Source organism: Actinoplanes sp. GCM10030250 (assembly GCF_042666575.1).
In the GTDB taxonomy this organism is placed as follows: Bacteria; Actinomycetota; Actinomycetes; order Mycobacteriales; family Micromonosporaceae; genus Actinoplanes.
The window spans coordinates 114316-170170 of record NZ_JBHTDO010000001.1 but is presented as its reverse complement, the minus strand read 5'-3'; the positions used below and the strand labels follow the sequence as shown (position 1 = coordinate 170170).

The window sequence follows — 55855 nt, the reverse complement described above, 5'->3', positions numbered from 1 at the left end:
TTCCGCGAGGCTGGCGGACAGACGCTAACCTCTCGACAAGCCCGGCGACCGCACCCGGGTCCGCCGCCGGAAACCTGGAGCCAGCCCCATGAGCTTTGCGCGCGTCCGAGCACTCGTCGTCGTCGGCGTGCTCGCCGTCGCCGCGGTGGTCTTCGTCGTCGTCGCTCTGGTCCGCGACACGCAGCGGGATCTGGTGAACGGCAGCGACTGCCCGGCCGGCGCCCCGCTGGCCGACGTCCTGCTGCCGGACGACCCCGCCGAGGTGACCGTCAAGGTGCTCAACGGCACCAGCAAGGCCGGTGTCGCCGAGAACGTGACGAACGAGTTCCGCAACCGCCGGTTCACCGTCCAGGACCCGGGCAAGAGCAAGACCAAGTTCAAGGGCGTCGCGGAGATCCGGTTCGGCCCCGAGGCGGTCGGCAAGGCTCAGCTGCTCCGGGCGTACTTCCTGGCCCAGTCCGAGATGGTCTACAACCCGAAGCGCAAGGGTGCGGCCGTCGAGATCGTGATCGGCAACCAGTTCCAGCAGCTCGCCACGACCACCGAGGTCAACCAGTCGCTGGTCGAGATCGGCACGCCGACACTCCCGCCCGGTGCCTGCCTCAAGCCGGTCGTGGCCAAGGACGACAAGGCCGGCTGACCCTAGGGGCCGCCCGCCGCGTCCAGCTCCACGAGGGCGTCGTGAAGCGGCTCGAACAGCGCCGGGGGCGCCGCCACGAGCATCTGCTTGCCGGCCGGTGCCCCGGAGAGGCCGCCGACGATCAGGCCCGCCTCCGACGCGATCAGCCCTCCGGCCGCGTGGTCCCACAGATTCAGGCCCTTCTCGAAGTAGGCGTCCAGAGTGCCCTCTGCGACCAGGCAGAGGTCGAGGGCTGCCGCACCCAGCCTCCGAATGTCACGCACACGGGTGATCAGCCGGGCCAATACGGCACCCTGATGGGCCCGTCGGCGGGCGTCGTAGCCGAACCCGGTACCGACCAGTGCCTGATCCAGCGTGGTCCGTACGGAGCCGCTCAGGCGGCGGCCGGCGCGCCAGGCACCGCCGCCCAGGGTGGCGGTCCACTCGTCGCCGGTGGCCGCGTTGCAGACCACACCAGCCACCACCACGCCGTCGCGCTCGGCGGCCAGGGAGACCGCGTACTGGGGGAGGCCGTAGAGGTAGTTGACGGTGCCGTCGATCGGGTCCAGGATCCATCGCACGGCGCCCGGCGCGACCGCCACCGAGTCGCCGTACTCCTCACCCAGCACTCCGTCGCCGGGACGCTCGGCCAGCAGCGCGTCCACCACCTGCCGCTCGACCGCCTTGTCGGCCGCTGTCACCACGTCCGTGTCGGTGCTCTTGGTCTGTACGTCACCGATCGCCTCGTCGCGCATCCGCCGGGCGGTCACCGCCGCCTCCCGCGCCACACGAACCGCGATCGCCAGCAACTCGCCGGGCGTCGATACCGCCGAAATCTCGCTCACGTTTGGGTCCTTTCCACCGATACCATTCTTGCGCCGAGCATCTCTGACGAGGTCGTCGGGCCCTGGCGGCGTGCTGGAGGCGGAGGATCTCGGTCGGCGGCGCTACAATTCACCTCTGCCCACGCTTCACGGACAAACACCTGCCGGGACGGTCCGTGTCCCGAGGGCTCCCAAACGACTCCAGTCAAAGCTTCGCCCCCGCGTGCTGCGCTGGATCTTGGCCGTGCCCAACCTCATCGCCTCCGGAAGGTCATTCGTGACAGAAGCCCACCAGAACGGTGCCGACGTTCGCTCTCTCACCGAGGCCTTGATCACCCATGCTCAGGGTGCGGGCGGGCAACTCACTTCGGCTCAGGTCGCGCACACGCTCGAGTCCGCCGCGGTCAATCCGGCGCAGGCCAAGAAGATCCTGCGAGGGCTGGTGGACGCCGGCGTCACCGTCGTCGTGGACGGCTCCGCCAGCACCCGCCGCAAGGTCTCGGCCGCCCGTGCGACCACGCCCGCCTCCAAGGCGACCACCGCCAAGGCCGCACCGGTCAAGAAGACAGCTCCCGCTCCGAAGCAGGCAGCGCCCACAGCCGAGGGCGACGCCGCCTCTCCGGCGAAGCGGGCTGCCAAGACCGCCGCGGCCGCCAAGGCCACGCCGGCCCGCAAGGCGACGACCGCGGCGGCCAAGGCCGTCCCGGGCAAGCCCGGCGAGCCCGGCGAGGAGATCGACCCCGAGGAGCTCGCTGCCGCGATCGAGGACGTGGTGGTCGAGGAACCGCCCGCCCTGGTCGCCGCCGCTGCCACCGACGCCGCCAGCTCGGCGACCGACGGTGACTTCGAGTGGGACGACGAGGAGTCCGAGGCACTCAAGCAGGCCCGCCGCGACGCGGAGCTGACCGCTTCCGCCGACTCGGTCCGCGCCTACCTCAAGCAGATCGGCAAGGTTCCGCTGCTCAACGCGGAGCAGGAGGTCGAGCTCGCCAAGCGGATCGAGGCCGGCCTCTACGCCGCCGAGCGCCTGCGCGCGGCGGACGAGGGCGAGGAGGCACTCGAGCGCAACTTCGAGCGCGACCTCAAGTGGATCAACCGGGACGGCGAGCGGGCCAAGAATCACCTGCTCGAGGCCAACCTGCGGCTCGTGGTGTCGCTGGCCAAGCGCTACACCGGTCGTGGCATGGCGTTCCTGGACCTGATCCAGGAGGGCAACCTCGGCCTGATCCGCGCGGTCGAGAAGTTCGACTACACCAAGGGCTACAAGTTCTCGACGTACGCCACCTGGTGGATCCGGCAGGCCATCACCCGCGCCATGGCCGACCAGGCCCGCACCATCCGCATCCCGGTGCACATGGTCGAAGTGATCAACAAGCTCGGCCGCATCCAGCGTGAGCTGCTCCAGGACCTGGGCCGCGAGCCCACCCCGGAGGAGCTCGCCAAGGAGATGGACATCACGCCGGAAAAGGTGCTGGAAATCCAGCAGTACGCGCGTGAGCCCATCTCGCTGGACCAGACGATCGGCGACGAGGGCGACAGCCAGCTCGGTGACTTCATCGAGGACTCCGAAGCGGTCGTCGCTGTCGACGCGGTCTCCTTCTCGCTGCTGCAGGATCAGCTCCAGCAGGTGCTGCAGACGCTCTCCGAGCGGGAGGCGGGCGTGGTCCGGCTGCGTTTCGGCCTGACCGACGGCCAGCCGCGCACGCTGGACGAGATCGGCCAGGTCTACGGGGTGACCCGGGAACGGATCCGGCAGATCGAGTCCAAGACGATGTCGAAGTTGCGGCACCCGTCCCGGTCGCAGGTCCTCCGCGACTATCTCGACTAGGGCGAACAGTCAACTTTACGTGTCCATTTGGTCACCACCCGTACATCAACGGGTGGTGATCAGACCGTTGTGCAGAAGTGATCGTTGACGTGGCACCCTTGGATCACGGCACACTAGCCAGAACCACTGTGTGACCTCGGTCCCCCCGGGGCACTCTGGGAAGGCTGCAACGGTGCAGGGTGTTGCACGATGTGTGAGCAGTAGCCGAGGAACATGTTCATCGGTGACGAACAGAGGAGGAAGGCGATGACCCCGACCCTCACGCCGCCGGCGGGAAGCCTGGCCGGCCTAGCAGCCGATGAACGGTGCGACCGCTGCAATGCAGCCGGGAAGCTCCGTTTGACCCTGGCAGGCGGTGGCGAGCTGGTCTTCTGTGGCCACCACGCCAACCGGTATGCCGAGGACCTGGTGAAGATCGCGGTTCAGTATTCCGCTGACCCGGACTTCACTTGGCGCGGTGCGGTCAAGATGTCGAATTCCACCAATTAACAGCGGTCCCCCGACTGACGTGTGAGCAAGGGGCGTTTCCCAGCGGAACGCCCCTTCTGCGTACCCTCAGATCGCCAGAGCGGCCTGGGGTGAGCAGACCCGGATGCCGTCGCCGCCGCCGCGCTTGACGTGGTACATGGCCTCGTCGGCACGGTCGACGGCCGCCGCCAGCTCGTGGGCGGGCGTGACGACGACGCCGATGCTCACCGTGGCGGGGCAGTCCGGGATCTCGCGTACCGCCTGGACCATCCGGGTGGCCACGGCGGCAGCGGCGGCCTCGTCGAAGCCGTCGAGCAGCGCCGCGAACTCGTCGCCGCCGAGCCGGGCGATCAGGCCGTGGGTGCCGACCTCTGCCGCCAGCGCGTCCGCGATGGCCCGCAGCGCCGCGTCACCCGCCGCGTGACCGCGGGTGTCGTTGATCTGTTTGAACTTGTCGGTGTCCACGAGCAGCACGGCGACGCGGCGCCCCGGGGCGTCCGGATCGCTGCGAACCCGTTCCACGGCGCTGTCGAAGGCCCGCCGGTTCCCGATACCGGTCAGCGGGTCCAGCTCCGCGTCCCTGGCGACCTGCTCGTGCTGCAGGCGCAGCGTATCCAGGTCGTGCATGCTGCGGGCGGCGTGCAGCGTGTTGAGCCGCTGGCGCCACAGCGCGGCGGCCAGCGAGTCGCCGTACGCCAGGGTCGACTCGGCGTCCCGCGAACCCAGATTGGCCATCAGCACCGCCCGGGTCCGGTGGGTGCTCGCGACGACGAGCCAGTCAGCATCCGGCGGCAGGTTGCGCACCGCGTCCGCCATCACGTCCACGGCCGCCTGGGCGTGCCCGGAGCGGCTCAGCGCGACGGCGTAGAAGGGCCGGCTGGTGGCCAGCGCGGCGGGCGTGAAGCCGCGTTCCTCGAGCCGCTGGGTGTGCAACTCGATGTCGGCCGCGGCACCTGCCGGATCCTGCCGGTCCGCCCGGGAGCAGGCGGCGTAGAGCAGCGCGTTGTCCCGCCAGGTCTCCGCGTCGTCACCGGAGACCTCCTCGGCGGCCTGACTGGCGTACCGCTCGGCGGCGGCGGTGTGCTGCTCGGCGTCGGCGACGCGGTGGATCTGATAGAGCTCGAGGGCCCAGCGCATGTGCAGTTCGGCGAGGTTGATGAGCCACATGGCCCGGTTGCCGTTCTGCTCGTCGTCGGCGAGGCTCATCTCGTACGCGGTGCGGAACTGGGGCTCGACCAGCTCGTAAAGGCGCAGTTCGTAGTAACCGATGGCGACGGCGACGCGGGAGTTGACGGCGGCGACCGGCTCGGTCTCACCGGCGGCGAGCGACTCGGCGGTCACCAGGTCCCGCAGGACGCTGCCGACGTCGTACTGGGCGGGGTCGACCTCGCCGAGACGCAGGCGCTGCCAGGCCCGGCTGGCCAGGGCACAGGCCTGCCAGCCGGTGCTGCCCTCCCGCTCGGCCGCGATCAGCATCGGCTCGACCGCCTCGACGGCGCCGACCGGGTCCGCCTGCGCGATGAACGCGACCACCCGGACGAAGTGCATGCAGGCCGGGCCGTCGGCGAGGTCGCCGGTGGCGGCGCGGAGAACCTCCTCGGCGCGCGCCATCGCGGCGGCGGCCTCGCCGGTCTGCGCGCGCTCCAGCAGACGCGCCGCCTCTCGCGTGATCTCCCGCATCGGTCCCTCCCGTGGCCTTATCGGCGCCGAAGCGAACCATCCGAGAGAACCAGCGCCTGTTTCGGAGGTCAACCGGAGCGGTACCGGGCGCTCCCGCCGGTGGCGGGGTTCAGAAGGTCTGGATCGTGGCGATCCGCTCCTCCAGCTGCTCAATCGTGGCCTGGGCGCTCGGCGGCCCGCCGCAGATCCGCCGCAACTCGGCGTGAATCTTGCCGTGCGGGAGGTTGGTCCGGTGGTGGTGCGCGGCCACCAGCGTGTTGAGCTGGCGCCGGAGACTGTTGCGGCGCTCGCCGGCGCTGAGCACCACGACCGGCTCCCGCTGCTCGGGCACGTCGTTCTTCGACTGCTCCAGCAGCTGGCGCTTCTGCGCGGCCATCTGCTCGGTCTGCCGCTTGTTGAGCAGGGTGGTCACCTGGTCCGGGGTGAGCAGACCGGGAAGGCCGAGGTAGTCCGCCTCCTCGGGGGTCCCGCTCCGCGCCGCCATGCCGAACGAGGTGCCGTCGTAGATGACCTGGTCCAGCTCCGCGGTGGCGGAGAGCGCCTCGAACATCTTGTCCAGGTCGCCGAGCGCGTCCTCGGACTTCTGAGCCCGCTCGAGCAGCTCGTCGTCGAGCCCGTCCTTCTCCTTGGGCGCGCCGAGCACGTGGTTGCGCTGGAGCTCCATCTCGCTGGCCAGCCCCAGCAGATGCGGGACGCTGGGCAGGAAGACCGTGGCCGTCTCGCCCTCGCGGCGGGCCCGGACGAACCGGCCGATCGCCTGGGCGAAGTAGAGCGGGGTGGAGGCGCTCGTCGCGTACACCCCGACGGCCAGGCGGGGGATGTCGACACCCTCGGACACCATCCGGACGGCGACCATCCAGCGCTTCTCCGAGTTGGCGAACTCGGCGATCCGGCCGGAGGCGCCCTCGTCGTCGGAGAGGACGACAGTGGCCGGCTCCCCGGTGAGGTCGTGCAGCAGCTTCGCGTACGCCCGGGCGGCCGTCTGGTCGCTCGCGATGACCAGACCGCCGGCGTCCGGCATGCCGTGCTCGCGGATCTTCGTGAGCCGGGCGTCGGCGGCGCGCATGACCTGCGGCATCCACTCGCCCCGGTGGTCCAGGGCGGTCCGCCAGGCCTGGGCGATCAGGTCCTTGGTCATCGGCTCGCCCAGCCGGGCCGCCAGCTCGTCACCGGCGTTGGTCCGCCAGCGGGTCTCCCCCGAGTAGGCCATGAAGAGCACCGGCCGCACGACCCGGTCGCGGAGCGCGTCCGCGTAGCCGTAGACCGAGTCGGCCTTCGAACGCTGGACGCCGTCCTGGCCGCGCTCGTAGGTCACGAACGGGATCGGGTTCTCGTCCGACCGGAACGGCGTACCGGTCAGGAGCAGGCGGCGCACGGCGGGCTGGAAGGCGTCCTTGACCCCGTCACCCCAGGTGCGCGCGTCACCGGCGTGATGGATCTCGTCGAGGATGACGAAGGTCCGGCGGGTGAGGGTGCGCCGCTTGTGCACCGCGGGCGCCATGCCGACCTGCGCGTAGGTCAGGACGGCACCGTGGAAGTCGCGGGACGAGTGCACGTCGGAGTTACGGAATTTCGGGTCGAGCTGGATGCCGACCTGGGCCGCCGCCAGCGACCACTGGGTCTTCAGGTGCTCCGTGGGGCAGACCACAGTGACCGCGTCACAGGTGCCGTCGGCGAGCATCTCCGCGGCGATCCGCAGCGCGAACGTGGTCTTGCCGGCACCGGGCGTCGCCACGGCCATGAAGTCCTCGGAACGGCGGCGCAGGTACGTCACCATCGCCTTGCGCTGCCAGTCCCGCAGCGGCGGGAAGATCTCCAGGTTCGGCACGGGCGGGCTCAAGCTGCGAGGGTCCCTTCTTCATGGAAAAACCTCCGCGGTCTGGGGCGCGGAGGCGGGTTCCAGCATAGCCACCAACGATGGCTCCGGCGGGCTACGGCGCCGCGACGGGAGCCGACCAGCGGCGGTAGAGCGCGAGAAGTCGTACCCCCGTCATCAGGGCCGCGGCACCCACCAGCGGAAGCGGGCCGGCGAAGCCCAGCGTGTGCAGCACGGTGATCAGGATCGCGCCGCCCAGCGCGACCACGGCGTAGATCTCGCTGCGCAGAACCACCGGGATCTGCCCGGTGAGCAGGTCGCGGGCCAGGCCGCCGCCGATCGCGGTGAGCATGCCGAGTAAGCACGCGCCGACCGGCGGTACGCCGGCGGCGAGCGCCTTCAGCGTGCCGGTCGCGGTGAACAGGCCGAGCCCGGCGGCGTCGAGGAGCAGCACTGTACGGCGGACCCGGTTCAGTGTCGGATGCAGCCAGAACACCGCCATCGAGGCGAGCACGGCAGTCACCGGGTACCGCCAGTCGGCGAACGCCAGCGGCGGCACCGCTCCGATGGCCAGGTCACGCAGAATGCCGCCACCGAGCGCGGCAGCGAAGCCGACGAAGGCCACCCCGAACAGGTCGAGGCGCTTCACGACGCCGGCCGAGGCACCCGAGGCGGCGAACACCGCCACACCGACCAGATCCGCGACGAGCAGGCCAGATCCGCTCGTCACGCCCTGATCAGGCCTTCATGGATTCGTAGATCTCCTTGCACTGCGGGCAGACCGGCGAGCCCGGCTTGGGCGTCTTCGTCACCGGAAAGGTCTCACCGCAGAGGGCCACCACGTGGGTGCCCATGACCGCGCTCTCAGCGATCTTCTCCTTGCGCACGTAATGGAACATCTCCGGACCGGTGTCGGCGTCCTTGGTTTCCGGACGCTCCAGGATCTGGGTGCTCACGATTATCTGCCCTTCACAATTAAGCGATTGAAGCACTGCTCCAGCCGCCAAGTCTGACACCTCACGCCTGGTCGGTCCAACGACAACGCAGCACCCGGGGGCCGTACGGTAGTGCGGTCGGGACCGCCTGCACCGAGCGGCACCCCCGCCGCAGCGGGCCAACAGCCTCGCCGGCGGGGTCAGAGGGGCCCGACGGGGAGACACTGTGACTGACTTCGCAATTCGATACGGCGAGCACGTGACCCGTGCCCGGCGGGACGGCCGTCCGGTGGTGGCCCTGGAGAGCACGATCATCTCGCACGGGCTGCCGCACCCGGACAACCTGCGGGTCGCCCGGGAGATCGAACAGACCGTCCGGGAGAACGGGGCCGTCCCGGCGACGATCGGCATGATCGGCGGCGAGATCGTCGTCGGCCTGGACGACTCTCAGGTGGAGCACCTGGCGCTGGCGCGGGACGTGGCGAAGCTCTCGATCCGGGATCTGGCGATCGCCGCCGCCCGCCGGGCCGACGGAGCCACCACTGTCGCCGCCACCAGCGCGATCGCCGCGGCCGCGGGCATCGGTGTGTTCGCCACCGGCGGGCTCGGCGGGGTGCACCGGGAGGCGAACGTCACCTATGACGAGTCGGCCGACCTGACCGCCCTGGCCCGGACGCCGATCGTGGTCGTCTGCGCCGGCGTGAAGTCGATCCTCGACGTGGGCGCCACCCTGGAGCGGCTGGAGACCCTCGGCGTCTCGGTGGCCGGGTACCGGACCCGGCGCTTCCCCGGCTTCTTCATCACCGACGGCGGCTTCGACGTCGACTGGGAGCTGGACTCGCCGGAGCAGGTGGCGGACTTCATCCGGGCCCGCACCGAGCAGGACGTCAGCGAGGGTGCGCTGGTCCTGGCGAACCCGCTGCCCGCCGACGAGCAGCTCGACCCGGCACTGCACGACCGGACCCTGGCGAGCGGGCTGAGCCTGCTGGCCGAGCAGAACGTCACCGGCAAGGCGGTCACGCCGTTCCTGCTGAGCCACTTCCACTCCAGCACCGAGGGGAAGAGCCTCGAGGTCAACGTCCGGATCATCCTGCGCAACGCGGCGCTCGCGGCCCGGATCGCGGCGGCGGCGACGACCGGCTCGGCGGCCCCGGTTGGCTTCGCGGTCCCGGCGTGAGCCCGCGATGATCGTCGTCGGGGATCTGGTCACCGACGTGCTGGTCGAGCAGAGCGGCCCGCTGCGGCCCGGATCGGACACGGACGCGGCGATCCGGGTCGGCGGCGGCGGTCAGGCCGCGAACACCGCGGCCTGGCTGGCGCACACCGGGCGGACGGTCACGCTGATCGCCGCGGTCGGCGACGACGTGGCCGGGCGGGAGCGGGTGGCGGAGCTGGAGTGGGCGGGCGTGCACTGCGCGGTGCGCGTCCACCCGGGCGTGGTCACCGGCAGCGTGGTGGTCCTGACCGGCTCCTCCGAGCGGACCATGATCACGGATCGGGGTGCCGCGCTGCTGCTCGATCCGGACCACGTCCACTCGGTGATCTCCGCCGCACCGGCCGGCACCCACCTGCACCTCTCCGGCTATCCGCTGCTGCATGCCGGGTCGCGGCCGGCGGGCCTCGCGGCCCTCTCCGCCGCGACCGGGCGGGGAATTCCGGTGAGCGTCGACGCGGCCTCGGCGGGACCCTTGCGCGACGTCGGTGCGCGGGCTTTCCTGACCTGGGTACGCGACGCCGACCTGCTCCTGTGCAACGCGGACGAGGCGGACGTGCTCGCCGGTCCGGGACCCGCCGCGGAGCAGGCGGTGCGGTTGACGGCGCACGTGCGTAACGCGGTCGTGAAGCAGGGGCCCGGCGGGGCCGTCTGGGCGAACCGGGACGCTGAGGTGTGGACCGGGAGCGCGTTACGCGTACCGGTGAAGGATCCGACCGGGGCGGGTGACGCCTTCGCCGCCGGCCTGCTCGCGGCCTGGTGCTCGGGTGCCGGGCCGGACGAAGCCCTGGCCGCCGGCACCGCCCTGGGTGCGGCGGCGGTCGGCCGGATCGGCGCCCGGCCGGAACCGGGCCGGAAGAAGCCCTGATCCGGGCCGGACGAAGCCCTGGAGGGCTCAGATCCCGCGGCGGCGGGCCTCGTCGATCACCTCGGAGTCGATGGTGATGTGGTCGGGCTCAGTGCTGTCGTGTTCTTCCAGCGCGAGCCGCACGTCCTCGCGCGCCGCCCGGTCGGCCGCGCGCTCCTCCTTCGACTTGGGCGGGCGGTCGTTGGCGATCAGCACGGCGGCCCAGGGCAGGAAGACCATCCCCGCGGCGCACAGGCTCAGCCACAGCGGCAGCAACGGCACCTTGGCGCTGATCAGGACACCGCCCAGGACGAGACAAACCGCCCGGACGCTCATCATCGTGACGTAGCGGATCTGCCGGCTGCGGAGCTGATCGTCCTGGCTGCGAGCGGCATTGGTGATCAACACCGGACGCTCCGGCTGCTTCTTCACGCGGGATCTCCGATCGACCCCGCAATACTCCCACCGTCCGGGCCATCATGCCCACCGAGCCCGGCACCCTGATCTCAGCCGGCGGCCGCCTTCGCGGCTGCCTTCTTCTGCTGCTTGAACTCGCGCACCTTGACGAGCGAGGCGGCGTCCACGACGTCGGCCACGGACCGGTAGCCGTCCAGCGCGTAGTCACCGGCGGCCACCTCCCAGCCCTCCGGCCGGACACCGAGCTGCTTGGCGAGCAGGGCGACGAAGATCTGCGCCTTCTGCTTGCCGAAACCGGGCAGCTCCTGGACCCGCTTGAGCAGGTCCTTGCCGCTGGTGGCCTCGGTCCAGAGCCGGGTGACGTCGCCGTCGTAGCGGGACTCGACGAGGGTGGCCAGCTCCTGGAGGCGGGTGGCCATGGAACCGGGGAAACGGTGGATCGCGGGAGGCTGACTGCACAGCTCCTTGAAGGAGTCGGCGTCAGCGCCCGCGATCGCGGCCGGCTCCAGCGTGCCGAAGCGGCTGAGCACCTTCCAGCCGCCGCGGAAGGCGTGCTCCATCCCGTACTGCTGGTCGAGCATCATGCCGATGACGACGGCGAACGGGTACCGGTCGAGCACCTCGTCAGCGGCCGGCTCGTTGGCGATCTGGAAGCCCATGAGTGCATGCTCCCACGGGTTCACACCTGGACGGCGCGAGCCAGTGCCTCGTACGTGATGATCCTGACCTTGAGAGAGCGACCGGCCACCCGGCTCAGCTCGCCGACCTCCATCACGTGCTCGGCCACCCGGCGCAGTTCCGACGGCGTGTCCACCGGCCGGTGCAGGCCGAGTGCCTGCACCGACAACGTCCACAGCCCCTCGGCCATCTTCGGGCCGATCAGGTCAGCCAGGGCCTTCACGGCGTCCTGCTCGGTCGGCACATCGTGGCCGTGGTCCTCGAGCCGAGCCATCGCGTGCCCCTTTTCCTCCGGTGCCGTCAGAACAGTGTGCCGTCAGAACAGTTCGATGAGCGGTTCGATGTCGGCCTGGACCGCCTCACCTGTCTGGTTGGCGTGCGTGGCCCGCTGGCGGGACATCACGTGCTTGGAGCGCAGATCCTCCACGTTGATGGAGGACGCCACGAGCTCCTCCGCACCGAGCTCACCGCGGGCGTACGCCGCGACCTGCTCGGACTGCCGGCGAACGTCGGCGACCGCCTCGGTCACGTGCTCGAGCATCTGCCGGCTGATGTCCTGGAACTGCACATGGCCGACGGCACCGGTGGTCTCCTGGACAAGTGCGGCAGAGCTGCGCTCCACCTGTTCGGCAGCGCTGACGGTGTCCTTGAGGATGCCGGTGACCATCGCCGACATCTCCCGCTGGGCGTTGGCGATGCCGCCCAGCCGGCGGGTCATCGCCGTTTCCTCGGTGCTCTCCGGAATCGTCCCGCCGCTGTCGAACTGGCTGTCGTCGGAGAGCACGGAGTCGAGCTTGGCGGTCAGGTCGGCGATGTTGCTGCCGATACCGTGTGCCGCCTCCGACGAGCGGTGCGCGAGCTTGCGTACCTCATCGGCGACCACCGAGAAGCCCTCGCCCGCGTCGCCCGCCCGAACCGCCTCGATCATGGCGTTCAGCGCGAGGATGTTCGTCGCCCGGCTGACCTCCTCGATCTGCTTGACGTGCTGGTCGAGCTCGCGCATCTGGTCCACCAGAGCCCGGATCTGCTGGTCCCGGTAGAGGAAGTACGCGATCAGGCGGCCGACGAGCTGGTCGTTGGAGCTGCTGACCTGGCTCAACTCGGATTCGGTACGGCTGAGGGTGCCGGCGAGCTGCGAGACGTCGCCGGACATCACCTCCGCCAGTGAGTCGACCTTGATGAGCTGCTGCACGATCGCCTGCGCGGCCTCGCCGGTCTGCTCGATGACGTCGTTCACGTGAGCGTCGACCACCTCGCAGAACGGCGCGATCGGCTCCAGCGCCTCGGCCACGACGTCCCCGCTCGGCCGCTTCTCCTCGATCTCAGCCGGGGCGAACGACAGCTTGCGGAGAAGGCTGGGCATGCGATACCTCCGATTCGAGCGAGCTGGCCGGTCAGGCGCCGGGCAGAACCTGCTTGATGACGCCGAGCAGCTGGTCGGGTCCGACCGGCTTGACGAGCCAGCCGGTGGCACCCGCGTTCTTGGCCTCGGTGCGCTTGGTCTGCTCCGACTCGGTGGTCAGCATCAGGATCGGGGTGAACCGCATGCCGGGGGCCTTGCGGGCCTCGCGGGCGAAGGTGATCCCGTCCATCTGCGGCATGTTCACGTCGCTGATGATCAGGTTCGGCTTGACGCCCTTGCCGAGCTTGTCGAGCGCCTCCTTGCCGTGGCCGGCGGTCTCCACCGCGTAACCGGCCTTGGTGAGGATCGACTTCAGGCTCATCAGCATGGTGGCGGAGTCGTCAACGAGCATCACAGTGGTCATGGAGGTTCGCTTCCTTGTCGGCTGGCAAGGCCGCTGCTTCCGTTTAGCAGCGGCAGCACCTGAGCCGCCAGGAAGGCGTCATTCGGTGCTGAAGATATCTTCGGGCGGAAAAGAAGCAGGGCCTGGAGCGCGCCGGTGTGCAGATGGTTGCATCGCCGCAGGCTCACCTTCGGCTTGCGCGCGGCCCGCAACCAGCCCACCAGCTGCTCGACCTCGTCCACCGTCACCACGCCCACGAGCGTGGCGCTGTCGTCATGCAACTCGAGCGGCAAGACCGAGCACCTCCTTCATGTTGAGCACCAGCAGGACCAGGCCGTCACCGAGCAGGGCGGTACCGGAGAACTCGTCCGCGTAGGCGAGCAGGCCCTCCATCGGCTTCAGGATCACGTCGACCTCACGGTGGAACTGCGAGACCAGCAGGCCGACCCGCTGGCCGTTCACGTTGACGACCAGGATCGCCCGGTCGGCGGCCGGCTCGGGGTCCCACGGCATGTCCAGGGCCCGGGCCAGGTCGATGACCGGCACCACTTCGCCGCGCATCACCACCACCTCCTGGTGGAGCACGTGGCCCATCTCGGCGGCGGGTACGCGTACCGTCTCCACGACCAGGTCGACCGGGATGCCGAAGCGCTGCCCGGCGACGCTGACGACCATCACCTGCGTAACGGCCATCGACAGCGGCAGCCGCAACCGTGTCGTGGTGCCCTGGCCGAACTTCGAGCGCATCGTCACCGAGCCACCGAGCTTCTCCACGCTGGCCCGGACCGCGTCCATCCCGACTCCCCGGCCGGAGAGATCCGAAACCTGGTCGGCGGTGGAGAAACCGGCACGGAACACCAGGTCGACGGCCTCGGTGTCGGAAAGCGTCTCCAGCTCCTCCTCGGAGATCAAGCCCTTCTCGTACGCCTTGCGCTTCACCCGGTCCGGGTCGACGCCGCGCCCGTCGTCAGAGACCTCGACGATGACCGCGTCACCGTCCGCCACGGCCGCCAGGGTCAGCCGCGCCGCGGCGGGCTTGCCGGCCGCCAGCCGCTCCGCGGGTGGTTCGATGCCGTGGTCCAGGCTGTTGCGTACCAGGTGGACCAGCGGGTCGCCGAGTGCCTCGATGACGTCCTTGTCGGCCATCGTGTCCTCGCCCTCGGTGACCAGCTCGATGGTCTTCTCGAGCCGCCGGCTGAGGTCGCGGACCAGCCTGGGGAAACGACCGAACGCCACCGAGAGCGGGAGCATCCGTACGTCCATCACCGCGGCCTGGAGCTCCTCGGCGATCCGGTGCATGCCGGCGTACTGATCCTTGATCCGCCGGCTGAAGACCCGGCTGCCGAACTCTTCCTCGGCCTCGTCGGCCAGGAAGGTCAGCCCGTTCTTCGCCACGTTCAGCTCGCCGACCAGCTCCATCAGCCGGTCCACCTTCTCCTGGTCGACCTTGAGCACCCGGGTGCCGACCTGGCCGCCCGGGTCGTCGGCCCGGCCGCTCATCTCGGCCGGTGCCGCAGCGGGAGGCGCGGTGGCCGCTGCGGGGATCGCTGTCGCGGCCGGGGTGAGAGGACCCACCGCCTCCGGCGCCGCCTGGGCGAGGAGACGTTCCACAGCCGCCTGCACCGCCGGGCGGTCCGCGTCGGCAAGATCGATGGGTACGCCCAGTGCCTGCGCCGCCATGACCACGGTGTTCGCCACCGAGCGCAACGGGGTGCCCTCGCCCTCGGTGATGTCCAGAGTGCGGCGTGCCGCGCTGAGAACCGCCCGGGCGTCGGCCGCGACGGCGGAGTCGAGCACCTCAGTCACGGCGACGGTGATCTGCTCCTCGATCCGCAGCGGGGGTTCGCCGCTGAGGTGCCGGGTGATCGCGTCGGAGTCCAGCTCCACGATCTGGATCTGGTCCGGGACGTACCGGAAGAGGAATTCCAGCTCACCGACCGCGGCGCGGGTGGCCAGCACGAAGGAGAGCAGGCACACGTATTCGTCGTACTCGTCCGGTGCCGGCCACTGCTCGGGCTGCACCACGCCGAGTCGGTCCAGGCCGGGCACCTGACGGATCAGGTGCACCGGGTCCTCGGCCCGGAAGAAACAGTCCGAGTCGGGGGTGTACCGGACGAAGCGCAGCGTCGACGAGGTGGTGCAGAGCCAGGTCGCGGTCTCGGTCAGCCATTCGGCGTCGAACCAGGCGAGCCACTCGGGTGCGACGTCGATCGTCTGCACCGGGCCGGCGGCGGTCTGGGTGACACTCACCGCCTCACCGCCGAGCGGTCCGCGCAGCTTGGTGATCAGGCCGGCCGCGTCGTTGCCGGCGCTCGCGGGGAGCCGCTCGTGCGAGGTGACGTGGGCGAGCCAGCCGCGGATCAGGTCGAACGAGGCGAGCAAATCGTCGGCCATCGTCGAGTCGAGTGCGAGCCGCCCGCCGCGTACGGCGTCCAGCAGGTCCTCGGCCGCGTGGGTGAGCCGGGTCAGCTCGGGGAAGTCGAAGAGGCCGGACGAGCCCTTGAAGGTGTGCGCCGCGCGGAACACCTCGTTGACGAGCTCCGGGTCGCCGGGTTCGCGTTCCAGTTGGAGCAGCCCCTCGTCGACCTGGGCGAGCAGGTCGTTGGCCTCCGCGAGGAACTGAGCGAGCAGTGGATTCATGCCTGCTCGTCCTTACCTGTCGTCAACATCGTGGCGATCCGGACCAGCCGGTCTCCCGCCACCGGTTTGACGAGGTAGAGGTTGGCCCCCGCCTCGTAGGCCCGGTCGGCGTCGCCGGGCCGGTCCTCGGTACTGATCATCAGCACCGGCGCGGCGGTGCCGACCGTCTCCGACCGCAGCGTCTCCACGCAGGTGTAGCCGTTCATCTTCGGCATGTTGACGTCCACCACGAACAGGTCGAAGGCGGTGATAAGGGCGGCTTCCACGGCTTCCAGGCCGTTCGCCGCCTCGGCCACCTCGAAGCCCGCCTCGGAGAGCAGGCTCGTGTGGTAGAGCCGCACGGTGGCGGCGTCGTCGACGACGAGCACCCGTGGTTTGGTCGCACTGTCCGAGGTCATCACTTGGCTCCGGTCGGTCGCTGGTAGACGAGGCCCTCCGGCAGGCGGGTCGGCGTGAAGATCGGCGAGATCCGGCTCATCGACTCGGAGTGGCCGAGGAAGAGGTAGCCGCCGGGGCGCATCGCGCCGTACAGGTTCTCGGCGGCCCGGCGGCTGGACAGCTCGTCGAAGTAGATCAGCACGTTGCGGCAGAAGACGACGTCGAAGTCGCGGAACGCCCGCATGGCGGCCGTGTCGCAGACGTTCATCTTGTGCAGGGTGACGGCGCTGCGGATGCCGTCGTCGACCTGGTAACGCCCGCCACCGACCGAGGTGAAGTACTTGTTCATCCACGCCTTCGGCACCCGCTGCACGGACCGCTCGCCGTAACTGGCGTGCGAGGCCTTGTCGAGCACGTCGCTGTCGATGTCGGCGCCGTGGATCTCCACATCGACGTGGTCGATCTGGTCCCACTCCTCCAGCAGGCGCAGCGCGATCGAGTACGGCTCCTCACCGGTCGAGCACGGCAGCGAGAGGATCTTCACCGGGCCGACGATCCGGCTCACCCCGCCGCGGGCCTTCAGCACGTTCGGGAGCACCGTGCTGAGCATGGCGTCGAACTGGTAGTCCTCGCGCAGGAAGTAAGTCTCGTTGACGGTGAGCTGGTTGATCAGGTCCTGAAGCATGGCCTGCTTGTCGCTCATCCGCAGCGCCGCGAACCAGCTCGCGAAGGTGTCGAACTCGGAGTTGCGGATGCAGGTCTCGATCCGCTTGTCCACGAAGTACCGCTTGGACGTCGCGAAGTGGATGCCCGTGCGCTTGTAGAAGTACTCGGTGAACCGGGCGAAGTCCGCGTCGGTCAGGCCGGCGCCGGTGGCGGTCGCCATTACGCCATCCCGGCCAGACGGGGCAGTGCCGCCTGCACGGTGAAACGGAGGAACGGGTCGTCCGGAAACCGTTGCACGGCAGCCTCCAGTACCGGGATGTGTTCGGCGGTAGCGGCCGGGAGCAGTGCGTCGATCGCGGCGGTCACCACGTTCGGATGCGGGTCCTCGGCGATCATCCGGGTGACCCAGACCTGCGCCTCCGGGTGCGCCAGGTCGGCGAGGACCATCGCGGTCATCACCCGCACGTCGTGGTCGGGGGCGGCCAGCAGGCTGGGGATCAGGGCCGGGACAGACTTGGGCATGGTGGCCAGCGCCTCGGCAACGGCCGTCCGCAGCGCCGCGTCGTCACTGGCCAGATGCACGGCGAGAGCGCCCGCCACCTGTTCGGTGTCGTGCGCCGAGAGTGTGGTGAGCACGGCGTCGCGTACGTTCGTCTCGGTCTCGGCCGCGACGCGCGCCAGCAGGCCGGGTACCGCCTCGGCGACACCGTCCAGACCCAGCGCCGCCTCCCGGCGGCAGTCCGGCTCCGGGTCGTCGAGTTGCCCCAGCATCGTCTCGGCCGACGGCTTCTCCGGCAGCACCTCCTCGGGCTGCTGCGATGCCTGCTTGCGGACGAGTCCCATGATGATCACCCTTCTTGGACGTCAGCGAACCCAGTCGGTAAGCCGTTCGGCGATCTCGTACGAGGGCAGCACCGCCGTGGCCCCGCCGCGCCGGGCCAACTCGCCGGGCATGCCCCAGACCACCGCCGTGTCCTCGGACTCGGCGATGGTGCGGCCACCGCCCTCCTTGATCGCGGCCATCTCGGTTGCGCCGTCGTCACCCATTCCGGTCAGCAGGGCGCACACCATCCGCTGGGCGTCGACGTAGCGGCGGGCCGAGCCGGCGAGCCGGTCCACGCTCGGGTGCCAGCGGTACTCGGCGGCGGACGGCACACTCTTGACGATCAGGTTGTCGGTGCGCCGGGCCACCACCACGTCGGCGTTGCCCCGGCCGATGTAGATGTGGCCGCGCTGCAGGGTCATGATCCGGTCGACCTCGTGGACCCGCAGCTGACACAGCTCGTCGAGCCGGCGGGCCAGGGCGGCGGTGAACGAGGCCGGGATGTGCTGCGCCACCACGACCGGCGCGCCGAAGCTCGCCGGCAGTTGCGGGAGCAGGTCGGACAGCAGCGCCGGCCCGCCGGTCGAAGATCCGATCAGGACCAGGTCGACGGCGCCGACCTGGCCGATCTCCCGTCGTGGCGGGGCCGTCTCGACCGCCTTCCGGGTCTGCGCCCGCAGCCGGGCGGTCAGCCCGCCGGCCCGCTTGAGCCGTGCCGCCGCGGCCGCCCGCACCTTGCTCACCAAGTCGGCGGAGACCTCGTCGATGTTCAGCGAGACGGTGCCGCCCGGTTTGGGCACGTAGTCCACCGCACCCAACTCCAGGGCCTCCAGCGTGACCAGGGCGTTGTGCTCGGTCAGCGAGGAGACCATGACCACCGGAGTCGGGTGCTCCTCCATGATCCGGGTGAGGCAGGTGAGCCCGTCCATCTCCGGCATGTTGATGTCGAGCGTCACCACGTCGGGCTTGACCCGGCCCAGTTGTTCCAGCGCGTCCACCCCGTTGCGGGCGGTGTGCACGTCGAAATCGCCGGCTTCGGCGAGGATGCTCTTCAGCGCACGGCGCATCAGCGCCGAGTCGTCGACCACCAACACTGATGTGGGGGGCACGGGCAGCTCCGATCAGACGGCGACGAGGGTCTCGTCGACGAGGGCCTCGCACAGCTCGACCGCCTGATCGACCTGGCCGGCCGCCAGCAGTTGATCAACCTGCACGAGCAGGAGCATCCGCTGCTGGTCGGGCAGGTTCGCCACCCGCGACACCACGCGGGCCTGCTCCGCGGAGAGCTCCGGTGCGGGCTCCAGCACGTTGCGGCCTACTCGGGCCACCTCGGCGACCGAGTCCACGATGAAGCCGGTGCGCACGCCGCCGATGATCAGCACGACGATGCGCTGCCGCTCGTCCCGCTCGGTGCGCCCCAGACCCAGCCGGGTCCGCAGGTCCACCACCGGCAGTACCGTGCCGCGCAGGTTGACCAGGCCCTCGACGAAATCGAAGGACTTGGGCACCCGGATCAGCGCCTCCGGCACCCGGATGATCTCCTGCACCGCGTCGACGTCGACGGCGTACTCCTCGTCGTCGAGGCGGAAGACCACAAACAGCTCCTCGTCGCCGCGCCCGTCGTCGTCCGTCGCGGTCCGGTCTCCGGTCATCTCCCGCTGGTCCCCCTGGTAGTCGGCGATCTCGTCGCGCACCTCCGGCGAGTCGAACATCCGGCTGACGCTGAGCACGGACACCAGCCGTTTACCGTCCTCCAGACGGCAGACCGACTCGACCTCGCTCTTGCGCCCGTCGCCCGCGACGACGCTCGGCAGGGGCGCCACCAGCTGGTGCGGCACCCGGAGCACCTCGCGCACCGTGTCCATCACCACGCCCACCACGCCACCGTCGATCGAGACGACGACGATCCGGTTCTGCGGCTCGAGCGGCGTGACCGGCAGGCCGAAGACCCGCCGCATGCTCACCACGGGCAACAGCCGGCCGCGCAGGTCGATCACGCCGAGGACCCGGCTGCCGGCGTTCGGCACGTGGCTGACCGACTCGGGTGCCTGCACGATCTCCTGCACCTGGTCGATGGGTAGCGCGTACTCCTGCCCCTCGACCGCGAAGCTGACCAGTTCGAGCGTGTCGTCGGACTCGCCGTCCACGTCGGCCTCGCCCGAGACCCGGGCCACCGCCGAGTTGTCCCGGCCGGTCCGCCCGTCGGAGAGGCGGGCGAACTGGCTCCCGATCAGCCGGTCCACGTCCAGCACGGTGGTCATCTCGCCCTCACCGGACTTGATCACCCCGACCAGGACGTCGGAGCGGACCGTGGCCTGCACCGAGTCGGCCGACTCCAGCGCCGCCGGGTCGATGCTGATCACACTCGACACCCGGTCCACCACGAAACCGAGCGGCACTCCGCCGTCGACCACGATCACCCGGGTGGTCTCGTCGTGCCCGGTCTGATCCATGGCGCAGCAGCGGCGCAGGCTCACCACGGGCAATACCCGGCCGCGCAGGTTGGCCAGGCCCTCCATCGACGAGGGCCCCAACGGGACCTTCACCACCGTGGGCATCCGGATGATCTCCTGGACCCGGCGCATCGGGAACGCGTACCGCTCCCCCGCCATGTCGAAGGTGACGTAATCGGTGTTGTCCTCTTTCGGCTCGTCCGCGGCCGAATTCTCGTCGACGTCCATGGGTGTCCTCCCCTTCCCGCCGGTCAGGCGGCGTTCTGGAGTTCGTCGGCGAGCGCGGCGATCTCCTCCACCGCGGCGGCGAGCTCCTCGGCGCCCTGCGCCTGCTCCCGGGCCGCGGTCGAGGCCTGCCCGGCGAGTTGCTCGGCCTGGTTGGCGGACGACGCGATCTGTTCCAGCCCGATCTTGACCTCGGCGAGCACGCTCACGATCTGCTGCGCCGAATCCCGGACCTCCTCGTTGCCGCCGCGGACCTGCTGCATGTCGCGCTCGATCTCCTCGAGCCGGGCGGTGGTGGCCTTCGCCGCCTCCACCTCGGCGAGCGACATCCGGCTGGTCTCCTCCAGATCGGCGCGTACCTGGATGATCCGGTCCTGCACCGACTTGACCAGGTCCTTGATCCGGTCGGCGTTGTCGGCGGAGTCGCGGGCCAGGTTGCGGATGTCGGTGGAGACCACGGCGAAGCCCTTGCCGAACTCGCCGGCCCGGGCCGACTCGACCGAGCCGTTGACCGCGAGCATGTTGGTCTGGATCGAGACGTTCGCGATGGCGTCCACGATCTTGTCGATCCGCCGGGAGATCTGCTCCAGCTCGGTCACCTTGCGGACGTTCTCGATACCGTCCCGCGCGGCCGTGCCGATTGCGTTGATCATCGAGTCGACCGCCTGCTTGTTGGTGGCGAGCAGCTCCAGGATCACGTCGGCCCGCTCCACCGCCGCTCCGCCCCGGTTGGACGACATCTGAGCGCCCTGCTCGATCTGGCTGACCGCCTCCGAGGTCTGCTGACCCTTCTCGGCCGCCGTCCGCGCCCCGCTGTTGATCTCGGTGATGGCGACGTTGATCTGGGTCGCCGCCCGGTTGATCTCCTCCACCGCGGCGGAGAGCTCCTCCGCGGCGGAGGCGACCTCCTCGGCGCTCTTGGCGATGTCGGTGCTGCTCCGCAGCGTCTCGGAGACCTCGGCCAGCGCCTCGGCGGCCTGATCGCTCTGCCGCAGCGCCTGGGTCTGCTGCGCGACCGTCTGCAACGACTGCTCGCACGCGGCGGACTGCTGCTCGGCAGCCGCCGAGATCTCCTCGGACCTCAGCTTGGCGTTGGCCGCGGCGCCCTTGCTCTGCTCCGCCGAGGCTGCCATCTCCACCGCGCCCGCCATGATGGTGCCCATGTCGGCGCGGATGGTCTCCAGCTGCGAGGTGATGATATTGCCCTTCTCCACCTCGCCCCTGGCCATCTCCGCGGACGTCTGCACCGCCCCGGCGATCTCGGTGACGCTGCTGCGCACCTCGTCGATCAGGTCCCGGATCTGCCGGGCACTGCGCTCGCTGGTCTCGGCGAGCGTGCGCACCTCGTCGGCGACCACGGCGAAGCCCTTGCCGTGCTGGCGCGCCCGGGCCGCCTCGATCGCGGCGTTCAGCGCCAGCAGGTTGGTCTGGTCGGCGATGTGCGCGACCGTCTTGACGATCTCGCCGATCTCGTCGGCCTGCTTCTCCAGCTCGATGATGGTGACCACCGAGCCGGTCTGCCGGGCCGACGCGCTGTCGACGTTGGCGAGCAGCGTGCTGATGCCGTTGCGGGTCTCGTTCAGCAGGCCCTGCAGCGTCTGACTCAGATCCGCCACCTGCCGGGTGGTCTGTCCCTGACGGCCGACCCGCTCCTCGACCTGATTCATCGCGGCGAGGCTCTGCTGGGTGGCGCCGGAGGCTTCCTCCGCGCCTGCCGAGATCTGCTGCATCGACTCCGAGAGCTGCCGGGACGCCTCGGCGGCCTCGGCGTTCTGCGCGGAGATCTCCGTGGTGGCGGTGGCGATGCGCTCAGCCGCCTGCTGCTGCTTGGCCACGGATCGCGCCTGGCGCCGGGTGGCGTCGGAGTCGCCGCCCTTGGCCGGGCGAGCCGCCGCGGCCGGAGCGGCCGGGCGGGCCGCTCGGGGACTGTCGGTGGCACGCCCGTTGGTAGTGCTGGTGAGGGGCATGGGTGGTCTCCCATCTGAGTCCGGTCGATCCGGCGCACGCGGGTGCGGAACAGGTCACCGCGATCGGGAGCACGTCCTCGGCTTCAGTGCCGGAGTTCAGTGGTCGGCGGCCCCCTTCGACCAGGCAAATCCTGGCATCGGCCCGAGCGGCGACGAGGAGATATTCAGCGATACCAATGGGCGGCAAAAGGGCGGCCATTCCCACCGTGAACACCGCTCCCGGCAGCACCGCGCGGGTCGGCTAACGTCCGGGGCGGAGCAACCGAGGGAGCCTGATGCGCGCACTGGTACAGACGGTCAGCCGGGCGAACGTGACCGTCGGCGGGGAGACCGTCGGGGAGATCAGGGACGGCCTGCTGGTCCTGGTCGGCGTGACCCACGACGACACCCCGGCGAAAGCGGCTGAACTCGCCCGCAAGACGTGGGAGTTGCGCATTCTGGACGGAGACCGGTCGGCCTCGGACGAGGCCGCGCCGGTGCTTGTCGTCAGCCAGTTCACTCTCTACGGCGACGCGCGCAAGGGGCGCCGGCCCACCTGGAACGCGGCGGCGCCCGCCGAGGTCGCGGAACCGCTCGTCACCGAACTCGTGAACGCACTGCGGGCCCGGGGAGCGACCGTGTCAACCGGCCGCTTCCGGGCCCACATGCTCGTCGAAAGCGTCAATGTCGGACCGCGCACGGTCCTGCTGGAAATCTAGGAACGCCTAGAACAGACCGCGCCGCTGGGCGGACTGCCGCAGCCACTGGTCCAGCCGGCCGGCCCAGTCGACCTGGTCCACGGTGGCGTAGTCGACGTCGAAGCTGCCGAACGCGTCACGGCCCTCGGTGAACACGCCACCCCGCTTGTCCAGCTCCAGGATCACCTGGAGCTTCTGCGGTGTCGGCAGGAAGGTCAGTTCGAGCTGGTTGATGCCGCGCGCGAAAGCCGGCGGCGGGTAGAACTCGATCTCCTGGTAGAACGGGAGGTGCTGCTCGACCCCGTACACCCGGCCCTTCTCGACGTCCGCCTTGCTGAACCGGAAACCGAGGCGCAGCAGAGCCTCCAGGATCCGCTCCTGAGCCGGTAGCGGGTGCACCGCGACCGCGTCCAGGTCGGACTTGTCGACAGCGCGGGCCACCTCGAGCTCGGTGGTCAGGCCCATCGTCATGCCGTGAAGCCGCTGCCCGTACAGCTCGGTGATGGGCGTCTGCCAGGGCACCTCGAACCGGAACGGCACGTCGTGGCGGACGCCCGGCTCCAGCCGGAAGGAACCGGTGAGCCGCTGCCGGTGGAACTCCTGGTTCGTCTGGTACTCGCTGTCGCCGCTCTCCACCTCGACCCGGGTGATCAGGCCGATCGCCAGGTATTCGACGTCGACGGCATGGTCACCGCCGACCACGTGGACCTGACCCTCCAGGACCCCACCAGGGTACGTGTTGGGGTTGGCCAGCACCGTGTCGACCGAAGGACCACCAACACCGAACGCCTGCATCATGCGTTTGAAGACCACGACCATCCCTTTCCTCGGGGCATGCACATTATCGGGGCGTGACAACCGGGTGCGAAGGGTGAACGCCCGGGTTGTCGGTTTGACGACGTCAGGGTTCTCCCCGATTCATGCCACCTGGACGCTGGCCTCACCTCCGCTTAACGCGCCGCAGACCAAGCTAGCCCTCACCGGCACGGATGCGGCTGGTACGCACGAGACGTTATCGCGGGGAGGGGACTCAAAGTGGTCCTGGAGATGAAGGCGTCGGAGTCCAAGGTCGTCGAGACCATCATGACCGACGAAGTCGAGGCACTTGCCGACCTGGACGCGACCGACGAGCGCGGCGTATCCGCCGATCTGGTCCGCGCCTACCTCAACGGCATCGGCCGCACCCGGCTGCTCACCGCCGTGGAGGAGGTGACGCTGTCCAAGCGCATCGAGGCCGGGCTTTACGCGGACGAGAAGCTTCCCACCGCACCCGCCGACCTGGCGCCTCTGCTCCACATCATCGTCGCCGAAGGTAGGGCCGCGAAGAATCACCTGCTCGAGGCGAACCTGCGCCTCGTGGTGAGCATCGCCAAGCGCTACACCGGACGCGGCATGGCGTTCCTGGACCTGATCCAGGAGGGCAACCTCGGCCTGATCCGCGCCGTCGAGAAGTTCGACTACACCAAGGGCTACAAGTTCTCGACGTACGCCACCTGGTGGATCCGGCAGGCCATCACCCGCGCCATGGCCGACCAGGCCCGCACCATCCGCATCCCGGTGCACATGGTCGAGCAGGTCAACCGCATGGTGCGCAGCCGGCGCGACCTGGCCGCGTCGCTCGGCCGGGAGCCCAGCATCGCCGAGATCGCCAAGGCGATGGACGTTCCGGAGTTCCAGGTCATCGAGCTGATCTCGTACGACCGGGAGCCCGTCAGCCTGGACCAGGCGGTCGGCGAGGACGGTGAGAGCGCCCTCGGTGACTTCGTCGCGGCGGCCGGGCCGAACCAGCCCGGTGAGACCGTCGGCCAGGGCGAGCTCCGCAGCGAGGTCGAGATCGTCCTGTCCACGCTCTCCGAGCGGGAGTCGGCGGTGATCCGGCTGCGCTTCGGCCTGGACGACGGCCGGCAGCGCACGCTCGACGAGGTGGGCCGCGAGTTCGGCCTGAGCCGCGAGCGCATCCGCCAGATCGAGAAGGTCACCATGCTGAAGCTGCGCGACCCGGAGCGGGCCTCCCGCCTCGAGGCGTACGCCGTCTGACGCGGCCGGCAGCGCTCAGGCGCTGCGTAGCCTTCGCGGGCCGGTGTCCGGGCGGACACCGGCATCGCCGAACTCGACGACCGCGTGCAGGACGGAGATGCCGCCGGGGCGGGCCAGGACCGGGTTGAGGGTCAGCGACCGGACCCGGGGGTGCTCGTCCGCCAGCCGGCCCACCCGCAGCAGCAGGTCGGTCAGCGCGGCTCGGTCAACGGGGGTCGAGCCGCGGTAACCGTGCAGGAGCGGAGCCGCCCGCGGCTCGTCGACGAGGGCGTCAGCAGCCCGATCGGTCAACGGCGCGGCACGCCAGCCCAGGTCGCCGAGAAGCTCGCTGGCCACGCCGCCCAGCCCGAACCCGACAACCGGGCCGAAAGCCGGATCCTCCACGAGCTCGACGACACAGGCCACACCGGGCGCGACCATCGTCTGCACGAGGACGTCCGGGCCGAAGGCGGAGGACAATTCACGGTACGCGTCGCGTACCCCCTGCTTGTCGGAAAGCGCGAGGCGCACGGCGCCGAGGTCGATCCGATGGCGCAACCCACCGCCCGCCGCCTTGAGCGCGACCGGATAGCCCAGCTCAGCCGCCGCAGCGACCGCGCCGTCCTCGGTGATCGCGAGGGTCGACGGCACCACCGAGATGCCGTAGGCGGTCAGCAGCCCCTCGGCGTCCTCCGCCGCGACCGCTGCCTCCGCCGCCGGCACGTCCACCCCCGGCAACTCGGGCAGAACACCCGGCGGGCGGCGCAGCCACTCGGCGTAGGTGATCACGCGGGCCAGGGCCCGCACCGACTCCTCGACCGACGGATAGACCGGAACCCGCTGCGGAACCGTCCCGAACACGAGCGTGGCCACTGTCGGCTTCTCCCCCGCCAGGGCCACGCTGGCCAGGGCCGCGGCGAAGTCGGCATCCTCGTCGGAGAGCTGGCCCGGCACCGGCGGCGCGCAGACCGCGACCAGCGCGTCCACCCGCTCGTCGACAGCGGCGTCAGCCAGCGCGTCGGCGAGGTCGTGCGCTGTCGCACCGGGACCGGCGTCGTGCGGATAACCCTCGGCCACGATCAGCCCGGCGGCGTGGCAGGCGACGACGGCCAGCTCGGCCAGGGCCGACGAGTTGCCCACGACGGCCACCCGGCGCCCGGCCGGCAGCGGCTGGTGTGCGAGCAGCATGCCCACGTCGAAGAGTTCTTGAACGGTGTCCACGCGGATGACGCCGGAACGGGCGAACAGGGCGGTCACCGCGTTGGCGTCCGGACCGGGCAGGTTCCCGGCCAGGCCCGGCGGCCGGGTGGCCGACGCGACCGCCGCCACCGGCTTGATCCGGCTCATCCGGCGGGCCAGCCGGGCGAACTTGCGCGGGTTGCCGAACGTCTCCAGATAGAGCAGCACGACGTCGGTGCCGGGGTCGTCCTGCCAGTACTGCAGCAGGTCGTTGCCGGAGACGTCGGCCCGGTTGCCGGCCGAGACGAAACTGGACAGGCCCAGGCCACGGCGGTCGGCCTCGGCCAGCAACGCCACACCGAGTGCCCCACTCTGACTGAAAAAGCCCACCCGGCCCGCTGTCGGCAGGCGGGGCGACATGGTGGCGTTCAGGCGGACCGCGGGGTCGGTGTTGGCGAGACCGAAGCTGCTCGGCCCGACCACCCGCAAGCCCGCCGCACGCGCGCGCTCGATCAGGCCGCGCTGTTCGGAGGCGCCCTCCACGCCGGTCTCGGCGAAGCCCGCCGAGACCACCACCACACCACCAGCACCGGCCCGGGCCGCGTCCGCGCCGGCCTCCGAGACAGCCTCCGCGGGCACGGCGATCAGGGCCAGGTCGATCGGGACACCGGCTTGCGAGGCACTCCGGTACGCGGGAAGCCCGGCCACCTTCTCCGCAGTCGGATGCACCGGCACCACCGCACCCGTGAAACCGCCGTCGCGCAGGTTGCCGAGCATTGCCGCACCGATGCCGTGGCCGGTCGCGCTCGCACCGTAGATGGCGATGCCGCGCGGTGCCAGCAGACGGGCGATCGACCGGGCCTCGGTCAGGTGCTCGCGGGACTCCTGCACCTCACGGGACTTCTCCGTCGGCGCGATCGGGAAGCTCAGGTGGACGACGCCGTCCGCGTACCGCCGCTGGACCTGATAGCCGGAGTCGCCGAAGACACGCAGCATGCCGCCGTTCTCCGGCAGCACCTCGGCGACGAACCGGGTGATGCCGTGCTCGCGGGCGGCCTCGGCCAGATGCTCCAGCAGCACCGAGCCGATGCCCCGGCCCTGGAGCGCGTCCTCCACCACGAAGGCGACCTCGGCCTCCGCGGACCCCGGGCCGAGCCGCTCGTACCGGCCGACCGAGGTGATCCGGCCGTCGGCGACGGTGACGAACGCCTCCCGGTCACTGTGGTCGACGTTGACGAAACGCCGCAGGTCCCGCTCCGGGATCCGCGGGTACGGCGAGAAGTACCGCAGGTAGCGGGTCCGGTCGCTCATCCGCGAGTGGAAGTCCACGATGGCCGGCGCGTCCTCGGGACGGATCTGCCGCAGGTGCGCGGCGGACCCGTCGGCGAGCAGGACGTCTGCGCTGCGTTCCACCGGTGGCCCCTAGTCCCGCGGGTCGTGCGGATCGAGGCCGATCAACGGGAACACCGCCGTGCGGGTGGCGAGGATCGCGCGGTCGACGGCGTCGGTGTTGCCGGGTGCCCACTGCTGGACCTCGGGTGGAGTGCCATCGGTCATCGTCTCCGGGATCTCGGTGCCGGGGCGGCGCTCAGCGGCCAGGGCGCGCCAGGCTGGAGGCGTACGGGTCTCCGGGGCCAGCGGCTCGCCGGTGGCCACGGCGAGCAGGTGCGTCCACGCCCGTGGCACGACTTCGACGAGCGCGTACCCCCCGCCGCCGGTCGCCACCCACCGGCCGTCGCAGACCTCGTCGGCGAGCGCACGGATCGCGATGTAGGCGGCCCGCTGCCCGTCCACCGACAACTGCATGTCGGCGAGCGGATCGAGCCGGTGACCGTCAGCCCCGCACTGGCTGAAAATGATCTCCGGGGCGAAGCTGCGGACCACCGACGGCACCACCGCGTGGAAAGCCCGCAGCCAGCCGGCGTCGCCGGTGCTCGGCGGCAGCGGCACGTTGACCGCCGTGCCCTCGGCATCCGGCCCGCCCACCTCGTCGGCGAACCCGGTGCCCGGGAAGAGCGCCAGAGGCGTCTCGTGCAGGCTCACGGTGAGCACCCGCGGATCGTTGTAGAAGGCGGCCTGCACACCGTCACCGTGGTGCACGTCGATGTCGATGTAGGCCACCCGCTGCGCGCCCTGCTCCAGCATCCAGGCGATCGCCACGGCCGGATCGTTGTAGACACAGAAGCCGGAGGCCCGCGCCGGCATCGCGTGATGCAGCCCGCCCGCGATGTTCACCGCCCGCCGCGCCGAGCCGTGCCAGACCGCCCGCGTGGCCGCCAGAGTCGCACCGCAGATCCGCGCCGAGGAGTCGTGCATGCCCTCGAAGACGGGATTGTCAGCGGTGTTCAGACCCCAGCCGGTGAAGAACGGATCGATCGGCGCGAGCCGCACGGCGTCCAGATAGTCGGGACGATGCACCCTGGTGAGATCGATGTCACTCGCGGGCCGCGGGGTGATCATCTGGACGTGCGGACGGTCCAGAACGCCGAGTTCGCGGGCCAGCGCCATGGTGAGCTCCACCCGAACTGGGTTCAGCGGATGGTCCCCCATGTCATAGTCGAGCAGCGCGCTGTCCCACACGACCGCCGTCGTTTCGTCCGCCATGCCGACATGCTGCCACGCACATCCTTCGGCAGGGTGAGGCCACCGTGTCGTTAGCACATGCGTTTCGGCTTCGGGTAGGGTCTCTTGGCACTTGCTCGGGGCGGATGTCAACCCCCCGCCACGCGGTATTATCGCTGCTGGGAGGACCGCATCGTGAACGATCTCGTCGATACCACCGAGATGTATCTGAAGACCATCCTCGAGTTGGAAGAAGAGGGCATTCCAGCCCTCCGCGCCCGGATCGCCGAGCGCCTGCACCAGAGCGGTCCCACGGTCAGCCAGACCGTCGCGCGGATGGAGCGCGACGGGCTCCTCACCGTCGAGGGCGACCGCCACCTGGTCCTCACCGACCAGGGCCGCCACGCCGCGGTCGGTGTCATGCGCAAGCACCGTCTCGCCGAGCTGCTGCTCGTCAACGTCATCGGGATGCCCTACGAGGAGGCCCACGAAGAGGCCTGCCGGTGGGAGCACGTGATGAGCGACGCGGTGGAGAAGCGGGTGTACGAGCTGCTGAACAAGCCGACCCGCTCGCCGTACGGGAACCCGATCCCCGGTTTGGAACAGCTGGGTGCGCCGGACGAGACCGCGGAGGCCCTCAGCCAGGGCGAGCGGAACCTCGCGTTTCCCGGGTTGTCGGGGGACGTCGTGGTTCGGCGGATCTGTGAGAGCGTTCAGACCAATGCGGATGTTCTGCGGCAGTTGCACGCGGCGGGGATCGACCCGGGGACCACGGTTACGGTGGCTCAGGAGCGGGATGGTGTGACCATAGACCGGTCCGGGGACAAGATTCGGCTGCCGCGTGAGGTGGCGTCGCGGGTGTTCGTGGCGGCGCGCTAGCGGGGTTCGGCTTCGGTTTGCTTCGGCCGTCCCCGGACGACAGCCGGCTCGCACACAACTGGTCCGGCTGGGCGTGAGTGCTGATCGGGAGCCGTGAGGCAGCGCTGGGAGCCAGCTGGTTGCCGAGCGGGGCGACGTTGAGGGGACGCCGCCGCGGGAAGTGTCTAGCTGGTGGTGTCCATGGCTTTGGCGAGGTTGAGGAGTTTGGTGTTCATCTCCTTGACCTCGTCCGCCTTGGCGCCCTGAGCGAAACGGAACCGAAGCGTCTGCAGCTGTTTCGCCCCGCTGAGCCAGCCGATCTCCACGGTCGGGCCGTGACCGCTCGCGGCCTTGCTGTTCAACCGGTAGGCGGCCTTGCCGAGACCCTTGAGCTTGGTCGCCTTCGCCGGCATCCGCGCGTCGAGGAACAGGGCCGGGTCGGCCTTTGTCGTCTCCACCACGGAGAGTGACAAGTCGGGCCACGGTTGGTCCACGTCCTGCACGACACAGGTGGACGTTTCATCGACCTGATCGGAAGCGGCCACCGAGAACCTGTGGCCGATCTTCTCCTCGATGAAACCCCAGTCCCACAGGATGCAGGCGCCGCCCGCCGACGCGGCCGGTGGCTCCACAACCTTGACCGGAGGCGGGGTTGTGGCACTGGATTCGGCGGGCTTGCTGCAGCCGGACAGAGCCGGCGACAGAGCCAGCAACGCGGCGGCGCTCAGCACGGCGAAACGCTTACGCACTCGTGATCCTCCCCGGGTACCGGGCACACCGTACTGTCCCCAGCCGCCCAGCGGAAGAGGGCGTTTTCGCCACCTTTGATGCACGGAGCGTGACTACGGTGGTTCGCTTGACGGGGCGTGTCAAGTAGCGGAAGGATGAGGTGATGGGCGGTGACTTGGCGCAGCAGCTGCTCCGGCTGATCGACGTGCGCCTTCTCGATCCGCTGGAGATCCTTCTCGAGGACGACGGGGAGGTCGCTGTGCTGCGCGATCAGTTCCGCGTGCGGGCGGCCGAATGGGCCGACACCATCGCGAACGGGAGCAACTCGGCCGCCATCCACACGATCGGCCGGCTCATGGCGACCCTCTATCCCGAGGACCACACGTTCGCGCCGCCGGTGGACTGGTGGCGGGCTCCGCTCGGTCAGGCCGTGATCCGCCTGGTCGGTCATCCGTTCGCCCACTCGGTGTCCTACGCGGCGGCGGGCGCCATGCTGGGTATCAGCCGCCAGGGTGTGCACGACCTCGTGCGGCGTGGGCGCCTGCCCCGCCACGAGGATGGCGGGGTTCCGGTGGCCGCTGTGCGGGAGCGGCTTCTGCGCGCGCCTGCGTCGGTTGCACGTGCGGCAGATGCGCCCGTGTCCGGATCGCTTCCGACAGGTCCGCCTTCAGCAGGTCCGCCTTCAGCAGGTTCGCCTTCAGCAGGTTCGCCTTCAGCAGGTTCGCCTTCAGCAGGTTCGCCTTCGACAGAGGAGCCACAATGATCAACGACCGCCTCATCGACGCCGGCGACCTGCCCCTCGCCGTGCGCGACTTCGGCGGCGACGAGCCGCCACTGTTACTGCTGCACGGGGCAGGCGGCAACCTCGCCCACATGACCACGCTGGCCCGCGCCCTGCGCCCCCGGCACCGCGTCGTCACCGTCGACCTCCGTGGGCACGGTCGTTCCGGCGACGGCACCTGGACCTGGGACGCCGCCCTCGGTGACCTGGCCGCCGTCTGCGTTCAGCTCGAGCTGAACCGGCCGGCCGTCGTCGGCCACTCCCTCGGCGGCATGCTGGCCGCCCTCTGGGGTCAGCGCCACCCCGAGTCCCCCGGCGTGATCAGCCTGGACGGCAATCCCCCGCCCACCCGCGCCGAACACCTGCCCGGCCTCGACCCGGAGAAAGCCGAGGCCGAACTCACTCGCCTGCACGCCGTCTTCGACACCATGGAGGCCGCCGCCGGCGGGGTGATCCCCGCTGAACAGTTGCCCGACCTGGTCGAGGGGCAGCAGATGGCAGCCCGCGACATGGGCGCCAACGAGAAGGTGTGGATCGAGGGCTTCCGCCGCAACCTCGTCCACGAGAACGGCGAAACGTCGATCCGCCCGTCCGCTGCGGTCACCAGCCAGCTCCGCGCCTTGATGAACAGCCTTGACCTGACGCCGGTCTATGCCGCCACCACCTGCCCTGAACTGGTGGTCCTGCCCACTCGGAGCCTGCCGGCGCAGGAGCCGTTCGCGGAGTTGTATTCGGCTCACCGGCGCTTCCTGGTCGACCAGGCGAAGGGGGTGCCGCATCTGCGTTATCTGTCGCTGGCGGACGCGTCCCACGCCATGGTGATCGAACAGCCTGCCCTTCTCGCCTCTCTCATCGGCGACTTCCTGGCCGAGCATCGGTAGGTGTGAGCGGCGGGCGGCGGGATGTGCGGGGTCTGCGTACGTCTCAAGGGGTTTTTGAAGGTTTAGCCGCATGCGAAGCTGCCAGGCCGATGGCGAGGGCGCCCAGGACGCAGAGGATGGAGCGCAGGATGCCGAAGTGTTCGGCGGCGAAGCCGATGAGGGGTGGGCCGGCCAGGAAGGCGCCGTAGCCCACTGAGCCGGCCACCGAGACGCGGATGGCGGCGCGGGCCGGGTCGTCGGCGGCGGCGCTCATGCCGATGGGGAAGCCCAGGGAGGCGCCTACGCCCCAGAGAAGGGCGCCCAGCAGGGCGACCGGGACGGCGTCGCCGGTCACCACCAGGAGGAGGCCGGCGGCGGCGGCGAGGGCGGTCAGGCGGAGTACGGGGACGCGGCCCCAGCGTTCGATGGCGTGGCCGCCGAAGAGGCGGGCGAGGGTCATGGCGGTGACGAAGACGCCGAAGCCGATGGCGCCGACGGTTTCGCTGGTGCCGTAGCCGTCGACCAGGCTGATGGCGAGCCAGTCGTTCGCGGTGCCCTCGGTGAAGCCGAAGCCGAGCATGACCAGGCCGATGAGGAGGGTGCGAGGTTCGCGCCAGGCCTGGCCGACGCTCATCGCGGGGCGCTCGCCCGGTTCCCGTGGGGTGTGCGGGAGGAAGCGGCTGACGGCGAAGGCCATCACCGTGGCGGTGAGGGCGGCGGAGATGTAGATCTGCGCCCAGAGGGGCAGGCCGGTGGCTGCGGCGGCGGCGCCCGTGGCGGCACCGGTGACCGTGCCCAGGCTGAAGCCGGCGTGGAAGCGGGGCATCAGCGTGCGGCCCAGGCGGCGTTCGACGTCGGCGCCCTCGACGTTCATGGCGACGTCCCAGGTGCTGGTGGCCACCCCGGCGAAGAGGAGGCCGGCGCCGGCCACCACGGGTGAGCCGAGCAGGACGCCGGTGGCGAGCGCGGCGAGGCCGGCGACCAGGGACATGCAGCTGTACAGCACGGCGCGGGACGGGCCGAAACGCTGGACGATCGGGCCGGCCAGCGGGATGGCGGCGACCGCGGACGCGGACATGCAGAGCAGCAGAAGGCCGAACCCGGCAGCGGAGACGTCGAGGGCCTCGCGGGCGGCGGGGGCCCGGGAGAGCCAGCCCGCGTACGCGAAACCGTTCATCGCGAAGGAGACGCCGACGGCGGCCTTGGCGGAGTTCAGGCGCGGGGAATCGACCTCGAGGCTGGCCACCACCTCAACTTACACGTTAAAGCGCGGGGCCCGTGGAACAGTACCGCCGGGCACGTCCCACAATTCATCGAGTTTTCGCGATGGGCGTGTTCGCGATGAGAGTGCCCGCGATGAGGTTGTTCGCGATGAGGTTGTTCGCGATGAGGTTGTTCGCGATGAGGTTGTTCGCGATGGGGAGGAGAGCAGGATGGGCCGGCCCGAGGATCTGCAGTCCGAGGCGCGTTCGGTGCTTGCCTTGCTGGAGCCCCTGGGTCCGTTGCTGCCCACCGGCAGCTTCGTATCCGGGCTGATGGTCTGGCGCGACCTGGACGTGATGCTCCTGGGCGGGCCGGACTACGCGCCCGCCGATGTCGTGGCACTACTCGGGCGCGCGGTCGACATCCCCGGTGTGACCGGGTTCTCCTACAACGACGAGCGCGAGGGGCCGGAGCGGGACCAGCGCTACCACGTGACGCTGACGCTCGGCGAATGGCGCGTCGACCTGTCGATCTGGCTGAACCACGACCACGCGGACGGCGCGGAGTGGCATCGGGAGCTCGCTGAGCGGATCACCGACGAGGAGCGCGAGGCGGTTCTCGCCATCAAGAGCGTGTGGCATCAACGGGCGGAGTACCCGGACGAGGTGAGCGGGTTCGAGATCTACACGGCGGTGCTGGAGCACGGGGTGCGCACCGCTGTGGAGTTCGGTGTCTGGCTGCGCGAGGCGCAGAAGAAGGCGTGACGAACGGCGGCCGCCCGGTTCCTTTCGGGAACCGGGCGGCCGCTTCGTCCAGGCAGCGTCAGCTGCAGCCGGAGGTGGAGCCGCAGCCCTCGCAGACGTAGCAGCTGCCGGCGCGGCGCATCTTCGTGCCGCAGGTGAAGCAGAGCGGTGCGTCGGCGGAGTGGCCCGTGACGATCTCGAGCAGCTCGGTCGAGGAGCCGGCGGTCACCGGGGCCTCCTTTTCCGGGGTGGTCGACGCCTTGGCCTCGGCCACCGTGACGGCGGACGAGCCGGCCGGGGTGGCGACCGGTGCGGACGCGGCCATGCCGGCCAGGTCCACGGTGGCGGCGGCCTCGGCGGCGGCTTCGGCCTGTGCCTGGGCGGTGCGCTCCTTGGCGGTGAAGATGCCGAGTTCGGCGCGAGTGTCGTACGGCAGGAAGTCCAGCGCCAGGCGACGGAAGATGTAGTCCATCACCGAGGACGCCATGCGCACGTCCGGGTCGTCGGTCATGCCGGCCGGCTCGAAGCGCATGTTGGTGAACTTGCTGACGAACGTCTCGAGCGGAACGCCGTACTGCAGGCCTATCGAGATGGCCACCGAGAAGGCGTCCATCACGCCGGCCAGGGTGGAACCCTGCTTCGACATCTTCAGGAAAACCTCGCCGAGGCCGTCGTCCGGGTAGGACGAGGCGGTGAGGTAGCCCTCGGCGCCGCCGACCGAGAAGGACACCGTCTCGGACGGGCGCTTCTTCGGCAGCCGCTTGCGGATGGGGCGGTACTCGATGACCTTCTCGACGATCTTCTCGACCGCCTTGGTGGCCTCCTCGACCGCGGGCGCCGCAGCCTTGCTCGACTTCACCGCGGAGAGCGGCTGGCCCACTTTGCAGTTGTCGCGGTAGATCGCCAGCGCCTTGAGGCCGAGCTTCCAGCCCTGGTAGTGGATCTCCTCGATCTCCTCGACGGTCGCCGTCTCCGGCATGTTGACCGTCTTGGAGATGGCACCCGAGATGAACGGCTGCACGGCGGCCATCATCCGGACGTGGCCGATCGGCGCGATGGCCCGCTCGCCCATGGCGCAGTCGAAGACCGCATAGTGCTCCGGCTTGAGACCGGGGGCGTCGATCACGTTGCCGTGCTCGGCGATGTGCTCGACGATCGCCTCGACCTGCTCCTCGAGGTAGCCGAGGCTGCGCAGCGCACGCGGGACGGTCTGGTTGACGATCTGCATGGAGCCGCCGCCGACAAGCTTCTTGAACTTGACGAGCGCGAGGTCGGGCTCGATGCCCGTGGTGTCACAGTCCATCATCAGGCCGATGGTGCCGGTCGGGGCGAGCACCGACGCCTGCGCGTTGCGCCAGCCGCTCTTGGCACCGATCTTGTTGCCGTTCTGCCACTGGCGGGTGGCCTCACGGACGATCTCGGTGGCGACGTCACCCTGCGGGCGGACCGCGTCGTTGGCGGCGGCGTGCTTGCGCATGACGCGCTGGTGCGCGTCGGCGTTGCGGGCATAACCCTCGTACGCGCCGACGACACCGGCCAGCTCGGCCGAGCGCCGGTACGCCGTACCGGTCATCAGCGAGGTGATCGCGGCGGCGACGCTGCGGCCACCCTCGGAGTCGTACGGCAGGCCGGAGGCCATCAGCAGCGCACCGATGTTCGCGTAGCCGATGCCCAGCTGCCGGTACGCCCGGGTGGTGATCCCGATCTTCTCGGTCGGGAAGTCGGCGAAGCAGATCGAGATGTCCATCGCGGTGATGATGAACTCGACGCTCTTGACGAACTTCTCCACCTCGAAGCCACCGTCGGCCTTGAGGAACTTCATCAGGTTCAGCGAGGCCAGGTTGCAGGACGAGTCGTCCAGCGACATGTACTCCGAGCACGGGTTGGACGCGGTGATCCGGCCGGTCTCGGGGTTGGTGTGCCAGTCGTTGATGGTGTCGTCGTACTGCAGGCCGGGGTCGGCGCACTCCCAGGCGGCCTTGGCGATGCCGCGGAAGAGCTTCTTGGCGTCGATGGTCTCGATGACCTCGCCGTTGAGCCGGCCACGGAGACCGAACTCGGTGCCCTCCTCGTAGGCCCGCATGAACTCGTCACTGACGCGCACCGAGTTGTTGGCGTTCTGGTACTGAACGCTGACGATGTCGGAGCCGCCCAGGTCCATGTCGAAGCCGGCGTCCCGCAGCGCGCGGATCTTGTCCTCCTCGCGCGCCTTGGTCTGCACGAACTCCTCGATGTCCGGGTGGTCGACGTCGAGGATGACCATCTTCGCGGCACGCCGGGTGGCGCCGCCGGACTTGATGGTCCCCGCGCTGGCGTCGGCGCCGCGCATGAAGCTGACCGGGCCGCTCGCCGTGCCGCCGGAGGACAGGAGCTCCTTGGACGACCGGATCCGGGACAGGTTCACACCCGAGCCGGAGCCGCCCTTGAAGATCAGTCCCTCCTCTTTGTACCAGTCGAGGATGGAGTCCATCGAGTCGTCGACGGAGAGGATGAAGCAGGCGCTGACCTGCTGCGGCGACTTGGTGCCGACGTTGAACCAGACCGGCGAGTTGAAGCTGAACACCTGGTGCAGCAGCATCCAGGTCAGCTCGTGGTCGAACAACTCGGCGTCGGCGGCGGTGGCGAAGTAACCGTGCTCCTCGCCGGCCTTGCGGTAGGTCTTCACGACCCGGTCGATGAGCTGCTTCAGCGTCCACTCGCGCTCCGGCGTGCCGACCGCACCACGGAAGTACTTCGTGGTGACGATGTTCGCCGCGTTCACGCTCCAGAACGCCGGGAACTCGACACCGCGCTGCTCGAAGTTGATCGAGCCGTCACGCCAGTTCGTCATGACGACGTCGCGGCGTTCCCACTCCACCTCGTCGTACGGATGAATGCCCTCGGTCGTCCAAACCCGCTCCACACGCAGCCCCCCGGCCGCGGCGCCGTTGCCGCCGCTGGTGCGGCTGCGCTGGCGACCTGCAGTGATGCCGTCTCCGGCCATAGAACGTGCTCCCCCTCGAAATACCACTGACTGCTGTAGCTGAAATCGGCCGTGATCAGCCGTTGAGCTTTGGTGCGCGGGTGCCGGACCGCGGCGCGACGGCGTGTCGCGTCCCGGGTTCCCTGGCGACCGCCACGTCGCGCAGTGCCGCGATCTCCTTCTCGAATTCGTCGAGAGAGTCGAACGACTTGTACACACTGGCGAACCGGAGATATGCCACCTGGTCGAGCTCACGCAGCGGCGTGAGGATCGCCAGGCCCACGTCATGGCTGGGGATCTCGGCAGCGCCCCGGGCCCGGACGGTCTCCTCGACCCGCTGCGCGAGCAACGCGATCGAGTCCTCGTCGACGGGCCGGCCCTGACAGGCCTTCCGGACACCGCTCATGATCTTCGTCCGGCTGAACGGCTCGGTGACACCGCTGCGCTTGACGACGGCGAGGACGGCCTCCTCCACCGTGGTGAAACGCTTGCCGCACTCAGTACACGAGCGACGGCGACGGATCAGCTGACCGTCGTCGGCCTCACGCGAGTCGACCACGCGCGAATCGGCGTGGCGACAGTACGGGCAACGCACCGTTGACCCCTTCCGGACACCCTCCCGACGGCTTGAGGACATGCAGAAGCGCAGCTCCGCCATGGTCGGAACCAGTGCGACGCTGTGGACGACATGTGGATAACCGGGAGAGGGAAACCCAACCTGTGGATGACTTACATCTTTGTAACCACTAGATGTTGGGGTAGACGCTAGGCCCCGACGGACGCCGATGCAAGCTCAGAGGCATGCCGACGCGCCGTATTTTGCACCTCACCACCAGGGGTGATGTCACGATCACTTGGAGCGGCCGGATGGGCGTGTCGCCGCGCCGGGAAGGGACGAAGTCGGTCAGACCTGCGAGGCCGTGGCGAACAGCACGACACTCGCCAGGACGGCCATCAGAAAGAACAGGCCGAGCAGCACCACCCGCCCGCGCCGGGTGAGCCGCAGAGGCGGTTCAACGTGTCGCGCACCCGTGCTCACCATCTCGTCCTCCCCCTGATCGGACACCCGTTCGATAGAACGTCCGTACGACGGTCTATCAGAACAGGGGTACGAAAGTCGAGCACTTGAGAGCGACACGCCGGGAAAAGGTCGTACAGATGTTTGAATATGTCGCACCTCCCTATTAGGTTTTGCGTCAAGAGGGGTCAGCCGGACAAACACCATCCCCACGGTGTCTGTCCCGGCTCCGCGATGTACCACGTGCCGACAGGCACTGGCCGACAGGGAGGGCGGACGTGTCGACCGACGACCGGACGAGCCGGCAGCAGCACCAGAGCGGAAAGCCCGAGGCAACCGGCGCCTCAGCGGCCATGCGGCGCCGTTCACCCAGCCGTGCCCGCGGGGCCGACGCGCCGCAGTTGCGCTCGGTCACCCCGGTCAGCCACCTGCCCGAGGCCGTCGCCACGGATCTCACCGCCCGGCAGCGCCGGATCCTGGAGTTCATCCGCAACTGGGTGGAGCGCTACGGCTACCCGCCGAGCGTCCGGGAGATCGGCGAGGCGGTCGGGCTGGTCTCACCGTCCAGCGTGGCCTATCAGCTGAAGGCGCTGGAGACCAAGGGCTACCTGCGCCGCGACCCGAACCGGCCGCGTGCCGTCGACGTGCGGGCGCCTAGCGATCTCGTCGACGACGAGGCGATGCGGGCAGCCCGTCCGCAGCCGGCCTATGTGCCGCTCGTCGGCCGGATCGCCGCCGGTGGCCCGATCCTGGCCGAGCAGGCGGTGGAGGAGTTCTTCCCGCTGCCGCGCGAGCTGGTCGGCGAGGGCGAGGTCTTCATGCTGGAGGTCAAGGGCGACTCGATGATCGACGCCGCGATCTGCAACCGTGACTGGGTGGTGGTCCGCCAGCAGCCGACCGCTGAGGCCGGTGACATCGTGGCGGCGATGATCGACGGTGAGGCGACCGTGAAGAGCTATCGGCAGCGGGACGGGCATGTCTGGCTGATGCCGGCCAACCCGGCCTTCGACCCGATCCCGGGCGACGACGCGACGATCATGGGCCGCGTCGTGGCGGTGCTCCGGCGGGTCTGACCGGCTCCGGCAGGGCTGACCGGCTCCGGCAGGGCTGACCGGCTCCGGCAGGGCTGACCGGCTCCGGCGGAATCCGACAGCAGAAAGGCCGGCCCTCGGGAGAGGGTCGGCCTTTTCAAGAGCGGAAGTCTGCGCTGACGAAAGTTGTGAGCCAGGACCAAGCGGTGGCAGCCGTCACCGAGTGGCGGCAGCAGCCGGCGGGAAGCCGGTAGCGCGAGAAGCCGGTAGCGCGAGAAGCCGGTAGCGCGAGAAGCCGGTAGCGCGAGAAGCCGGTAGCGCGAGAATCCGCTAGCGGTAGCCGTTACGCCGGTCGTCGTTGCCGCCGGGGCCGGGCTGCTGCCTGCCGCCGTAGGTCCCTGGGGGCCGCTGTCCACCCTGCTGAGGCCCACGCTGCTGCCCTCCACCACCGCGACCCGGCGGCGGCTGCTGGCCACGCCCGGGCGGCGGCTGCGGGCCGCGCGGTTGCTGCTGCGAGCCACGAGCCGGAGGCTGCGGTCCTCGGGCCGGAGGCTGCTGCGAACCACCGCGAGCGGGCGGCTGCGAACCACCGCGAGCGGGCGGCTGCGAACCGCCACGAGCAGGGGGTTGCTGGCCGCCGCGGGCAGGGGGCTGCGAACCACCGCGGGCAGGCGGCTGTTGCGGGCCACGAGCGGGCGGCTGCTGCGGACCGCGGCCGGGAGCCTGCTGCGGACCGCGCACCGGCGGGGCCTGCGGCGTGCGGGCCGGTGCCTGCTGCGATCCGCGGCCGGGCGGCTGCGGAGCACGAGGGGGTTGCTGCTGGGGACCGCGCGGCGGCTGCGGGCCGCGTGGGGGCGGCTGCTGGCCTCCGGCGGGACGGGCGTACTGAGGGCCGCCGGCGGGGGCGCCGCCGTAGACCGGGCCGGAGCCGCGCTGGGCGCCACCGGCGGGCGGACCCGACCGGGCGCCGCCGTAGACCGGTCCGGAGCCGCTGGGACCGCCGCCACCGGCACCACCACCGCCACCACCGCCGACGCCGCCGTAGACGCCGGCTCGCTGGCCGCCGCCGACGCCGATCAGCTCGGTTTCCGGGTCGTGCGCGTTCAGGCCGCCGAGGGACGCGTCGTCCGCATCCGAGGAGGCGGCGCGCGGCGACTTGCGGAACCGCATGATGCCGAAGACGCCGACCGCCACCAGGAGCAGGCCGAAGCCGCCGACGCCGGCCACCGCGTAGGTGAGGTTGTTGACGTTCAGATACCACGGGTCGCCGGCCGCGTCGTCGCCCGACTTCTCGGACTTCTTGGCCACTGTCGTCGCCGGCGTGTACTGCCGGATGTTGTTGGCGGTGGTCTTGTCACCGTTCATGTCGGAGACCGTGAGGAACGTCTTGCCGTCGGGGCTGTAGCTGATCGCCTCACCGAACGGCTCGTTGGGGAGGCCGGTGGTGCGCGGCTCCTTCTTGAGCGCGGCGATCACGTCGCCGCCGGTGACGTCCCACTCCAGCGCATCGGTGTAGGTCCGCAGGACCACCTTGGCGCCACCGGGTGCGATCGCGCCGCCGGTGATCGTCTTGTTGCCGATCCGGGCGACCGGGTTGCCGGCCGTCTCGGTGGCGTTGATGGGTAGGTCGGCGACCTTCTTCAGCGGGACACCAGTCGTCAACTTGGGCTTGAGCGGCCCGGTCGGCTGGTAGACGCTCGCGTTCTTGCCGATCTCCTTGGTCACGATGATCGGGGTGCCGTCGCCGTTGAGCAGCAGCGCCTCGGAGTCGTGGGAATCGCCCTCGGGGTAGGTCAGGCGGTGGAGCGTCGGCTTCTTGGCGCCGCTGACCGGCATGCTCCAGAGCGCGACGGTGGGCCGGGGAGCGTCGCCGGAGCGGATCCCGCCGTCGCCGACGTCGGCGATCCAGAGGGTGTCGCCGTCGGCGGAGAGGATCAGGTCCTCGGGATCCTTCGGGCCGTCACCGCTGTACTCCTGGGTCTTGTCCTCGTCGATCGCGCACTGGGCGTCCAGGAAGAAGATCTTCTTCTTGGCGGCGTCGTCAGTGCCGTCGTTGATGACGATGTAGCCGTTCTTCGTCGCCACCAGCCCGGAGACCTCGTCGATCTTCGGGTCGGTGATCTTGCAGAGCTTCTTGCCCGGCGTCGCCTTCGCGCTGACCGTCGCCGCTGGGGTCGGGTCCTCGGCGGACGCGCTGGAGGAACCGATCATCACCAAGCCGAGACCCACGATGATCGGGAACACGAGACGCCGCATCCGCACAGTGTCGCATGCGGCGTCCCGTACCGGTATTACGTGTGGATCAACGCTGGTGAAGCGCCCGACGTCAGCTCCGGAACTCATCGAGCTCGGCGGCTAGCTGCTCGCCCACCCGGACGCGCAACTCGGTGCCGTCGTCCAGATGACGCGACTGGAGCACCTGACCGGTCCGGTGCACCCTGGCCACCAGGTCACCCCGGTCGTAGGGCACCAGCACGGTCAGCTCGACCGCGGGACGGGGCAGCCGGTCGGCGATGGCCTTGTGCAGCTCCGCGATGCCCGTTCCGGAGCGGGCGGAGACGAACACGGCGTCCGGCCAGGTCCGCTTGAGCCGGAGGATCGTCTCCTCGTCGGAAGCATCGACCTTGTTGACCACCAGCAGCTCGGGAATCCGGTCGGCACCGACCTCGCCGAGCACCTCACGCACCGCGCTGACCTGACCCTCCGGGTCGGGGTGGGCGCCGTCGAGGACGTGCACCACCAGGTCGGCGTGTGCCACCTCCTCGAGCGTGGAGCGGAACGCCTCCACGATGTGGTGCGGCAGGTGACGGACGAAGCCGACCGTGTCGGAGAGCGTGAAGACACGCCCGTCCTCCGCGGCGGTGCGCCGGGTCGTCGGGTCGAGGGTGGCGAACAGCGCGTCCTCCACCAGCACACCGGCCTGCGTCAGCCGGTTGAGCAGGCTGGACTTGCCGGCGTTGGTGTAACCGGCGATGGCGACTGCCGGAACACCGCTCGCGGTACGCCGGGAGCGCTTGGTCTCCCGGACGGTCTTCATGGCCTTGATCTCGCGCCGGAGTTTCGAGATGCGCGTGTTGATCCGCCGGCGGTCGGTCTCGAGCTTGGTCTCACCCGGACCACGGGTGCCGACGCCACCGCCGCCCGAACCACCAGCGCCGCCGCCCTGGCGGGACAGCGAGTCACCCCAGCCGCGCAGTCGCGGCAACAGGTATTGCAGCTGGGCCAGCTCGACCTGCGCCTTGCCCTCTTTGCTCTTGGCGTGCTGGGCGAAGATGTCGAGGATCAGGGCGGTCCGGTCGACCACCTTGACCTTGACCTGCTCCTCCAGCTTGCGCAGCTGGGACGGCGACAGCTCGCCGTCGCAGATCACGGTGTCGGCGCCGGTGTCGGCGACCACGTCGCGCAGCTCGTCGACCTTGCCCCGGCCGATGAAGGTTGCCGCGTCGGGTTGCTTGCGCCGCTGGATCAGGCCCTCGAGGACCTGCGATCCCGCGGTCTCGGCGAGAGCGGCCAGCTCGGTCAGCGAGTTCTCCGCGTCGTCGACGCTTCCCTCGGTCCAGACGCCGACCAGCACGACCCGCTCGAGTCGCAGCTGCCGGTATTCGACCTCGGTTACGTCGGTGAGCTCGGTGGAGAGACCGGCCACCCGCCTGAGCGAGTGCCGCTCCTCGAGCTCGAGTGCGCCGGTCGACAGGTCCGGCTCGTCAAGGACGGGTGTCTGGTACGTGTTTCGCAAAAGTGACCTCCTCCGCCCCAGCGTGGCACGTCCCGCCGGGCGGCGCATCTACATAACTGTGCTGACTCATGAGTAACCACCGCCGGTGAATCGACTATTCCGCAAGAGCGACAATGCGGAGAGCACCCACCAACGTCGGAGGGAACACCGTGGTGACCACCCGCCTGCCGAGCGCAGGATTCTCGATCACGATTCGCATCGCTGTTACCGCGGACGCCTCGTCCATCGGCCGGCTCACCACCTGCGTGGGTGAGGCCGGGGCCATCGTGACGGCACTGGACGTGGTGGACTCCGACCCCACTCACGTCCTGGTCGACCTGACCTGCGACACCGCCGACGCCGCGCACGCCGACCAGGTCGTCAAGCAGCTCGAGGACCAGGACGGCGTCGACGTCCGCAAGGTCTCCGACCGGACCTTCCTGCTGCACCTCGGCGGTAAGATCGAGGTGTCGTCGAAGGTCGCGCTGCGCAACCGTGACGAGCTGTCCCGGGCGTACACGCCGGGTGTCGCCCGGGTCTGCATGGCGATCGCGGAGAACCCGGCGGACGCCCGCCGCCTCACCATCAAGCGCAACACCGTCGCGGTGGTCAGTGACGGCTCCGCGGTGCTCGGGCTGGGCAACATCGGGCCGGCCGCGGCGATGCCGGTGATGGAGGGCAAGGCCGCGCTCTTCAAGCGCTTCGGCGGCGTGGACGCCTGGCCGGTGGTGCTGGACACCCAGGACACCGACGAGATCGTCCGGATCGTCAAGGCGATCGCGCCGGCGTACGGCGGGATCAACCTGGAGGACATCGCGGCGCCGCGGTGCTTCGAGATCGAGGCGCGGCTGCGGGAGCAGCTCGACATCCCGGTTTTCCACGACGACCAGCACGGGACCGCGATCTGCGTGCTGGCCGCGCTGACCAACGCGCTGCGGGTGGTCGGCAAGCGGATGCAGGACGTCCGGGTCGTCGTCTCGGGCGCCGGTGCCGCCGGCACCGCGATCATGAAGCTGCTGCTGCGCCAGGGCGTGGGCGACATCATCGCGTACGACCGGAAGGGCGCCCTGCACCGCGGCATGCCCGAGATGTCGGAGAGCTGGCAGTGGCTGGCCGAGAACACGAACCGGGACAACTACTCCGGTGACCTGCCCGGCGCGATCGCCGGCGCGGACGTCTTCATCGGCGTCAGCGCACCGAACCTGCTGACCGGCGACGACATCGCCCGGATGGCGGAGAAGTCGATCGTGTTCGCCCTGGCCAACCCCGACCCCGAGGTCGACCCGAGGGAGGCCCGCAAGCACGCCGCCGTGGTCGCCACCGGCCGCTCCGACCAGCCGAACCAGATCAACAACGTGCTGGCGTTCCCCGGTGTGTTCCGCGGGATGCTCGACGTCAGCGCCGAGGAGTTCACCGAGGAGATGGCCCTCGCCGCTGCCCGGGCCATCGCGGACGTGGTGGGCGAGGAGAAGCTCAACCCGACAGTGATCGTCCCCAGCGTCTTCGACGCCCGGGTCACGCCAGCGGTGGCCGCCGCGATCCGCGCCGTGGTCAAGGGCGCGCCCGCCCCGGCCAATCCGGCCGCGGCCCCGGAAGTGGAGCTGGAACAGGCCCCGGAGGCCACCTTCTGACGAACGCCGGCCGGGCCGCCACGAAAGCGGCGACCCGGCCGGCCAGGCAGCGGAAAAAGCCAAAGACAGCGGGAGAAGCGGGATCAGGCAGCGGCCCAGCCGGTCAGCTCGCCGACCCGGTCGGTGATCAGGCCGGCCACTCCCGCCAGCACCAGCGGACGCCATTGCGCCAGGTCGTTCGGGGTCCAGGGCATCACACCGACACCCGCCTCGGCCAGGCCGGCCATCGTCTCCGGGCCGCCCAGTACGTCCTCGATCGCCGGGTTGCAGAACGTCACGCCCAGCTCCCGGCAGAGCGGCACGGTCTCCGCGTCGAACCGGAACAGCAGCAGCGCGAGCCGTACACCCGGAACCACGTCCCGGATCTTGCGGATCACGTCGGTGTCGAAGCTCTGGAAGACCGAGCGCTCCAGCAGGTCACGCTCGGCGACCTGGGTGACGATCGTCTTCACCTCGTCCAGCGTGGCCGGCGGCTTGATCTCGATCAGCAGCTCGGCCGGCCCGGGGGCGAGCAGGTCGAGGGTCTCGGCCAGCGACGGCACCCGCAGGCCGGTGAACCCGGGTCCGAACCAGGAGCCGGCGTCCAGCGCCCTGATCTCGTCGTAGCCGAGGTCCCAGACCCGGCCGGCGCCGGAGGTGGTCCGGTTGACGGTCCGGTCGTGGATCACCACGGGCACGCCGTCGCGGGTCACCCGGACGTCGAACTCGACGAGGGTGGCCCCGGACCGGACCGCGGCGGCGAAGGCGGGCAGCGTGTTCTCCGGTGCGACGGTGCAGTAGCCGCGGTGCGCGACCCGGTGCAGCATCAGAGGACCTCACCGTCGGCGACCAGCACCGCCGGGCCCTCCAGCCACCAGCCGCCCTCGGTGTCGTGGCGCACGACGAGGCGTCCACCCGGCACGTCCACCGCGATCGAGCCGGTGGTCAGGCCGGCGTCGCGCAGAGCCACCGCGCCGACCGCGAGCGCGCCGGTGCCGCAGGACAGCGTCTCACCGGAACCGCGCTCGTGGACCCGCATCCGGACGTGCCCGTCCACCCCGTCGAGCGGCTCGGCGGGCTCCACGAACTCGACGTTCACCCCGGACGGGAAGACGGCGGCGTCGTGCAGCGGCTCTCTCGTCAGGTCCAGGCCGTCGAGGGCGAGACCGTCGTGCAATCCGCAGACCAGGTGCGGGTTTCCGCAGTCCACTGCCACACCGGGAATGGTGAGCCCGCCTAGGGTCGCGGTGCTTCCCGCGTACACCTGAGGTTTTCTCATCCGGACGCTCACCGTGTCATCGCCGACCAGGGCGACCACGACGCCGGCCCTCGTCGCCACCGGCAGGCCCCGCGGGCCGGGCGTGGCCAGGCCGCGGCTCACCAGGTAACGCACGAAGACGCGCACGCCGTTTCCGCACATCTCGGCGATCGAGCCGTCGCTGTTGTGATAGTCCATGAACCACTCGGCCTCGGCCGCCTGACCCGCCGCCTCGGGGTGTTTCGCGCTGCGCACCACCCGGAGCACACCGTCGGCGCCGATCCCCCGGCGGCGGTCGCAGAGCTCCGCGACGAGCGCGGGCGTCAGCTCCAGCTCACCGTCGGGGTCGGGGAGGATGACGAAGTCGTTGGCGGTTCCGTGGCCCTTGGTAAAAAGCACCGGACCATCATCGCGCAAGCGAAAGCGCGTCCGCCACGAGCGTCGGCACGGCGGCGTCCAGCCAGGTGATCGAGGGATCGCGGCGGAACCAGGACCGCTGGCGGCGGACGAAACGCCGAGTCCCGCGCACCGTGTCCGCCTTGGCCTCCTCCTCGGTGAGCAGGCCGTCGATCTGGGCGAGCGCCTGCTGGTAGCCCAGGGCCCGGGACGCGGTCCGGCCGTCCCGGATGCCGTCCAGGCCACGCACCTCCTCGACCAGACCCGCCGTCCACATCAGGTCCACCCGCAGCTCGATCCGCTCGTCCAGGGCGGTGGTGTCGCGATCCACCCCGATCTGCACCGCGTCGTAGACGGGTTTCGGGTCCGGCAGCGCGGCGGTGAACGGCTGCCCGGTCAGCTCGATCACCTCCAGGGCGCGGACGATCCGGCGGCCGTTGGAGGGCAGGATCTTCTCGGCGGCAGCGGGGTCCGCCCGGCGCAGGCGATCGTGCAGCTCGCCCGGACCCACGTCGGACAGTTCGGACTCCAGGCGCGCCCGGATCGCCGGGTCCGTGCCGGGGAACTCGAAATCCTCCAGCACGGCGCGGATGTAGAGGCCCGAACCGCCCACCAGGATCGGCACCCGGCCCCGGGAGAAGATCTCCTCGATCGTGGCGCGGGCCAGTCGCTGGTACTCCGCGACGGCCGCGGTGACCGTGACGTCCCAGATGTCGAGCAGATGATGCGGCACGCCCTGGCGCTCCGCGACGGTCAGTTTCGCGGTGCCGATGTCCATCCCGCGGTAGAGCTGCATCGAGTCGGCGTTGACCACCTCACCACCCAGCTCGTGAGCGAGAGCGATGCTCAGGGCCGACTTTCCGGCCGCCGTCGGACCGGCGACGGTGATCACGCGATGGGCTGTCCGATACGGCACGGGACCAACCGTAGGACACCGTTGTGTCACGGTCATCGGTGGGAGCTTTCCCCTAACCGGGTTGGACCTGTGACAATGCGCGAGAAAGAATGCCGGTGGGAAGATTTGCATTCGACTGCGCTGTGGCGGTGGCCACGGGCCCGGCAGGGTCCGGTGGCGCCGGGAGAACGAGGATGAGCTCATGAACGACTGGACGGCCTTCGGGCGCGTGGATGCCGATGGCACCGTGTACGTGAAGACCGCCGAGGGCGACCGGGTGGTCGGCTCCTGGCAGGCCGGCACGCCGGAAGAGGGGCTGGCCCATTTCGCCCGGCGGTTCGAGGATCTGGTCACCGAGGTCGACCTCGTCGAGGCTCGCCTCAAGTCCGGCGCGGCCGACGCCGCCCACTCGCTGAGCAGCGTCAAGCGCCTGCGGACCCAGCTCGACGAGGCCCACGTGGTCGGCGACATCGACGGCCTCGCCGCGCGCCTCGAGCGGCTCTCCGGCCTCGCCGAGGAGAAGGCCGGTGAGGCCCGCGCGGCCCGCGAGGTGGCCCGCACCGAGGCGCTCGCCCGCAAGACCGCCCTCGTCGAGGAGGCCGAGTCGATCGCCGCCGAGGCCACCGGCTGGAAGACCGCCGGCGACCGCCTCAAGGAGATCCTCGACGAGTGGAAAACCATCCGCGGCGTCGACAAGAAGACCGACGGGGAGCTGTGGAAGCGCTTCGCCGCCGCCCGGGACGGCTTCACCCGCCGCCGCGGCGCGCACTTCGCCACCCTGGACGGTCAGCGCAAGCAGGCCCAGGGCGCCAAGGAAGAGCTGGTCAAGGAGGCGGAGACGCTTTCCGAGTCGACCGAGTGGTCCAGCACGGCCAACCGGCTCAAGGAGCTGATGACCGAGTGGAAGGCGGCGCCGCGCGCCGCCAAGGAGGCCGAGCAGCGCCTCTGGGAGCGCTTCCGGGCCGCTCAGGACGCGTTCTTCACCCGGCGCAGCGAGGTCTTCTCCGCCCGCGACGCCGAATACCAGGGCAACCTGGAGAAGAAGCAGGCCATCCTCACCGAGATCGAGGCCCTCGACATCGACGCCGACCCGCGCGGCGCTCAGAACCGGCTTCGTGACGCGCAGGCAGCCTGGCACGACGCCGGCCGGGTGCCGCGTGAGGCGTCCGCTTCGCTGGACCGCCGCTGGCGCAACGCCGAGGAGCGGATCCGGGTCGCGATGGACTCGGCCTGGCGCAAGACCAGCCCTCAGGACAACCCGCTGCTGCGCCAGATGCGCGAGCAGGTCGCCGAGGCCGAGGAGAAGCTGGCCCGCGCGCAGGCAGCCGGCGACAACCGCCGGATCAAGGAGGCCGAGCAGGCGCTCGCTTCGAAGAAGCAGTTCCTGGCCTTGGCCGAGCAGGCCAGCTGATCGGTGACGCTTCGAGGGAGGGCGGCGGGCCGTTGGTCCGCCGCCTTCACCCTTTTGAGGGTACGGCCGACGAAGAGCCCTGCCAGTTCGCCAGCGACCTCCGTGCATCGGGAACGGCCGTAACGCCGGTCTCGCGCCACGGGTGTGAGACCTGGGACAGTCTTGCGCCACGGGTGTGAGACTCAGTCCAGTCTCGCCGCCACGGGTGTGAGACCTAGGACAGCGATCCGAGCTCGGTCACGTCGGCGTTGCCACCGGTGCAGACGACGGCGACCCGCCTGCCGGCGAAGACCTCGGGGTGGGTCAGGACACCGGCCAGGGCCGCGGCGCCGGCGCCCTCGGCCAGCGTGTGCGCGGCGGTGGCGAGCAGGCGCCGCGCCTCGGTGATCCGGTCGTCGGTCACCAGGAGGAAATCGGTGAGCCGCTCCCGCATGACGCTCTGCGGCAGGGCGAAACCGCGACCGGTGGCCAGGCCCGCGGCGGCCGTGCGGTTGGGACGTTCGACCAGGTCACCGGAGTGCCAGGAGTCGTGCGCCGCGGGTGAGGCGGCCGACTGGACACCGATCACGGCACAGCGGGGAGCCAGCTCGGCGGCGACGATGCAGGCCGCAGCGGCCCCGGTGCCGCTGCCGACGGGCACGACGATCGCGTCCAGGTCCGGGCGGGCCTCGAGGATCTCCAGGTAGAGCGTGCCGACGCCGGCCAGCAGCTCGGGCGTGTCACCCGGGCTGATGAGGCGGGCGCCGGTCCGGGCGGCGCACTCCCGGGCGTACCTCTCGGCGTCCTCCAGCGAAGCGCCGGTCCGGACCGCCCGCGCGCCCCACCCCTCGACCGCCTCCGCCTTGGGCGCGGGCGTGCCACCGGGCATGGCCACCGTGCATTTCGCCCCGAAGACGTGACCGGCGTAGGCGAGCGACTGGGCGTGGTTGCCGGTGGACCAGGTGACGATGCCGCGTTCACGCTCGTCGGGGCTCATGCCGGCCAGCAGGGTCAGGCCGCCACGCACCTTGAAGGCGCCGACCGGCTGGGTGTTCTCGTGCTTGACCAGCACCGACGTGCCGGCGGCCCGGTCAACCAGCGGGTAGGACCACATCGGGGTGGGCGGCAGGTGATCGCGGAGCAGGTCCCGGGCGGCGCGGATGTCGTCGAAGGTCAGATCCATGCCTGAAATGGTCGCCCAGTCGGCATGCATAGGTCCAATGTCTTTGTTCTGGGTGATCCATAGATCTGGTTGATAGGTTGGCGCGATGCTCGACGTCACCCGGCTCACGGTCCTGGTCGCGGTCGCCCGGCACGGGTCGGTCACCGCCGCGGCGCGGGCCCTGCACTACGCCCAGCCGTCGGTCAGCCATCACCTGGCGAGGCTGGAGGCGGAGACCGGCAGCCGGCTGCTCCAGCGGGTCGGCCGGGGCGTGCGGCTGACCGAGGCCGGACGGCTGCTGGCCGACCGGGCCGAGGAGATCCTCGGGCGGCTGGCCGCGGCGGAGGCGGAGCTGGCGGCGCACACCGGGCTGCGGAGTGGGCGGGTCCGGCTGGCCGCGTTCCCGTCCGCCTTGGGCACGTTCGTGCCGGTTGCCGCGGCCGGGTTCGCGACCGCCAATCCGGGGGTCGACCTGCGCTTCATCGAGGCGGAGCCGCCCGAGGCGATGCGGCTGCTCCGCAACGGCGAGGTCGAAGTGGCGGTGGTCTTCGACCATCTCGGCGCCGGCGCGGCCTCCTCCGGGCCGCCGGGTGCCGGCTCAGCCGGTGGCGGCCGCTCGCGCGCCGGGGCGGAGGCGGAGCCGGCTGGGTTGCGGCTGGAGACGTTGCTCGATGAGCGGGCGTTTCTGGTGACGCCGGTGGACTGGGCGGGTGACCGGCTCGCCGATCACCGGGATCGGCCGTGGATCGGCGGGTGCGAACGCTGCCGGGCGCGGTTGCTGGACGCCTGCGCGGCGGAGGGGTTCACACCGGACATCCGGTTCACCACCGACGACTACGTCGCGGTGCAGGCACTGGTCGCCGCGGGGATGGGTGTGACAACGCTGCCGGCCCTCGCGCTCGCCGCGCACCGGGATCCGCGGGTGCGGGTCGTGCCGGCGCCCGGTCCCGGACGGCGGATCTCGATGGCGGTGCTCGGCGACCTGCCCGACCCGCCCGGCACCGCCGAACTGCTCAACCACATCCGCTCCGCCGCCGGGGCCCTGCACCCGGCCTGATCTGGGGAGCTTTGGGCGTACCGGATAAGGAGCGGGAGAGAGACGCCTGGCCGGCACCGCGAAGTCAGAGGGCGCAGCCCTCGGCAGGGGGTAGGGCTGCGGGGACGCCGAGGGTGGGAAGGCCCAGGGAGACGCCCTTGAGCTTGGGGGTGCGGCCCGCTTCGAAGGCGTCGCCGGCGCGCGTGCGGCGGTGGCTGAGAGGGTCGCCGTCGGCGTTGAGGTGGTGCGGTGCGGCGTAGGTGATCACGGTTTCCACGATGTCGCCCGGGCGTGGGCTGATGCCGCCGGTGGCGAAGTGAACGAGGCGGCCGTCGCGGGCGCGGCCGCTCAGCCGGCCGGTGCGCTCGTCCTTGCGGCCCTCGCCGACCGCGACCAGGACCTCGACCTTCTCGCCGACGAGCTTCTTGTTCTCGTCCCAGGTGATGTCTTCCAGGGTGGCGATCAGCCGGTTGTAGCGGTCCTGGACGACGGCCTTGGGGATCTGGTCCGGCATGGTCGCGGCGGGGGTGCCGGGGCGGATCGAGTATTGGAACGTGAAGGCGTTGGAGAAGCGGGCCCGGCGGGCCACCTCGAGGGTCTGCTCGAAATCGTCCTCGGTCTCGCCGGGGAAGCCGACGATGATGTCGGTGGTGATTGCGGCGTCCGGCATCGCGGCCCGGACCTTCTCGATGATGCCGAGGTATTTGTCCTGGCGGTAACTGCGGCGCATGGCCTTGAGCACCCGGTCGGAGCCGGACTGCAGCGGCATGTGCAGCGAGTGGCACACGTTCGGCGTCTCGGCCATCGCGGCGATCACGTCGTCGGTGAAGTCCTTCGGGTGCGGGCTGGTGAAACGAACCCGCTCCAGTCCCTCGACCTCGCCGGTCGCGCGCAGCAGCTTGCCGAAAGCGAGCCGGTCGCCGAACTCGACACCGTAGGAGTTCACGTTCTGACCCAGCAGGGTGACCTCGAGGACACCCTCGGCGACCAGCGCGCGCACCTCGGCGAGGACGTCGCCCGGGCGGCGGTCCTTCTCCTTGCCGCGCAGCGACGGGACGATGCAGAACGTGCAGGTGTTGTTGCAGCCCACCGAGATCGAGACCCAGCCGGCATACGTCGACTCGCGCTTGGTGGGCAGCGTCGACGGGAAGACCTCGAGCGACTCGAGGATCTCGACCTGGGCCTCCTCGTTGTGCCGGGCCCGCTCGAGCATGGCCGGCAGGGAGCCGATGTTGTGGGTGCCGAAGACCACGTCCACCCAGGGCGCCTTCTTGACGATGTCGCCCTTGTCCTTCTGGGCGAGGCAGCCGCCGACAGCGATCTGCATCCCGGGGTTCTTCAGCTTCGTCGGGCGCAGGTGGCCGAGGTTGCCGTAGAGGCGGTTGTCGGCGTTCTCGCGGACCGCGCACGTGTTGAAGACGACCACGTCAGCGGCGTCGGCGTCAGCGGCGCGCACGTAGCCGGCGTCCTCCATCAGGCCGGAGATGCGCTCGCTGTCGTGCACGTTCATCTGGCAGCCGTAGGTGCGCACGTCATACGTACGCTGGGCGCCTTGAAGTTCGGTAGTCATGGCAATTGACCAGGGTACTGCTTAGGCCGCGGCGGGTCGCTCCGGCGTCGGGCCGGGTTTCCACCGCGAACGGTCACACTCCGGGGTGCAGCGGTTGCACGGACGGACGCGGCGCCGCTCAGGGCCGTCATCCGTCTCCTGCTCGTCGACGTGGACGGGTCTCAGCGTCCCGTCGGGTTCCGCCAGCACGTACCGGAAAGGGTTGAGCGTGTCGTCGGGAAGCAGGACCGCGGCACGCAGCCGGACCGCGACGGCGCTCGCGATGGTCTCCTCCGCGACACCGGACGGTGCGAGGAAGACGTCGACGACTGTCGGGAAGTCGCCACCGACCTGGTAGACGTCGCAGAGCAGCGCCGACTCACCCGGAACCAGCTCGTGCACCGGTTGCTCCAGCGCACCGGCCAGCGCGCCGCGGACCAGGTCGGGCTCGACCCGCGCGGCCACACTCCAGTTCCACAGGCCGTCTGCCGCCATACCCATCATGGTGTCCACCCCATTCGACCTGCACCTGCTGTGTTACCGCTCCGTGACCATTCTCGACACGATCCGATACGGAGGGCCCCCTAGGGTGGGGTCCAATCGAGTGAACGACGAACGAGCGGATGGACCGGGTGGCAGACGAGGATCTCATCGTCCTTGAGAACGTCAACAAGTGGTTCGGGCCCTTGCACGTGCTGCAGGATGTGGACCTTACTGTCGCGCGCGGCGAGGTCGTGGTCGTGATCGGACCCTCCGGGTCCGGTAAGTCCACGCTGTGCCGTGCCATCAACCGGCTGGAGCCGATCGACTCCGGCACGATCACTTTCGACGGACAACCGCTACCGGCGGAGGGTCGCCCGCTCGCACGCCTGCGCAGCGAGGTCGGCATGGTTTTCCAGTCCTTCAACCTGTTCGCGCACAAGACCATCCTGCAGAACGTGATGCTGGGCCCGGTCAAGGTGCGCAAGGAGAAGGCGGCCGCGGTCCGCGAGCGGGCCATGGGCCTGCTGGAGCGGGTCGGCATCGCCAACCAGGCCGACAAGTACCCGGCACAGCTCTCCGGCGGCCAGCAGCAGCGCGTCGCGATCGCCCGTGCGCTGGCCATGCAGCCGAAGGCGCTGCTCTTCGACGAGCCGACGAGCGCGCTCGACCCCGAGATGGTCGGCGAGGTGCTGGACGTGATGACGTCCCTCGCGTCCGAGGGCATGACGATGGTCGTCGTCACCCACGAAATGGGCTTCGCCCGGCACGCAGCGAACCGTGTCGTGTTTATGGCAGACGGACAACTGGTCGAAGAGGCCACGCCGGCCGAATTCTTCGCGAATCCGAAGAGCGAACGGGCGCGTGACTTCCTTTCCAAGATCTTGACGCACTGACCGTTGCCCTTCCTGTACTGACAAGAGGAGATCTGACCATGCGTATGAAGCGGGTAGCGGTGGTCGCCGCGGCGGCCTTCGCATTCACCCTGACCGCTTGTGGCGAAGACGGGACACCCACTCCGAGCGGCGGCACCGGCAGCGGTGCCGCCCCGGCTTCGGACACCTGCACCACCTCGGGCGCGACGTTCACCGCGGACACCGCGGCCGCGGTCACCGGCAGCCCGACCTTCGACAAGATCAAGTCGGCGGGCAAGGTTGTCGTCGGCGTCAAGTTCGACCAGCCGAACCTGGGCTACAAGGACACCGCCGGCACGCGCTGCGGCTTCGACATCGAGATCGCGCAATACCTCGCGTCGAAGGTGGGCGTCGACCCGACGAAGATCGAGTACAAGGAGATCCCGTCCGCCAACCGGGAGACCGCGATCAAGGGTGGTGAGATCGACTACTACGTCGGCACCTACTCGATCACGGACAAGCGCAAGGCCGACGTCTCGTTCGCGGGGCCGTACTTCGTGGCCGGCCAGGACCTGCTGGTCCGCAAGGACGAGTCGGCGATCACCGGTAAGACCGCCCTCATGGGCAAGAAGGTCTGCTCCGCGACCGGCTCCACGCCGATCCAGCGGATTCGCGACGAGAAGCTGACCGAGCCGGAGAACATCGTCGAGTTCAAGACCTACTCCGAGTGCGTCTCGCAGCTGCTGGACAAGAAGGTCGACGCGGTCACCACGGACGACGCGATCCTCAAGGGCTACGCGGCGCAGAGCCCGTCCGACCTGAAGGTCGTCGGCCAGCCGTTCAGCGAGGAGAAGTACGGCGTCGGCCTGCCGCGTGACGACAAGGCGTTCCGCGACGCCATCAACAACGCCATCGAGGCGTCGTTCAAGGACGGCACCTGGCAGAAGATCTACGACGGCACGCTGGGCAAGTCCGGTTCGCCGGCCACCCCGCCGACCCTCGAGCGCTACTGATCAACGCTGCACCGGCCGGCGTCAGGTGGTTCGCCACCCGGCGCCGGCCGGTGATTTGAAGGACGGGGCATGACGGAATTCTTCCGCGTACTGACGGACAACTGGAGCCTGTTCGTCGACGGCTTCAGCAACACCATCCGGTTGTTCCTGATCGCCGCCGTGGGCTGCCTGTTGCTGGGCATGCTGCTCGGCGCGTTCCGGGTCTCGCCGATCCCGGCGCTGCGCTGGTTCGGTGCCGGCTATGTCAACATCGTGCGCAACACGCCGTTGACGCTGGTCTTCGCGTTCCTGGTGTTCGCGGTTCCGAAGCTGGATGTCAACCTGGACTACGACACCGCGGCATTCACGGCCCTCACGGTCTACACCGCGGCGTTCGTCTGCGAGGTCGTCCGCTCGGGCATCAACACGGTTTCCCCCGGACAGGCCGAGGCCGCACGCGCCATCGGCATGACGTTCGGCCAGGTACTCAGCCAGGTGGTGCTGCCGCAGGCGCTGCGGGCCATGGTGCCGCCGCTGATGAGCGTCATGATCGCCATGCTGAAGAACACCACGATCGCCGCCGGGTTCTCGGTGCTGGAGGCCGGCGCCATCCCGGCATATCTGTCCGAGCGCGGTGAGAACCAGTTCTTCGTCCTGCTGTGGATCACCATCGGCTTCCTGGTCGTCATCTCACCGCTGGTTCTCCTGCAGCGGGCACTGGAGCGCAAGTTGGTGGTCGCCCGATGAGCTCGGTTCTGTACGACCTGCCCGGCCCCCGTGGGCGGCGCCGCAACGCGCTCATCGGCGTGGTGGCCACGATCGCCATCGTCGCGCTGATCGCCTGGGTGGTCTACCGGTTCTGGAAGACCGGTCAGTTCGAGGCCCGCAAATGGGACCAGTTCAAGTTCAAGGCCGTCCAGATGGAGATCGTGCGAGGTGTCACGGCCACGCTCCAAGCGGCCGGCATCGCGGCGGTCCTCGCCCTGCTTTTCGGCGCCGTCTTCGCGGCCGGGCGACTCAGCGACCACGCACTCCTCCGCGTCCCGTCCGTCTGGGTCGTTGAGCTGTTCCGGGCCATCCCGCTGCTCATCCTCATCTTCTTCGGGTACAACGTGCCCACGCAGTACGGCTGGCCGATCGACAAGATGTGGGCGCTGGTCATCGGCCTGACGCTGTACAACGGGTCGGTGCTCGCGGAGATCTTCCGCGCCGGCATCAACGCGGTCGCCAAGGGGCAGTCCGAGGCGGCCTACGCGATCGGCATGCGCAAGAACCAGGTCATGCGGCTGATCCTGCTGCCGCAGGCGTTCCGGGCGATGCTGCCGGCGATCGTCAGCCAGCTCGTGGTGCTGCTCAAGGACACCGCGCTGGGCTTCATCATCACGTACCCGGAACTGCTGACCGCCGGTAAGACGATCGGTGGGCGGCTGGCGTTCGGGTTGCCCTACGTGCCGGCCTACCTGGTCATCGGGGCGATCTACATCGCGATGTGCGGAGCGTTGTCGGTCTTCGCGTGGTGGCTCCAGCGGCGGCTGACCCGGGTGCCGAAGGCCAAGATAGCGGCGCCGGTCCCGCTCACGGACGTCACACGGCAGGTCTGATCGTTTGCTGTTCCCGACCGCCCGGCTTCGGCCGGGCGGTTTGTTTTACCGGGCCAGTTCTGTCACGCGGGACTCG

General features: G+C 70.0%; 53 protein-coding genes and 3 pseudogenes (1 of these 56 cut by a window edge). 19 read left to right on the top strand and 37 right to left on the bottom strand.

Annotated elements, in window-relative coordinates; genetic code table 11:
- Window positions 1–88: 88 nt before the first annotated feature.
- Complete coding sequence (locus ACFQV6_RS00805; protein ID WP_378025305.1) at window positions 89–640, top strand: LytR C-terminal domain-containing protein; 552 nt, start codon at window positions 89–91, stop codon at window positions 638–640.
- A gap of 2 nt (window positions 641–642) precedes the next feature.
- Here the strand turns inward: ACFQV6_RS00805 and ACFQV6_RS00800 are convergent, their stop codons facing one another.
- The gene (locus ACFQV6_RS00800) at window positions 643–1464 is read right to left on the bottom strand and encodes an inositol monophosphatase family protein (protein WP_378025304.1); all 822 of its coding nucleotides are present in this window, start codon (window positions 1462–1464) and stop codon (window positions 643–645) included.
- A 256-nt stretch (window positions 1465–1720) separates the two neighbouring features.
- Here ACFQV6_RS00800 and ACFQV6_RS00795 point away from each other — a divergent pair, with 256 nt between their 5' ends.
- Window positions 1721–3271 (top strand): RNA polymerase sigma factor, encoded by a 1551-nt coding sequence (locus tag ACFQV6_RS00795; protein WP_378025303.1) that lies wholly within the window; start codon window positions 1721–1723, stop codon window positions 3269–3271.
- A 246-nt stretch (window positions 3272–3517) separates the two neighbouring features.
- Window positions 3518–3760, top strand: a complete 243-nt coding sequence (locus ACFQV6_RS00790; RefSeq protein WP_378025302.1) for a hypothetical protein — start codon at window positions 3518–3520, stop codon at window positions 3758–3760.
- 66 nt (window positions 3761–3826) lie between these two features.
- On the opposite strand, the gene ACFQV6_RS00785 is transcribed toward ACFQV6_RS00790, so the two are convergent.
- The 5 genes and pseudogenes from ACFQV6_RS00785 to ACFQV6_RS00765 all read right to left on the bottom strand — a co-directional run bounded on the left by ACFQV6_RS00785 (window position 3827) and on the right by ACFQV6_RS00765 (window position 8197).
- Window positions 3827–5419: a diguanylate cyclase domain-containing protein gene (locus tag ACFQV6_RS00785; protein WP_378025301.1), complete on the bottom strand. Its 1593-nt coding sequence runs from the start codon at window positions 5417–5419 to the stop codon at window positions 3827–3829.
- A gap of 109 nt (window positions 5420–5528) precedes the next feature.
- A pseudogene (locus ACFQV6_RS00780) lies at window positions 5529–5717 on the bottom strand (ATP-dependent helicase); the annotation flags it as partial.
- A gap of 59 nt (window positions 5718–5776) precedes the next feature.
- Window positions 5777–7196: pseudogene (locus tag ACFQV6_RS00775) on the bottom strand (DEAD/DEAH box helicase); the annotation flags it as partial.
- Between the two features lie 154 nt (window positions 7197–7350).
- The gene (locus tag ACFQV6_RS00770; RefSeq protein WP_378025300.1) at window positions 7351–7965 is read right to left on the bottom strand and encodes a trimeric intracellular cation channel family protein; all 615 of its coding nucleotides are present in this window, start codon (window positions 7963–7965) and stop codon (window positions 7351–7353) included.
- Window positions 7966–7972: 7 nt separating this feature from the next.
- Entirely contained in the window at window positions 7973–8197 is a 225-nt protein-coding gene (locus tag ACFQV6_RS00765) for a DUF3039 domain-containing protein (RefSeq protein ID WP_378025757.1), read from the bottom strand.
- A gap of 199 nt (window positions 8198–8396) precedes the next feature.
- On the opposite strand from ACFQV6_RS00765, the gene ACFQV6_RS00760 reads away from it, so the two are divergent.
- Both ACFQV6_RS00760 and ACFQV6_RS00755 read left to right on the top strand, forming a co-directional pair.
- Complete coding sequence (locus tag ACFQV6_RS00760; protein WP_378025299.1) at window positions 8397–9347, top strand: pseudouridine-5'-phosphate glycosidase; 951 nt, start codon at window positions 8397–8399, stop codon at window positions 9345–9347.
- 7 nt (window positions 9348–9354) lie between these two features.
- On the top strand, window positions 9355–10251 hold the full coding sequence (locus tag ACFQV6_RS00755; RefSeq protein WP_378025298.1) for a carbohydrate kinase family protein: 897 nt from the start codon (window positions 9355–9357) through the stop codon (window positions 10249–10251).
- 27 nt (window positions 10252–10278) lie between these two features.
- On the opposite strand, the gene ACFQV6_RS00750 is transcribed toward ACFQV6_RS00755, so the two are convergent.
- From ACFQV6_RS00750 to ACFQV6_RS00690, 13 genes are all read right to left on the bottom strand, one after another.
- Window positions 10279–10662, bottom strand: a complete 384-nt coding sequence (locus tag ACFQV6_RS00750; RefSeq protein WP_378025297.1) for a DUF3099 domain-containing protein — start codon at window positions 10660–10662, stop codon at window positions 10279–10281.
- A gap of 74 nt (window positions 10663–10736) precedes the next feature.
- Window positions 10737–11306: an HhH-GPD-type base excision DNA repair protein gene (locus ACFQV6_RS00745; protein WP_378025296.1), complete on the bottom strand. Its 570-nt coding sequence runs from the start codon at window positions 11304–11306 to the stop codon at window positions 10737–10739.
- Window positions 11307–11326: 20 nt separating this feature from the next.
- Window positions 11327–11599, bottom strand: coding sequence for a hypothetical protein (locus ACFQV6_RS00740; protein ID WP_378025295.1), 273 nt, complete (start codon window positions 11597–11599; stop codon window positions 11327–11329).
- Window positions 11600–11641: 42 nt separating this feature from the next.
- Entirely contained in the window at window positions 11642–12688 is a 1047-nt protein-coding gene (locus ACFQV6_RS00735) for a methyl-accepting chemotaxis protein (protein ID WP_378025294.1), read from the bottom strand.
- Window positions 12689–12719: 31 nt separating this feature from the next.
- On the bottom strand, window positions 12720–13091 hold the full coding sequence (locus tag ACFQV6_RS00730) for a response regulator (protein ID WP_364221702.1): 372 nt from the start codon (window positions 13089–13091) through the stop codon (window positions 12720–12722).
- Window positions 13088–13363 (bottom strand): hypothetical protein, encoded by a 276-nt coding sequence (locus ACFQV6_RS00725; RefSeq protein ID WP_378025293.1) that lies wholly within the window; start codon window positions 13361–13363, stop codon window positions 13088–13090. The genes ACFQV6_RS00730 and ACFQV6_RS00725 overlap by 4 nt, the downstream gene beginning before the upstream one ends.
- Window positions 13344–15710 (bottom strand): chemotaxis protein CheA, encoded by a 2367-nt coding sequence (locus ACFQV6_RS00720; protein WP_378025292.1) that lies wholly within the window; start codon window positions 15708–15710, stop codon window positions 13344–13346. Before ACFQV6_RS00720 ends, ACFQV6_RS00725 begins: the two co-directional genes overlap by 20 nt.
- Complete coding sequence (locus tag ACFQV6_RS00715) at window positions 15707–16108, bottom strand: response regulator (protein WP_378025291.1); 402 nt, start codon at window positions 16106–16108, stop codon at window positions 15707–15709. Before ACFQV6_RS00715 ends, ACFQV6_RS00720 begins: the two co-directional genes overlap by 4 nt.
- Window positions 16108–16974, bottom strand: coding sequence for a CheR family methyltransferase (locus tag ACFQV6_RS00710; RefSeq protein ID WP_378025290.1), 867 nt, complete (start codon window positions 16972–16974; stop codon window positions 16108–16110). Before ACFQV6_RS00710 ends, ACFQV6_RS00715 begins: the two co-directional genes overlap by 1 nt.
- On the bottom strand, window positions 16974–17597 hold the full coding sequence (locus tag ACFQV6_RS00705; protein ID WP_378025289.1) for a HEAT repeat domain-containing protein: 624 nt from the start codon (window positions 17595–17597) through the stop codon (window positions 16974–16976). Before ACFQV6_RS00705 ends, ACFQV6_RS00710 begins: the two co-directional genes overlap by 1 nt.
- Before the next feature lie 21 nt (window positions 17598–17618).
- A complete protein-coding gene (cheB, locus tag ACFQV6_RS00700) occupies window positions 17619–18686 on the bottom strand; it encodes a chemotaxis-specific protein-glutamate methyltransferase CheB (RefSeq protein WP_378025288.1) in 1068 nt (355 codons plus the stop codon).
- Window positions 18687–18698: 12 nt separating this feature from the next.
- A complete protein-coding gene (locus ACFQV6_RS00695; RefSeq protein WP_378025287.1) occupies window positions 18699–20258 on the bottom strand; it encodes a chemotaxis protein CheW in 1560 nt (519 codons plus the stop codon).
- Window positions 20259–20281: 23 nt separating this feature from the next.
- Window positions 20282–22222, bottom strand: coding sequence for a methyl-accepting chemotaxis protein (locus tag ACFQV6_RS00690; RefSeq protein ID WP_378025286.1), 1941 nt, complete (start codon window positions 22220–22222; stop codon window positions 20282–20284).
- A gap of 275 nt (window positions 22223–22497) precedes the next feature.
- Here ACFQV6_RS00690 and dtd point away from each other — a divergent pair, with 275 nt between their 5' ends.
- On the top strand, window positions 22498–22920 hold the full coding sequence (gene dtd, locus ACFQV6_RS00685; protein ID WP_378025285.1) for a D-aminoacyl-tRNA deacylase: 423 nt from the start codon (window positions 22498–22500) through the stop codon (window positions 22918–22920).
- Between the two features lie 6 nt (window positions 22921–22926).
- Here the strand turns inward: dtd and ACFQV6_RS00680 are convergent, their stop codons facing one another.
- Window positions 22927–23712, bottom strand: coding sequence for a sporulation protein (locus tag ACFQV6_RS00680; RefSeq protein WP_378025284.1), 786 nt, complete (start codon window positions 23710–23712; stop codon window positions 22927–22929).
- Between the two features lie 270 nt (window positions 23713–23982).
- Here ACFQV6_RS00680 and sigB point away from each other — a divergent pair, with 270 nt between their 5' ends.
- Window positions 23983–24936 carry an RNA polymerase sigma factor SigB gene (sigB, locus tag ACFQV6_RS00675; RefSeq protein WP_378025756.1) on the top strand — a complete coding sequence of 318 codons (954 nt, stop codon included), beginning with the start codon at window positions 23983–23985 and terminating at the stop codon, window positions 24934–24936.
- A 15-nt stretch (window positions 24937–24951) separates the two neighbouring features.
- On the opposite strand, the gene ACFQV6_RS00670 is transcribed toward sigB, so the two are convergent.
- Window positions 24952–27507, bottom strand: a complete 2556-nt coding sequence (locus tag ACFQV6_RS00670) for a GNAT family N-acetyltransferase (RefSeq protein ID WP_378025283.1) — start codon at window positions 27505–27507, stop codon at window positions 24952–24954.
- 9 nt (window positions 27508–27516) lie between these two features.
- Window positions 27517–28698 (bottom strand): acetoin utilization protein AcuC, encoded by a 1182-nt coding sequence (locus tag ACFQV6_RS00665; RefSeq protein WP_378025282.1) that lies wholly within the window; start codon window positions 28696–28698, stop codon window positions 27517–27519.
- 150 nt (window positions 28699–28848) lie between these two features.
- Here ACFQV6_RS00665 and ACFQV6_RS00660 point away from each other — a divergent pair, with 150 nt between their 5' ends.
- Window positions 28849–29535 (top strand): metal-dependent transcriptional regulator, encoded by a 687-nt coding sequence (locus ACFQV6_RS00660; RefSeq protein WP_378025755.1) that lies wholly within the window; start codon window positions 28849–28851, stop codon window positions 29533–29535.
- A 164-nt stretch (window positions 29536–29699) separates the two neighbouring features.
- Here ACFQV6_RS00660 and ACFQV6_RS00655 read toward each other — a convergent pair whose 3' ends face one another.
- On the bottom strand, window positions 29700–30263 hold the full coding sequence (locus ACFQV6_RS00655; protein WP_378025281.1) for a hypothetical protein: 564 nt from the start codon (window positions 30261–30263) through the stop codon (window positions 29700–29702).
- 155 nt (window positions 30264–30418) lie between these two features.
- Between ACFQV6_RS00655 and ACFQV6_RS00650 the strand changes: the two genes are divergently transcribed.
- Window positions 30419–31006, top strand: coding sequence for a hypothetical protein (locus ACFQV6_RS00650; protein WP_378025280.1), 588 nt, complete (start codon window positions 30419–30421; stop codon window positions 31004–31006).
- Here the strand turns inward: ACFQV6_RS00650 and ACFQV6_RS00645 are convergent.
- Window positions 30939–31118 (bottom strand): annotated as a pseudogene (locus ACFQV6_RS00645) (hypothetical protein); the annotation flags it as partial. The gene ACFQV6_RS00650 and the pseudogene ACFQV6_RS00645 overlap by 68 nt on opposite strands.
- On the opposite strand from ACFQV6_RS00645, the gene ACFQV6_RS00640 reads away from it, so the two are divergent.
- Window positions 31048–31905: an alpha/beta fold hydrolase gene (locus ACFQV6_RS00640; RefSeq protein ID WP_378025754.1), complete on the top strand. Its 858-nt coding sequence runs from the start codon at window positions 31048–31050 to the stop codon at window positions 31903–31905. The pseudogene ACFQV6_RS00645 and the gene ACFQV6_RS00640 sit on opposite strands and share 71 nt — an antisense overlap.
- 43 nt (window positions 31906–31948) lie before the next feature.
- Here ACFQV6_RS00640 and ACFQV6_RS00635 read toward each other — a convergent pair whose 3' ends face one another.
- Window positions 31949–33130, bottom strand: coding sequence for an MFS transporter (locus ACFQV6_RS00635; RefSeq protein ID WP_378025279.1), 1182 nt, complete (start codon window positions 33128–33130; stop codon window positions 31949–31951).
- Window positions 33131–33317: 187 nt separating this feature from the next.
- Between ACFQV6_RS00635 and ACFQV6_RS00630 the strand changes: the two genes are divergently transcribed.
- Window positions 33318–33851, top strand: a complete 534-nt coding sequence (locus ACFQV6_RS00630) for a hypothetical protein (RefSeq protein WP_378025278.1) — start codon at window positions 33318–33320, stop codon at window positions 33849–33851.
- A 58-nt stretch (window positions 33852–33909) separates the two neighbouring features.
- Here ACFQV6_RS00630 and ACFQV6_RS00625 read toward each other — a convergent pair whose 3' ends face one another.
- From ACFQV6_RS00625 to ACFQV6_RS00615, 3 genes are all read right to left on the bottom strand, one after another.
- Complete coding sequence (locus ACFQV6_RS00625) at window positions 33910–36813, bottom strand: vitamin B12-dependent ribonucleotide reductase (RefSeq protein WP_378025277.1); 2904 nt, start codon at window positions 36811–36813, stop codon at window positions 33910–33912.
- 55 nt (window positions 36814–36868) lie between these two features.
- The gene (nrdR, locus tag ACFQV6_RS00620) at window positions 36869–37387 is read right to left on the bottom strand and encodes a transcriptional regulator NrdR (protein ID WP_378025276.1); all 519 of its coding nucleotides are present in this window, start codon (window positions 37385–37387) and stop codon (window positions 36869–36871) included.
- A 309-nt stretch (window positions 37388–37696) separates the two neighbouring features.
- Complete coding sequence (locus ACFQV6_RS00615; protein WP_378025275.1) at window positions 37697–37858, bottom strand: hypothetical protein; 162 nt, start codon at window positions 37856–37858, stop codon at window positions 37697–37699.
- Between the two features lie 305 nt (window positions 37859–38163).
- On the opposite strand from ACFQV6_RS00615, the gene lexA reads away from it, so the two are divergent.
- Entirely contained in the window at window positions 38164–38883 is a 720-nt protein-coding gene (gene lexA, locus ACFQV6_RS00610) for a transcriptional repressor LexA (RefSeq protein WP_378025753.1), read from the top strand.
- Between the two features lie 288 nt (window positions 38884–39171).
- Here lexA and ACFQV6_RS00605 read toward each other — a convergent pair whose 3' ends face one another.
- Together ACFQV6_RS00605 and hflX are read right to left on the bottom strand one after the other, a co-directional pair.
- On the bottom strand, window positions 39172–41097 hold the full coding sequence (locus ACFQV6_RS00605) for a hypothetical protein (RefSeq protein ID WP_378025274.1): 1926 nt from the start codon (window positions 41095–41097) through the stop codon (window positions 39172–39174).
- A 70-nt stretch (window positions 41098–41167) separates the two neighbouring features.
- Entirely contained in the window at window positions 41168–42625 is a 1458-nt protein-coding gene (gene hflX, locus ACFQV6_RS00600) for a GTPase HflX (protein WP_378025273.1), read from the bottom strand.
- 65 nt (window positions 42626–42690) lie between these two features.
- Between hflX and ACFQV6_RS00595 the strand changes: the two genes are divergently transcribed.
- The gene (locus tag ACFQV6_RS00595) at window positions 42691–44187 is read left to right on the top strand and encodes an NAD-dependent malic enzyme (RefSeq protein ID WP_378025272.1); all 1497 of its coding nucleotides are present in this window, start codon (window positions 42691–42693) and stop codon (window positions 44185–44187) included.
- Window positions 44188–44270: 83 nt separating this feature from the next.
- Here ACFQV6_RS00595 and ACFQV6_RS00590 read toward each other — a convergent pair whose 3' ends face one another.
- Genes ACFQV6_RS00590 through miaA form a run of 3 tightly spaced genes read right to left on the bottom strand, consistent with a single transcriptional unit; the run spans window position 44271 to window position 46772 of the window.
- Entirely contained in the window at window positions 44271–44993 is a 723-nt protein-coding gene (locus ACFQV6_RS00590) for a glycerophosphodiester phosphodiesterase (protein ID WP_378025271.1), read from the bottom strand.
- Window positions 44993–45823: a diaminopimelate epimerase gene (gene dapF / locus ACFQV6_RS00585; RefSeq protein ID WP_378025270.1), complete on the bottom strand. Its 831-nt coding sequence runs from the start codon at window positions 45821–45823 to the stop codon at window positions 44993–44995. The genes ACFQV6_RS00590 and dapF overlap by 1 nt, the downstream gene beginning before the upstream one ends.
- Window positions 45824–45830: 7 nt before the next feature.
- Window positions 45831–46772 carry a tRNA (adenosine(37)-N6)-dimethylallyltransferase MiaA gene (gene miaA, locus ACFQV6_RS00580; RefSeq protein ID WP_378025269.1) on the bottom strand — a complete coding sequence of 314 codons (942 nt, stop codon included), beginning with the start codon at window positions 46770–46772 and terminating at the stop codon, window positions 45831–45833.
- A 145-nt stretch (window positions 46773–46917) separates the two neighbouring features.
- Between miaA and ACFQV6_RS00575 the strand changes: the two genes are divergently transcribed.
- Entirely contained in the window at window positions 46918–48126 is a 1209-nt protein-coding gene (locus tag ACFQV6_RS00575) for a DUF349 domain-containing protein (protein ID WP_378025268.1), read from the top strand.
- 214 nt (window positions 48127–48340) lie between these two features.
- On the opposite strand, the gene ACFQV6_RS00570 is transcribed toward ACFQV6_RS00575, so the two are convergent.
- The gene (locus tag ACFQV6_RS00570; protein ID WP_378025267.1) at window positions 48341–49288 is read right to left on the bottom strand and encodes a threonine/serine dehydratase; all 948 of its coding nucleotides are present in this window, start codon (window positions 49286–49288) and stop codon (window positions 48341–48343) included.
- 85 nt (window positions 49289–49373) lie between these two features.
- On the opposite strand from ACFQV6_RS00570, the gene ACFQV6_RS00565 reads away from it, so the two are divergent.
- Window positions 49374–50324, top strand: coding sequence for a LysR family transcriptional regulator (locus ACFQV6_RS00565; protein ID WP_378025266.1), 951 nt, complete (start codon window positions 49374–49376; stop codon window positions 50322–50324).
- Between the two features lie 64 nt (window positions 50325–50388).
- On the opposite strand, the gene miaB is transcribed toward ACFQV6_RS00565, so the two are convergent.
- On the bottom strand, window positions 50389–51873 hold the full coding sequence (gene miaB, locus ACFQV6_RS00560) for a tRNA (N6-isopentenyl adenosine(37)-C2)-methylthiotransferase MiaB (protein WP_378025265.1): 1485 nt from the start codon (window positions 51871–51873) through the stop codon (window positions 50389–50391).
- Window positions 51874–51894: 21 nt separating this feature from the next.
- The gene (locus ACFQV6_RS00555; RefSeq protein WP_378025264.1) at window positions 51895–52347 is read right to left on the bottom strand and encodes a hypothetical protein; all 453 of its coding nucleotides are present in this window, start codon (window positions 52345–52347) and stop codon (window positions 51895–51897) included.
- Between the two features lie 137 nt (window positions 52348–52484).
- Here ACFQV6_RS00555 and ACFQV6_RS00550 point away from each other — a divergent pair, with 137 nt between their 5' ends.
- The 4 genes from ACFQV6_RS00550 to ACFQV6_RS00535 all read left to right on the top strand — a co-directional run bounded on the left by ACFQV6_RS00550 (window position 52485) and on the right by ACFQV6_RS00535 (window position 55779).
- Window positions 52485–53228, top strand: a complete 744-nt coding sequence (locus tag ACFQV6_RS00550; RefSeq protein WP_378025263.1) for an amino acid ABC transporter ATP-binding protein — start codon at window positions 52485–52487, stop codon at window positions 53226–53228.
- A 38-nt stretch (window positions 53229–53266) separates the two neighbouring features.
- On the top strand, window positions 53267–54199 hold the full coding sequence (locus ACFQV6_RS00545) for a glutamate ABC transporter substrate-binding protein (RefSeq protein ID WP_378025262.1): 933 nt from the start codon (window positions 53267–53269) through the stop codon (window positions 54197–54199).
- 69 nt (window positions 54200–54268) lie between these two features.
- A complete protein-coding gene (locus ACFQV6_RS00540; protein WP_378025261.1) occupies window positions 54269–54925 on the top strand; it encodes an amino acid ABC transporter permease in 657 nt (218 codons plus the stop codon).
- Entirely contained in the window at window positions 54922–55779 is an 858-nt protein-coding gene (locus ACFQV6_RS00535) for an amino acid ABC transporter permease (protein WP_378025260.1), read from the top strand. Before ACFQV6_RS00540 ends, ACFQV6_RS00535 begins: the two co-directional genes overlap by 4 nt.
- A 45-nt stretch (window positions 55780–55824) precedes the next feature.
- On the opposite strand, the gene rny is transcribed toward ACFQV6_RS00535, so the two are convergent.
- Window positions 55825–55855, bottom strand: partial view of a ribonuclease Y gene (gene rny / locus ACFQV6_RS00530; protein ID WP_378025752.1) — the end only. 1616 nt of this gene lie beyond the right edge of the window; 31 of the gene's 1647 nt are visible here — the last part of the coding sequence; the start codon falls outside the window, past its right edge; it ends in the stop codon at window positions 55825–55827.

What these genes read in the sequence shown, in the direction of transcription:
- hflX (WP_378025273.1), bottom strand. Translation starts at nt 42,625, where the DNA reads ATGCGCCGCCCGGCGGGACGTGCCACGCTGGGGCGGAGGAGGTCACTT.
- ACFQV6_RS00695 (WP_378025287.1), bottom strand. Translation starts at nt 20,258, where the DNA reads ATGGACGTCGACGAGAATTCGGCCGCGGACGAGCCGAAAGAGGACAAC.
- ACFQV6_RS00665 (WP_378025282.1), bottom strand. Translation starts at nt 28,698, where the DNA reads ATGGCGGACGAAACGACGGCGGTCGTGTGGGACAGCGCGCTGCTCGAC.
- lexA (WP_378025753.1), top strand. Translation starts at nt 38,164, where the DNA reads ATGCGGCGCCGTTCACCCAGCCGTGCCCGCGGGGCCGACGCGCCGCAG.
- ACFQV6_RS00705 (WP_378025289.1), bottom strand. Translation starts at nt 17,597, where the DNA reads ATGGGACTCGTCCGCAAGCAGGCATCGCAGCAGCCCGAGGAGGTGCTG.
- ACFQV6_RS00595 (WP_378025272.1), top strand. Translation starts at nt 42,691, where the DNA reads ATGCGGAGAGCACCCACCAACGTCGGAGGGAACACCGTGGTGACCACC.
- dtd (WP_378025285.1), top strand. Translation starts at nt 22,498, where the DNA reads ATGCGCGCACTGGTACAGACGGTCAGCCGGGCGAACGTGACCGTCGGC.
- ACFQV6_RS00805 (WP_378025305.1), top strand. Translation starts at nt 89, where the DNA reads ATGAGCTTTGCGCGCGTCCGAGCACTCGTCGTCGTCGGCGTGCTCGCC.
- ACFQV6_RS00575 (WP_378025268.1), top strand. Translation starts at nt 46,918, where the DNA reads ATGAACGACTGGACGGCCTTCGGGCGCGTGGATGCCGATGGCACCGTG.
- ACFQV6_RS00690 (WP_378025286.1), bottom strand. Translation starts at nt 22,222, where the DNA reads ATGCCCCTCACCAGCACTACCAACGGGCGTGCCACCGACAGTCCCCGA.
- ACFQV6_RS00715 (WP_378025291.1), bottom strand. Translation starts at nt 16,108, where the DNA reads ATGACCTCGGACAGTGCGACCAAACCACGGGTGCTCGTCGTCGACGAC.
- ACFQV6_RS00590 (WP_378025271.1), bottom strand. Translation starts at nt 44,993, where the DNA reads ATGCTGCACCGGGTCGCGCACCGCGGCTACTGCACCGTCGCACCGGAG.
- ACFQV6_RS00740 (WP_378025295.1), bottom strand. Translation starts at nt 11,599, where the DNA reads ATGGCTCGGCTCGAGGACCACGGCCACGATGTGCCGACCGAGCAGGAC.
- ACFQV6_RS00555 (WP_378025264.1), bottom strand. Translation starts at nt 52,347, where the DNA reads ATGGCGGCAGACGGCCTGTGGAACTGGAGTGTGGCCGCGCGGGTCGAG.
- ACFQV6_RS00735 (WP_378025294.1), bottom strand. Translation starts at nt 12,688, where the DNA reads ATGCCCAGCCTTCTCCGCAAGCTGTCGTTCGCCCCGGCTGAGATCGAG.
- ACFQV6_RS00710 (WP_378025290.1), bottom strand. Translation starts at nt 16,974, where the DNA reads ATGGCGACCGCCACCGGCGCCGGCCTGACCGACGCGGACTTCGCCCGG.
- ACFQV6_RS00720 (WP_378025292.1), bottom strand. Translation starts at nt 15,710, where the DNA reads ATGAATCCACTGCTCGCTCAGTTCCTCGCGGAGGCCAACGACCTGCTC.
- miaA (WP_378025269.1), bottom strand. Translation starts at nt 46,772, where the DNA reads ATGACCGTGACACAACGGTGTCCTACGGTTGGTCCCGTGCCGTATCGG.
- ACFQV6_RS00755 (WP_378025298.1), top strand. Translation starts at nt 9,355, where the DNA reads ATGATCGTCGTCGGGGATCTGGTCACCGACGTGCTGGTCGAGCAGAGC.
- miaB (WP_378025265.1), bottom strand. Translation starts at nt 51,873, where the DNA reads ATGACTACCGAACTTCAAGGCGCCCAGCGTACGTATGACGTGCGCACC.
- ACFQV6_RS00730 (WP_364221702.1), bottom strand. Translation starts at nt 13,091, where the DNA reads ATGACCACTGTGATGCTCGTTGACGACTCCGCCACCATGCTGATGAGC.
- ACFQV6_RS00745 (WP_378025296.1), bottom strand. Translation starts at nt 11,306, where the DNA reads ATGGGCTTCCAGATCGCCAACGAGCCGGCCGCTGACGAGGTGCTCGAC.
- ACFQV6_RS00785 (WP_378025301.1), bottom strand. Translation starts at nt 5,419, where the DNA reads ATGCGGGAGATCACGCGAGAGGCGGCGCGTCTGCTGGAGCGCGCGCAG.
- ACFQV6_RS00535 (WP_378025260.1), top strand. Translation starts at nt 54,922, where the DNA reads ATGAGCTCGGTTCTGTACGACCTGCCCGGCCCCCGTGGGCGGCGCCGC.
- ACFQV6_RS00605 (WP_378025274.1), bottom strand. Translation starts at nt 41,097, where the DNA reads ATGCGGCGTCTCGTGTTCCCGATCATCGTGGGTCTCGGCTTGGTGATG.
- ACFQV6_RS00790 (WP_378025302.1), top strand. Translation starts at nt 3,518, where the DNA reads ATGACCCCGACCCTCACGCCGCCGGCGGGAAGCCTGGCCGGCCTAGCA.
- ACFQV6_RS00625 (WP_378025277.1), bottom strand. Translation starts at nt 36,813, where the DNA reads ATGGCCGGAGACGGCATCACTGCAGGTCGCCAGCGCAGCCGCACCAGC.
- ACFQV6_RS00570 (WP_378025267.1), bottom strand. Translation starts at nt 49,288, where the DNA reads ATGGATCTGACCTTCGACGACATCCGCGCCGCCCGGGACCTGCTCCGC.
- ACFQV6_RS00540 (WP_378025261.1), top strand. Translation starts at nt 54,269, where the DNA reads ATGACGGAATTCTTCCGCGTACTGACGGACAACTGGAGCCTGTTCGTC.
- ACFQV6_RS00630 (WP_378025278.1), top strand. Translation starts at nt 33,318, where the DNA reads ATGGGCCGGCCCGAGGATCTGCAGTCCGAGGCGCGTTCGGTGCTTGCC.
- ACFQV6_RS00545 (WP_378025262.1), top strand. Translation starts at nt 53,267, where the DNA reads ATGCGTATGAAGCGGGTAGCGGTGGTCGCCGCGGCGGCCTTCGCATTC.
- sigB (WP_378025756.1), top strand. Translation starts at nt 23,983, where the DNA reads ATGACCGACGAAGTCGAGGCACTTGCCGACCTGGACGCGACCGACGAG.
- ACFQV6_RS00565 (WP_378025266.1), top strand. Translation starts at nt 49,374, where the DNA reads ATGCTCGACGTCACCCGGCTCACGGTCCTGGTCGCGGTCGCCCGGCAC.